Genomic DNA, 55,653 nt, shown 5'->3' with positions numbered 1-55,653 from the left:
TCACCAGCACGACCAGGGCGGCGACGGCCATCCCGGCGAGCAGCAGGGCGTAGACGAAGTGGGTGGGGCCGGGCGCGAACTGCACCAGCGCACCGGTGCCCAGGGAACCGATCGCCAGACCGGCCGGTGGCACCACGCTGTTGACCAGCCCGGCCCGGCCGGGAGCGTGCGGCGGATTGAGGTCGACCAGAGCCGCACCGAGGGTGGTGAGGGCAGCGCCGGTCGCGATGCCCTGCAGGAAGCGGGCGGCCAGCAGCACGGGGACGTCACCGGCGGCGAGGAAGAGCACGAGGGCGACGATCTCCAGGCCGATTGCGGCGGCGAGCACCGGCCGGCGGCCGACGTGGTCGGAGAGGGCACCGAGCACCAGCAGGGCGCCGATCAGGCCGACGACGTAGACCGCGAAGACGACGGTCAGCGTGACCGCCGAGAAGCCCCACAGCTGCTGGTAGACCACGTAGAGCGGCGAGGGCGCGCTGGACGCGGCCGTGAACGTCACGAAGATCGCCGCGATCGCGGCGAAGGCCACCGGGCGGGACAGGCGTCTGCGGCGGACGGCCGGATCACCGGTACGGGCGGTCGTACGGTTCGCGGTGGTGGTCATGGCACTTCCTCGCCTTCTGAACAGACAGGTCTGTCTGACAACCCCGACACTAGACAGATCTGTCTGCTATCGTCAAACGCATGTCCGCTGCGTCACCTCCGACCCCTGTTGCTCGCAAGCCGTCCGCCCGCGAGCGGCTGCTCGCCGCCGCCGACGAGCTCTTCTACGCGCAGGGCGTGCACACGGTCGGCATCGACCGGGTCATCGAGCACGCCGGCGTGGCCAAGGCCACGCTGTACAGCGCGTTCGGCAGCAAAGACGGGCTGATCCGGGCCTACCTGGAAGGCCGGCACCAGCGCCGCCGGGAACGCATCCTGACCGCACTGGAACGCTTCGGCACCCCGCGCGACCGCCTGCTGGGCGTCTTCGATGTCCTGGCCGAGCTGGCTGCCGCGCCGTCGTTCCGTGGGTGCGCCTTCTACAACGCCAGCGCGGAGTCCCCGCCGGACGGCGTGGTCCAGCAGGTGTGCGACGAGAACCGCGCCTGGACCCGCGGACTGTTCACCGACCTGGCTCGCGAGGCCGGCGCGCGGGACCCCGAGGCGCTGGCCGCCCAGCTGGTGGTCCTCTACGACGGCACCTCGGTCGGCGCCCGGATGGACCGCTCGGCCGCGGCGGCCACCACGGCCCGCGCGGTCGCGGCCGCTCTGCTGGACGCCGCCACCGCCTGAGCGCCACCCGTACGCGCGGGGCCAGAATGCACCGTGCACTATGACCGGAATGTAACGATGCGGTGATGGACTGGCTCCATCCCCTCATGGGGACCACCACCGTGGACGGCCGGGCACCACAGGCGTACATGGTCGCGTTGCAGCACGTCGTGATGACTCTCGACGGCGACCCGGCCTGGCAACGCTGGTGGGACGCGGCGGGCGTACCGGAGTGCGAGCTCGGGATCGTGGCCGAGGGCCCGCTCGACCACCTGCGGCCCAGCGCCGACATCTGCAAGGTCAGCGGCAAGCTGCGGGCCAACTTCACCTGTGCCGCACCGGCGCCCGGCAGCCGGCGCCCGGCGGAGCTGTTCCCGCTGGCAGTGCACGAGGTGACCGGCATGTTCGAGGTGATCCGCGAGGCGATGGGCCTGGGCGCTCTGCCGCCGGTGCCGCCGCTGCCCGACCTGCCGGAGCACGCCCGCGAGCTGGAGGTCACCTGCAAGGCCGTGATGCCGGAGACCGGTGAGGTGGACGCGCAGGGCTACCTGACCCTCACCCAGATCCGGGAGTTCTTCGGCGACGAGGATCCGCAGTCCGTCAGCCGGTGAGCTCCTCGCTGCTCACCCGTTCCGGGCGATGGGCGCCGGGGATCCGCTGCCGGGGCAGGGCGGGCAGCGGAGGGGTCACCACCACGGCGGCGCCGCCCAAGCCGATGCCCGCGTAACGCACCGGGTCGGCCCGGCGCAGCGCGACGCCGTACCCGAGACCGAGCAGGACCAGGATGCCCGCGGCGCCCGCGCGCTCCGGCCACCGGTCGATCCCGGCCCCCGCGTACGCGTATCCCCCGATCACCGCCCCCGCCACCACCGTCGGCACCGCCGACGCCGGGGCACGACGGCCCAGCGCCGCGGGCAGCACCCGCTCCCGCCCCAGCGCGTTCAGGTGGCGGGCGATCACCTCCTGCAGCGCGATCATCGCCGCGAGCAGCCCGACGACCAGCACTGCCCGGCCCAGGCCGACCGCCCAGGGCCCGAATGTGCGCGCCACCGCTCCCTCCGGCGCGGTGCCCCCGATCGCCCAGCTCGCTGCCGCGAACAGCAGGGCGAGCAGCGTGACGCAGGCAGGCATCACTCGACGTAGATGCCGGGTCTGTCCGATATGGACGGCCGTGGTCTCGAAACCGGCAAAGGTCAGTGCCGCGGAGACCAGCCGGGCCGTCGTGACCCAGCCCGAGGTGAAGACGAGCAGCAGCAGCCCTACCCCGGGAAAGAGCAGAGGCGGGACGGACACCTCCGCGGCAAGCGGGGCGGTTACCGCGACGGCGAACAGGACGGCGGCCGGTGGGCGAAGCGGGGGCACCGCTTCATTCAGGCCCGCACCGGCCGCCGTTGACAACCGCTAGTGATCAAGCACTAACCGAAAGTGACAAGATTGGCACATCACGGCTCGATGAGGATCTTCCGTCCCACCCCGGCCCGGAACTGGTCGAGCGCCTGCGCATAACTGTCCAGCGGGAACCGGTGACTCACGAAGATCTCCGGCGCCAGCACCCCGGCCGCCATCAGCTCCCCGGCCCGGTCGAAACTGTGCAGCACCGCCATCGAGCCGGTGATGGTGATCTCGCGCCGGTAGATCTCGTACGGCTCGATCTCCACCCGGGCGTCGTAGCCGGACACCCCGAACTGCAGGAATGTGCCGCCCCGGCCGACCCGGGCGAGCCCGTCCCGGATCGCCGGCGCCGCACCGGTGCAATCGATCACGACGTCCCAGCCGCGCGGCGCGTCGAGCTCGTCGGCACTGGTCACGGCCGCGCTGCAGCCGAGCCGCTTGGCCGTCTCCAGACGCTCGGGATTGAGATCCACCATGGACACCGTCGCCGCGCCGGCCCGCTTGGCCAGCTCCAGCATCATCAGCCCCATCGTGCCGGAACCGTAGATCAGGAACGTGTCGGCCATCCGGCGGGGCAGCACGTCGAAGCCCCGGACCGCGCAGGACAGCGGCTCGATCAGCGCGGCGTCGCGGGCGGCCAGGTGCGGCGGCAGCTTGAACAGGTTCGCCATCGGGGCGGCCACGAACTCGGCCGCACCGCCGCTGCGGGTCACCCCGATCGCGTTCCAGTTCTCGCACTGGTTGCCCCGCGCCCGCTTGCAGTAGTAGCAGTAACCGCAGTACAGCGACGGGTCGACCGCGACCTGATCGCCGACCGCGTACCCGGTGACCTGCGCGCCGAGTTCCACGATCTCGCCGGCGAACTCGTGGCCCGGCACGATCGGGAAGGACGGCGCGAACTCCCCGTCCATGATGTGCAGGTCGGTGCCGCAGATGCCGACCGCGGCCGGCCGGACCACCACGTCGTACGGGCCCGGGGTGGGATCCGGCACGGTCTGCACCGCGATCGTGCCGGGGGTGACGACGACGGCTGCCTTCACTTGACCGCTCCCATCGAGAGTCCACGGACCAGCTTGTTCTGCGCGACCCAGCCGGCCAGCAGCACCGGCAGCGAGAGCAGGACGGCGGCGGCGGACAGGTCGGCCAGGAACGGGCCCCGGCCGGAGATGAAACCGAGCAGGAAGATCGGCGCCGTGCTGGCGTTCGTGTCGGTCAGGTTCACCGCCAGGAAGAACTCGTTCCAGGTGAAGATGAAGCAGATCAGCGCGGTGGCGGCCAGACCGGGCGACACCATCGGCAGGATGATCCGCCGGATCGAGGTGATCAGGCCCGCGCCGTCGACCTCGCCGGCCTCCAGCACCTCACGCGGCACCTCCAGCAGGAACGACCGCATCATCCAGATGGCCAGCGGCAGGTTCATCGAGGTGTAGAGGATGACCATCGTCCAGATGTTGTCCTTCATGCCGATCTTCACCGTCAGCAGGTACACCGGCAGCACCGCGGCGACGACCGGCATCATCTTGGTGGAGATGAAGAAGAACAGCGCGTCGCTCCACTTGGCCACCGGGCGCAGGGACAACGCGTACGCCGCCGGGGTCGCCAGCATCACCACGATCAGCGTGGAGAACACGCTGGCCATCAGCGAGTTCAGCAGGAACGGCGTGATGTTGCTGTCGAACACGTTGGAGAAGTGCTCGAAGGTGGGCGTGAAGAACCAGACGGGCGGGTTGGTGGTGACGTCCTTGGACTGCTTGAGGCTGGTCAGCAGCATCCAGATGACCGGGAAGACGAAGATGATCCCGGCGATCCAAGCCACCACGCCCCAGGCCGCGTTCTGCATCCGGCGGCCACCGGCGGTTGCGGTGCTCATCGGCCCTCCTCCACCTTGAACAGACCCGAGATGACCCGCAGGGCGAAGGTCGCCACGATGATCGTCAGGATGACCACGACGACGCCGGCCGCGGAGGCCTCGCCGTACTCGAACTTGCTGAAGATGGTCTGGTAGATCTCGTACGGCAGGTTGGTGGTCGCCGTGCCGGGACCGCCCTGGGTGATCGTGTAGATCGCGTCGAAGGTGTTCACCAGGTAGATCGAGCCCAGCAGCGCGCCCAGCTCCAGGTACTGGCGCAGGTGCGGCAGGGTCATCCGGGTGAAGATGCGCCAGGCGCCGGCGCCGTCCATCCGGGCTGCCTCCAGCACGTCGTTGCTCTGCGACTGCAGGCCGGCCAGCAGGATCAGCATCATGAACGGCGTCCACTGCCAGACCAGCGTGGTGATGATGGCCGTCTTGGGATACGACGTCGCCCAGGCGGTGCTGCCCCCGAAGATGCCGTTGATCAGGCCGTAATCCGGGTTGTAGATGCCGTGCTTCCACAGCAGCGCGGCGGCCACCGGCATGATCAGGAACGGCGTGATCAGCATGGTCCGCACGACGGACCGGCCGAAGAACTTGCGGTCCAGCAGGATGGCCAGGGCCAGCCCCAGGATCATCGAGAAGATCACCGCACCGGCGGTCAGCACCACCGTGTTGAGCAGGGCGGACCGCAGCCGGTTGTCGGTGAGCACGGTGACGTAGTTGTCGATGCCGACGAACTTCTTCGAACCCGGGCGCAGCGCGTTCCAGCTGAGCGTGGAGAAGTAGATCGTGACCAGGAACGGCACCTGGGTCACGATGATGGCGAAGATCAGTGCGGGCAGCAGGGGCGCCCGCCGTACCCAGCGGTCCTTGGCGCCCCCGCGGGAGACGGGCGGCGGGGCCTCGGTGTGCGCGTCCGCCCGGGTGATGACGTCGGTCATTGCTAACCTTCCGGTCGGTGCGGGGGCGCCGTCAGGACGGCGCCCCCGCGGGCACTACTTGTAGTTCTTCGCCACTTCTTCGGCGAGTTTCTGTCCGTCGTTCAGTGCCGCGTCGACCGTCTTGCTTCCGGCCAGGGAGGCGCTGAGCTCCTGCGAGAGCTTGGTGCCGAGGTCCGCGAACTCGGGGATGCCGACGAACTGCACGCCCAGCGCGGGCCGGGGCTGCAGACCCGGGTTGGTCGGGTTGGCGTTCTCGATCGAACCGAGCGTGATGTCCGCGAAGGCCTTGGCCGACTCCTTGTACTCCGGGATCGAGTACGTCGAGGTGCGCTTGCCGGACGGCACCCGGGACCAGCCGAGCTTCTCGCCGACCAGCTTCTCGTAGTCCTTGCTGGTCGCCCAGGAGATGAACTTCCAGGCGTTGTCGGCCTTCTTGGTGGTCTTGGGCATCGCGAACGCCCAGGTCCACAGCCAGCCGGAGTACTCGGTCTTGTTGACCGGGGCGTACGCGTAACCGACCTTGCCGGCCACCTTGGACGAGTTCGGGTCCTCGAGCGTGCCGGCCGCGGAGGTGGCGTCGTACCACATCGCCGCCTTGCCCTGACCGAACGTGTTCAGGCACTCGGTGAAGCCGGCCTGCGGCGCGCCGGACTCGCCGTGCTGCTTGACCAGGTTGACGTAGAAGTTGGCGGCTTCCTTGAACTCGGGTGCGTTGACCTTCGGGGTCCAGTCCTTCTCGAACCAGGTGCCGCCGTAGGTGTTGACGACCGTGGTCAGCGGGGCGAACATCTCGCCCCAGCCGGGCAGGCCGCGCAGGCAGATGCCGGCCACGCCCTTGTTCTTGTCGTCCAGCTTAGCGGCGAACTCGGCGACCTGCGCCCAGGTCGGCTTCTCCGGCATCTTGAGGCCCTTGGCCTCGAACATCTCCTTGTTGTACATGAGGAACGACGACTCGCCGTAGAACGGCGCCGCGTACATCTTGCCGTCGTCGCCGGTCAGCGACTGCACCATCGGCTTGATCAGGTCGGCCTGGTCGTACGCCGAGTCGGCCGCCGCCTGCGTGGAGACCTCGTGCAGCCAGCCGTTCTTGGCCCAGATGGGCACCTCGTACGCGCCGACCGTGACGGCGTCGTACTGACCGCCCTGGTTGGCGACGTCCTGGGTGACCTTGTCGCGCAGTTCGTTCTCGGGAAGGATCGTGAACTTCACCGTGACACCGGACTGCTTGGTGAAGTTGTCGGCGGTGAGCTTCTGGATGTCCTCCATCTGCGGGTTGCCGACCATGAGCACGGTGATGGTGTTGTCGGCGGTGTCGCCCCCGCCGGTCGAACCGGCGCCGGAACACCCGGAGAGCACGAGGGCGCCCGCGGTCGCCCCCGCGATCAGCAGAGAAAGCTTCTTACCTGGTTTCTGCACAGCAGATCCTCCGTTTGCAGACATGCGCGAACCGTGCCGGCGATCGAAAAATGGCCGGCAGTGTAGGGCGAAAATGTTTTTCCGGTCAGACCCGGATGACCTGGGGCCCGAGCCGGGAATAGCGGTGCGCCTCGGACGCCGGCAGTCCGGTGTCCGTGACCAGTGATTCGAAATCCGATATCTCGGCGAAGCGGCAGAACGTCCGCACGCCGAACTTCGTGTGAACGCCGGCGAATATCCGCCGGCGGGCGGCCCGGACGGCGTGCGCCTTGACGTCGGCGACGGCCGGGTCCGGGGTGGTGAGGCCCACCTCGCGGCTGATGCCGTTGGCGCCGACGAAGGCGAGATCGATGACGAAGCCGGCCAGCATGCCGCTGGCCCAGTGGTCGACCGTGGCCAGCGTGCGGCCACGGACCCGGCCGCCGAGCAGCAGCACGGTCGCCGGGCTGGAGGTGGACAGCCAGGCCGCCGTGTTCAGCGAGGCCGTGACGACGGTGAGCGGCCGGTCGGTGGGCAGGGCCTCGGCGATGAGCTGCGGGGTGAACCCCTCGTCGATGAAGATGGTCTCCGCGTCCCCGAGCAGCCCCACCGCCGCGGCGGCGATCCGCCGCTTCTCGGGCACGCCCCGGGTGGTGCGCATGGCCAGGTCGGTCTCGAATTTGGCGGTCTCCACCGGATACGCACCACCGTGCGTACGCCGCAGTAGTCCGTGCTTTTCGAGCAGGCGCAGATCGCGCCGAATGGTCTCGGCGGAAACTGTCAGTTCGGCGGCCAGTTTGGCGACGTCCACCTCACCCTGCCGGCGGGCCAGGGCGACGATCTGATGCTGTCGTTCTTCCGCGTTCACCATTCCACCTCCGGCCGCCCACCCAGCATTCGCTCATCCGCTGCTGCCGTGGACCATTTGTAACACCGGGGAAACGTGTGGTCCCCATCACAGACCAGGCTGATTCGGTGTGTCTCTGCCCGCTTCGGTACGGCCGCTACCCGGTGGATATCATCCCATTCACCGGCGAAAGCGGACGAAGGTCATGCCCGAATGATCGAAAATTCTGCCCGGTCGCTGCCCGGTGGTGTGAACTCGGTAGACCGCGGCGGGCCCGAGCGGGCGTACGGGCCTCGCGAAGCCCGCCGACGGGTTGTTACCGGAGCTTTATGAAGGCCGCTGTGTGGGAACGGCAACGCGCCCGGCCGAAAACGGTCACGCTGAAGGCCTCAGCTCCACGTCCGGCGAACCGACAGACTGGGTCATGGGCATGCTTGCAACTCAGCAGCTGACGGAGTTCCTCTCCGTGGTCGCTGACCGGCCGGACGGACCGGCGGCGCAGTACGCGGCCGTCGAATGCGCGGTGCGCGCCCTCGACGCCGAGGTTGCTGTGCTGGTCGTCGAGGGACGCGTGGCTGCCACCATCGGCGTACCGGCCGACGAGGTGCGCCCGGCTGTGCTCACCGAGGTGGCCGCCGGACGCCGCAGTGTGCTGCTCTTCGGCGGCACCGCGTACGCGGTCACCGGCGCGACCCTGGGCGGCCAGGCGTCCGGCGCACTGGTCGTCGGCCGCACCGGTCCGGACTTCACCGACGAGGATGTCTGCCTGCTCCGCGGTATGGCCCTGGTCCTCGAGCTGAGCCTGCAGGCCCTGCACGTCATCGAGTCCGAGCGCCGGCAGGCCCGGGAGAACGGCCGGCTGGCCGACTCGCTGCAGGAGCGCCAGCGCCTGTTCGAGCACCTGACCCGGATCCAGCGGCTGATCGCCCGCCGGGCCCCGCTGCAGCAGATCCTGGACGCGATCACCGCGGGCGCCGCCGAGCTGCTCGACCTGGAGATGGCCTCGCTCAACCTGCTGGAGAAGGACGATCCGTCGGTCGGCTCGATGGTCTCCAGCGTCGGCTTCGCCCCCGAGGTGCTGGCCAAGATGAAGCGCATCCCGCTGCCCTCGGCCGGCGTCGCCGGGCTGGCCGTGCTGGGCGACGAGCTGATCATGGTCGAGGACTACGCGAACTCACCGATCGCCATCCCCGAGGTGGTGCGCTCCCGCCTCAAGGCCGTGATGGCCATCCCCGTGCACGAGAACGGCGCGGTGGTCGGCTGCCTGACCGTCGGCACGTACACCGGTCCCCGGGAATGGGACAAGCCCGCGCAGGAAATACTGCGTGCGTTCGCCGAGCATGTCAGCCTGGCGCTGACCGATGCCCGCACCCTCGAGGCGATGAACGAGGCGTTCCACGACTCGCTGACCGGACTGGCCAGCCGGGCCCTGTTCCAGGCCCGGATGGACCGCGCGTTCGCCACGGCCGAGCAGGAGGACGCCGGCGTCGCCATGCTCTTCGTCGACCTGGACCGCTTCAAGGTCGTCAACGACTCGCTCGGGCACGCGGCCGGCGACCGGCTCCTCGTCCTGGCCGCCGAGCGGATCAAGAAGTGCCTGCGCTCGGCCGACATGGCGGCCCGCCTCGGCGGCGACGAGTTCGCGGTGCTGCTGCCGCTGGTGCAGGGCCTGGACGAGGCCGTACCGGTGGCGCGGCGCATCCTCGAAGCCATGCGCGAGCCGTTCGAGCTCAACGGCAAGGAGACCTTCGTCAGTTGCAGCGTCGGCGTGGCGTACAGCGTGGCCCGCGGGCACGACGGCCAGGAGCTGATGGTCAGCGCCGACCTGGCCATGTACCAGGCCAAGAAGCAGGGCAAGGACCGCTACGAGATCTTCGAGCCGGCCATGCAGGCGGCGTTCCAGGCCGGCCTGCAGATGGAGGCGGACCTGCGCCGGGCGGTGGTGCGGCACGAGTTCGAGCTGCGCTACCAGCCGATCGTGCACCTGAAGACCGGGGAGATCACCGGCCTGGAGGCGCTGGTCCGCTGGCAGCACCCGGAGCGCGGGATCATCCCGCCGCTGGACTTCATCCCGCTCGCCGAGGAGACCGGGATGATCGTCCCGATCGGCGAATGGGTGCTGCGCGAGGCGTGCCGGCAGGCGGCCCGCTGGAACGAGCGCCGCGCCGGCAAGCGGCCGCTGAGCGTGAGCGTCAACATGTCAGCGGTCCAGCTGGAGCAGGCGGACCTGCCGGAGGTGGTGGCGTCGGCGCTGAGCAACAGCGGCCTGCCGGCCACCAGCCTGGTGATCGAGCTGACCGAGTCACTGCTGGTCGACCACCGCCCGTCGACCCTGCGCCAGCTCGAGCAGATCAAGAGCCTGGGGGTACGGCTGGCCATCGACGACTTCGGCACCGGGTATTCCAGCCTGGCGTACCTGCGCCGGTTCCCGATCGACATCATCAAGATCGACAAGTCGTTCGTCGACGACGTCGGTGACGTACCGGCAGCGGCGGCGCTGACGCTGGGCATCATCCAGCTCGGCCAGGCACTGCATCTGTCCACGATCGCGGAGGGCATCGAGGACGCCGGGCAGCTCAGCGAGCTGACCGACGGCAACTGCGAACTGGGGCAGGGCTACTACTTCGCCGAGCCGCTCACCGACGAGGACATGGGCGAGCTGCTGTTCCCCTCGTCCTGAACCGAACGCAGCAGCCTGTCGAGGGCCGGCATGTCCCCGACGACGGCCGCACTGCCGTCGGCACAGGCGCCGGCAAGCTTGGCGGGCTCGGTCAGCAAGGCGCTGAACGTCCTGGGGTCCGTACGCAGTGAGACGGCCGCCGTGGCCGGCTCACCGGCCTGCACCTCGACGCGTCCGGAGTCCATGCGAACTGTCCAGACCCGGCCGTCGAGCTCCAGCCGGCAGACCGCCGGCGGCTCCGCCGGGTCGGGACAGGCGGCACCGCGCAGGAAGATGAGCACGGACGTCGCGCTGAGCGCGGCCGGCGCCGCCGGTTGCGGGGCATCGATCCCCCAGTCGCCCAGCGCGACCAGGATCGGCTCCAGCCGGCGGCCGCGCTCGGTCAGTTCATAGACCCGTGAGCCCGCCGCCGATGCGGAGCTCCGGCGGATCACCCCGTTGTGCTCGAGCTCCCGGAGCCGGTCCGCGAGCAGATTCGAGCTGACGTGGGGCAGCGCGTGGCGCAGCTCGGAGAACCGCTGCGGCGTCAAAAGCAGCTCCCGGACGACCAGCAGGGCCCACCGCTCCCCCACGACGTCGAGGGCCCGGGCGATCCCGCACGAGTCCCGATAGCTACGGCTGGTCGGCATTCCCACTCCCCTGTCACTCCGGTCCGAAGTTATCACGACCTCTAGTTGCGGTTAGCGACCACTAATGGTTGCTTAAAACAACCAGCGGTGGATACCGTGAGGCCCGGACCGAGCACCTGGAGGACTGATGAGTGCACTACTGCCCGGAAAGACCGCGGTTATCTACGGAGGCGGAGGCGCGATCGGCAGCGCCGTCGCCCGGGTTTTCGCCCGGGAAGGCGCAAAAGTCTTCATCGCCGGACGCACCCCGGCGAAACTCGACGCCGTGGCGCGGGACATCACCGCCGCCGGCGGCACGGTCGAAACCGCGCAGGTCGACGTCTTCGATCAACCGGCGGTCGAGAAGCACGCCGACGCCGTCGCGGCGGCCGGCGGCGGCATCGACATCGCCCTCAACGCTGTGAGCGTCATGCACGACCAGGGCACCGCGCTGGCGGACCTCTCCCTGGAAGAGTTCATGCGGCCGATCGACGGCTTCTTGCGCACGCTGTTCATCACGAGCAAAGCCGTGGCCCGACACATGGGCCACGACCGGCCCGGCGTGGTGCTGACCCTGTCGGAACCGGGCGCCAAACTGGCCGTCGGCGGCATCCTCGGGCACGGCGTCAGCGCAGCCGGCAAGGAGGCGTTCTCCCGGCTGCTGGCCGCCGAACTGGCCCCCCGCGTACGGGTGATCGACATCCGCCCCCACGCGGTGGTCGACGCCCCGGCCGCCGGCTCCTACACCGCGGACCTCTTCATCCGGTCCGCGGCGGCGAACGGGCAATCGGTCCAGAGCTTCCTCGAAGAAGGACTGGCGCAGAGCACCCTGCTGAAACGACTGCCCACGCTCGCCCAGATCGCCGAAACGGCCGCGTTCCTGGCCTCAGACCGCGCCGCGGCCATCACCGGAACGGTGGCCAACCTGTCCGGCGGCGCCCTCGTGGACTGAAAGAATCAGTCGCGCACCGAGCCGGTGGTCGTACCACGTTCGTCGGTGGCCACGCAGGTCACGCCCCGGTCCCGGGACCAGGACTGCTGCAACGGGTGCAGGTAGAGCACCTCGACGGTCTCGGCCGGGCTGGTCGCGTACGCCTTGAGCTCGGCCTCGCAGAGCTTCTCGGCCTGCTTCTGCACCTCGGCGTCACCCGGCCACGGGCCGGCGGGCAGATTGAAGTTGGCGTAGACCTCACCCTCGTGCGGCAGGGCGCAGGAGATCACCGGAAGGTCCTCGACACTGCCCACGGTCTGGATGCCGTTGATGCAGTCACCCGGCTTGAGCTGGGTGACCGAGACCGAACCGCTGGTGGAGCCACCGGCGGTGCTGCTCGACGACTTGCCGGAGTCGCTGATGACGGCGGCCGTCACGCCGATGATGATCAGCAGCACCCAGCAGCCGGAAAGGGTCAGGCCGGCAATGGCCAGGCCCCGGCCCTTCTGCCCCCGCTTACGGATCTGCACCAGCGCGACGATGCCGAAGATCACGCTGAACAGGACGCCGCCGAGAATGCCGAAGATCAGCGAGGCGATGGCGAAACCGCTGGTGCCGCCGCTGCCGGGCGGCGGGTAGGGGGACGCGCCCGGGGGCGGGAAGCCAGGGTAGCCGTCGGGCTGCTGGGCGCCGTAGGGGGCGCCGGGCTGAGCGCCGTAGGGCGCACCCGGCTGAGCGCCGTAGGACGTGCCCTGCTGAGCGCCGAAAGGCGCGCCCTGCTGGCCGCCCTCAAAGCTGCCCGGCTGAGCACCATAGGACGCACCCGGCTGGCCACCGTCGAAGCCGCCCGGCTGAGCGCCGTAGGGAGTGCCGGGCTGAGCGCCGTAGGGCGCGGGCGGGGCGGCGCCCCAAGCCTGCTCGGCCGGCCATTCCGTGTTGCCCTGCTGGGCCACCGGCGGCTGAACCGCGGTGGGCTCGGCAGCCCCAGGCGGGGCGGGGGCCGGCTGAGCCGCGGTCGGATCCCAGGCTGCGGGAGCCGGGGCGGCGGGGGCCGGACCCGGCGCCGCGGTGGGATCGGCCGCCGGGTTCGGTGCGGCCGGCGAGGTGGGACGCGAGGGCTGGTCGTTCACCTGTCGGACGCTAACAACATGCAAGATCGTTTGCTGTCCCGAGACGGTTTCAACTCCGTATCAGCGAAAACTCCGCCCGCCGGGCAGGCCCACGAACGCGGCCCAGCAACGCGGGCAGAGCCGGGCGGATCAGGCCGACCGGATCAAAGCGACCAGACCAAACCGACCGAACCAGGCCGTGGCCACCGATCAGGTCACAGAGCCCTCGCCGCGCTACATCCCAGATGGGATGCGGCACCTCAGTTCGCCGCCTGCGCCAGCAGCAGACCGACATAGGCCGCCCCCAGCCCCGCCAGCACACTCCCGATCGCATACGCCCCGGCCAGCACCCGCTCCCCCTCCCGCACCAGCCGCAACGTCTCGTAACTGAACGTCGAGTACGTAGTCAGCGCCCCGCAGAACCCCGTCCCCAGCAGAGCCGACAGCCAAGCCGCCACCGGCAGCCCGATCAGATAGCCCAGCAGCAGCGATCCCGCCACGTTGACCGTAAACGTGCCCCACGGGAACGTCGCCGAGTGCCGGGCCTGGACCGCCCGGTCCGTGAGGTACCGCAGCGGCGCCCCGATCGCCGCGCCCAGGGCCACCAGCAGCACCGTCATCGCCGCAGTACCGCTTCCGTCGCCGCTGTGCCGGCCCAGACCGCGAGCAGTGCGCCGATCAGGGTCAGGCCCAGGTAGATCAGCCCGGTGCCCGGCGCCGCGCGCAGCACGTCGACGCTCGCCGTGGAGAAGGTCGTGTAACCGCCGAGCACTCCCACTCCCCAGAACGGGCGGATCAGGTGCTGCTGGGGGCGCAGGCCGGCGATCAGCACCATCAGGACCCCGATCAGCAGGCAGCCGGTCACGTTGGTGATCCAGGTGGACCAGGGGAAGCCGCGGGGGTCGTGCGGCCAGGCCACGCTGATGCCGTACCGGGACACCGCGCCCAGCATGCCGCCCGCCGAGATCGCGGCCAGGACCGGGAGCGGCGGTCTTGGGTCCAGGTCCTGTGGCACGCGTTCACGCTAGTCCAGACGTCCGGGAGGCCGGGAGCGGACGTGGCGGCGTCCACCCCCGGCCTCGTTCCGGGGGGAGCGGCACGCTCCCTCGCGAGTTCTCGGGCTTCCGGTGATCCACTGTAGGTGATGATCTTGGAGCCGGAAACCTGGGGCGACCGGGGCCCAATCGCTCACGAACCTGCTGGGACTACCGATCAGGACGATAGGCGGACGAGGTGAGGGAGCTGACGGATGGGCGGGTCTGAGGTGGCCACCACGCCTCGTGACCGGTTGGTGCCGGCCTCCGGGGCCATCGCCGCCCTGTCCGTGCTCGGCGTGCTGGCCGACTACCTGCACCCGTTCGAGCCCAAGGCCGTGCTGTGGCTGCCGTCCGTTCTCGGCCCGATCGTCACGTTCCTGGCCTTCCTGCGTACCGCCCGCACGACAACGCTGCCCGAGCCGACCCGGCGCTTCTGGCGGCATCTCTCCTGCGCGCTGGCCCTGGTCAGCATCGGCATCACCGTCCAGGCCTTCGACGTGCTGACCAGCGACGACCCGGTCGGCAACCACACCGGGCCGGTCATGCTGGCCTTCTGCACCGCCGGCGTCGGCGCCATCATGTACGCCCTCTTCCGGCTCCCGCTGGGCCGCCAGTCGCGGGGCGAGCTGCTGCGGGTCTTCCTGGACGCGGGCACCGTCATGGTCGCGGCCGCGGTGTTCATCTGGCACTACGCCACCCGCGACGCCCTGGGTGACAGCGACCGCACCGCCGTCTACACCTCCCTGTTCGTCACCGTGATCGCGCTCCTCGCGGTGTTCGCCGTGGCCAAGTTCGTGCTCTCCAGCCACCTCTACGTCAACAACGGCGCGCTGCGGCTGATCGCCGCCGCCATGCTCATCGGCGCGGTGGGACCGCTGTTCCGGGGACCGTTCCAGGCGGCGGATCCCAACCTGTTCCCGGACATGGCCTGCACGCCGATCGTCTATTTCTTCGCCACCATGGCCGCGATGCGACAGCGGGCCGCCGGCCTCGGCGCGCGCCGCGACATCGTCGCCCCGCCGCGGCGCTCGTTCAGCCTGCTGCCGTACCTGGCGGTCGCCGCGGTCGACGGTCTGCTGCTGGCCGTCACGGTGCGCAAGGACGCCGACGAGCTGGCCGTGGTCGTCGCCGCCGTGCTGACCACGGCCCTGGTGGTGCTGCGCCAGCTCATCGCGTTCCGCGACAACAACCGGCTGCTGAACGAGCTGGACCACGGCGCCACCCACGACGCCCTCACCCAGCTGCCGAACCGGGCGCTCTTCCACACCCGGCTCCAGCTGGCGCTGACCGGCGCGACCGATCACCCGGTGGCGGTGGCCCTGATCGACCTTGACGATTTCAAAGAGGTCAACGACACCCTCGGGCACGAGGTCGGTGACCTGCTGCTGGTGGGCGTGGCCCGGCGGCTCGCGGACTGCGTGCGGGCCGGCGACACCGTGGCGCGTCTCGGCGGCGACGAGTTCGTGGTGGTCCTGGACGACGCCGATCCCGCGGCCGCCGACCTGGCCGCCGAGCGGATGATGAACGCGCTGCGCCAGCCGGTCTACGCCGACGGTCACGAGTTGCCGATCCGGGCCAGCATCGGCATCTCCGACGGCCGTACCGGCGACGAGCCGTCGGTGCTGCTGCGGCACGCCGACATCGCCATGTACGCGGCCAAGAAGCTGGCCGGCACGGCGTACCTGCACTACGAGCCGAGCATGGCGGCGCACGGCACCGAGCACGCCCACCTCGGTGCCGAACTGCGTGAGGCGATCACCGGCGGTCAGCTCTTCCTGCTCTACCAGCCGATCGTCTCGCTCGACGACGGCCGGGTGCTGGGCTGCGAGGCGCTGGTCCGCTGGGCCCATCCGACCCACGGCACGCTGGCCCCGGACGCGTTCATCCCGGTCGCCGAGCGCACCGGCCTGATCGTGCCGCTCGGGCGCTGGGTCATGCGCACGGCGTTCGCCCGGCTCGCGGAGTGGATCGCCGAGTTCGGCGAGGCCGCCCCGGGCGTGCTGAACGTCAACGTGTCGGCCCGTGACCTGCGCGAACCAGGCTTCGCGGACGAGGTGGGGGCACTGCTGCGCGGGTACGGCCTGGCCCCCGACCGGATCGTCCTGGAGATCACCGAGACCATGGCCCTGGAGCCGGGCCAGTCGATCACCAACCTGCATCGGCTGCGGGCGCTCGGCGTACGGGTGTCGCTGGACGACTTCGGCACCGGCCATTCGACGCTGACGCTGCTGCACGACTGCCCGATCGACGAGATCAAGCTGGACCGTTCCTTCACCCAGGCGCAGGTCGACGGCCGTCCGCCGGTCGCCGCGGCCGTCATCCACCTGGCCCAGGCGCTGGGACTGCACGCGGTGGCCGAGGGGGTGGAGACGGCCGAGCAGGCGGAGCAGCTGCTGGCGCTGGGCTACACCGCGGCGCAGGGCTACTACTTCGCCCGCCCGATGCCGGCCGAGAAGTTCGGCGAGCTGCTGCGTGAACCGGCGTCGCTGACGCCGGCCCCGCAGTGGCAGATGACCGGCTGAGCCTTTTCCTTCCGTGATGAGGATTGCGGAGCGGGCGCCCGGGTATCTCTATGGGCGTAGGCCACACACCTGGAGGTCACCATGGCTGCCGACGACAAGATTGACAACAAGTCCGAAGAGCTGGGCGGCAAGGTCAAGGAAGGCCTCGGCAAGGCGACTGACGACAAGTCCCTCGAGGCCGAGGGCAAGGCCGACCAGTCCAGCTCGAAGCTCAAGCAGGCCGGCGAGAACATCAAGGACGCCTTCAAAAGCTGATTTGGTACGCCCGCACGAAAGTCGCGTGACACCAGCCCGATGAGGCTGCTGGTCGAGGCCGTTGCGGGCGCGCCGGGCTGAAGGTTTCGCACGAACGAGAAGGGCGAGCGCCATCCGGCGCTCGCCCTTCTCGTCTTCCGTCAGAGGGCCGGGGTCAGTTCGCGGTCCTCGCGCGGTTGCGGGGCCGGGGCCGGGGGCAGGTCATGGGCCACGGCCGGGAGCCAGTTCAGCCAGCGGGGCAGCCACCAGTTCTTGTCGCCCAGCAGGGCCATCACCGCGGGCAGCAGGACCGCCCGGATGATCGTGGCGTCCAGCAGGACCGCGGCGGCCAGGCCCACGCCCAGCTCTTTGGTCGAGATCAGCGGCAGGGTGGCGAAGAGGGCGAAGACCCCCACCATCACCATCGCCGCGCTGGTGATCACGCCGGCCGTACGGCCGATGCCTTCGCTCACCGCCCGCTTGGTCGGCAGGCCACGGTCGTGTCCCTCGCGGATCCGGCTCAGCACGAAGACGTGGTAGTCCATCGACAAGCCGAACAGGATGATGAACAGGAACAGCGGCATCCAGTTGGTGATCCCGCCACCGGACTTGAAGTCCAGGGCCGATTCGAAGTGGCCGTACTGGAAGACGAACACCAGCATGCCGTAGGCGGCGGCGACCGACAGCAGGTTGAGCACCACGCCGGTGACCGCGACGACCACGGACCGGAACGACACCAGCAGCAGCAGGAACGCCAGCCCCAGGACGAAGCCGAACACCCAGGGCAGCGAGTCGCTCAGCCGCTTGTTGAAGTCCATGCCCTCGGCGGTGTCACCCGTGACCGCCACGGTCGCTCCGGCCAGCTTCCCGAAGGCGCCCGGGGCCACAGTCGTCCGCAGGGTCTCGACGGCGCGTTCCGACGTACGGTCGCTGCCGTTGCCGGCCAGGCCGACCGAGACGACCGCGACCGTTCCGGCCGGATTGACCCGCACGTCGATCGGCTCGCGCAGCTGCCCGCTCGCCGCCGCGGCGCGGCGGAAGTCGGCCAGCGCGGCCTCGAACCGTGGTCCCTTGACGGTCTGCGCCTTGACCACCACCTCGGCCGGCACGACCTCGGCCGGGAACGCCCGGCTGATCGCCGTCATGGTCTGCACGAGGGGCTGCTTCGGCGAGTAGTCCTCGATGCTCTCACCCTTGGTGCGCAGGTCCAGGACCGGTGCGGCCAGTGCGGCGAGCACGCCGACGGCGACGACGGTCGAGATCAGCGGCTTGGCCAGGACCACCCGCAGCACCCAGCGCCAGACCCGGCCCTCGGTGCGCCGCCGGTACAGGCCGGGGATCTTGACGGAGTCGACCCGGTCGCCCAGCGCCGAGAGCAGCGCTGGGAGCACGGTCAGCGAGCCGAGCACCGCGGTCGCGACGACCAGGATGGTGCCCATCCCGAAGCTGATGAACGTGGCGTCCATGGTGAAGAACATCCCGGCCATGGCCACGATGACGGTCAGTCCCGAGATCCAGATGGACCGCCCGGAGGTCTGCGCGGCGATCAGCAGGGCCCGGTGCGGATCGGCCCCGTTACGGCGCTCGTCGCGTTCCCGGCGGATGTAGAAGAGGCAGTAGTCGACGCCGACGGCGAGGCCGACGAGCAGCATGACGTGCATGGTGGTGTCGACGGTCGGAGCGAGCCGGCTCGCCCCCGCGAGCAAGCCGATCGCGGCGACGATGGCGGTGAGGGCCAGGCCGACGGGCAGCAGTGCGGCGACGACCGCACCGAAGGCCACCAGCAGGATGCCGAGGGTGACCGGGATGGACAGCATCGACAGCCGGCTCAGCCCCTCGTCGAGCGAGTCGCCGATGATCTTTTCGCCGCTGGCGTCGCCGGCCTGGGCGACGCGGACGTCCGGGTGGCGGCTCTGCACCCCGGCGACGGCGTCGAGCAGCGGCTGCACCCGGTCCTTGGCGGTGTCCGGGTCCCCCGACATGGTGAAGGTGACGAGCGTGGCCTGCCCGTCCGGTGACGTGAGTGGCTTGGCGACCTCGGCGACCTCGGCCCGCCCGGTGAGCGATCGCGTGACGTCGGCGACGGCCGCGTCCCGGTCGGCGCCCTGGACGAGGACCATCTCCCCCGTCGGCTGGACCGGGAAGCCGGCCTGCTCGACGATGAGCGACGCCCGCCCGGACTCCCCGTGACCCTGGTCGGAGTCGGTGGCCTCACGGGTGCCGAGCTGTCCGCTGAGGACGGTGACGCCGACGACGAAAGCGATCCAGCCGATGATGGCGAGAGTGCGGTGCCGGGCACTCCACATCGCGGCCCGGGCCGCGAATCCGGTGACATTCTCCCTGTGCTTCATGGGTGTTGACGCTAGGGAGCGCGGTCCGGCCGATCGATCCGGTGAGCAGGCCGGTCGAGGGTAGGGCTAGCCCTACGGTCAGGACTGCAGGTAGGTCAGGACGGCCAGGACCCGGCGGTGTTGTTCGTCGTCCGGCGGCAGGTCCAGCTTCGTGAAGATGTTGCGGACGTGTTTCTCCACCGCGCCCTCGGTCACCACCATCTTGCGGGCGATCGCCGTGTTCGAGCGGCCCTCGGCCATCAGGCCCAGGACCTCGCGCTCGCGGGGGGTGAGATTGCGCAGCGGGTCGTCGCGGCGGCGGCGCACCAGCAGCTGGCCGACCACCTCCGGGTCCAGGACCGTGCCGCCGCCGGCCACCCGGCGCAGCGCGTCGAGGAACTCGGCGACCTCGGAGACGCGGTCCTTGAGCAGGTAGCCGATCGCCCCGGTGCGGTCGGCGAGCAGGTCGTCGGCGTACTCGACCTCGACGTACTGGGACAGCACGAGCACCGGGCTGCCCGGCACCTTCTTGCGGGCCTCGACCGCCGCGCGCAGCCCCTCATCGGTGTGCGACGGCGGCATCCGCACGTCCACGATGGACACTTCAGGCCGGTGCTCGACGATCGCCTCGACCAACGACGGACCGTCGCCGACAGCCGCGACGACGGTGTGCCCGTTCTCCTCCACCAGCCGGACCAGACCCTCGCGCAACAGCACGGCGTCGTCGGCGATAACCACCCGCATGCCGACGAGCCTATGCGCTGCGCCCCGGTCAGAGGGGGAGGGCGACTGTCAGGGTCGTGCCACCGCCGGCCGGGCTCTCCAGGCTCATGACGCCGCCGGCCGCCTCGACGCGGTCCGACAGGCCGGCCAGACCGTGCCCCTTGGCCAGGCTCGCGCCGCCGACACCGTCGTCCGCGACCGTGATCAGCAGCCCGGTCGACGCCCGCCGGACGCTCACCTGGACCTCATCGGCGTAGCTGTGCTTGGCCACGTTGGTGAGGGCTTCCGCGACCACGAAGTACGCCGTCGTCTCCAGCGCCGGGTCGAGCCGGGCGATCGGGGGCGCGTCCAGGTCGACCGGGATCGTGCTGCGGCCGGCCAGCGCGGTCAGCGCCGCCTGCAGGCCCCGGTCGACCAGGATCGGCGGGGCGATGCCGCGGGAGAGCGCCCGCAGCTCGTCCAGGGTCTCCCGGGTCTGGGTCAGGGCCTCGGCGACGGTGGCCCGGGCGGCCTCCGGGTCGGAGCTGAACTGCTGCTGGGCCCGGCCCAGATCCATGGCCAGCCGGACCAGCCGCTGCTGGGGGCCGTCGTGGATGTCGCGTTCGAGCCGGCGCAGCGCGGTCGCCTCGGCGGAGACAGCTGCCGCCTTCTGCGCCTGCGCGGTGTCCCGGGCCGCCTCGGCCGAGGCCACCTGCTCGCGCAGCTCGTTGACCCCGCTGAGCAGGCCCCGGGCGAAACCGGCCTCCAGCATGGCCAGGCCGCGGATCACCGGCAGCAGGGTGCCGGCGAAGAAGAAGCCGAGCGCCATGTAGAAGACGATCCGGGTGGAGTTGTCGGTGCCGAGGCCGAGCAGTTCGGGCAGATCCTGGTTGTCCGGGCCGCGGGGGATCGACCAGTCCCACAGCGGAAAGGTCAGACCGCCGAGCGCGCCGGCCCACCAGGCGACCGCGAAGGCGAAGGCGATGGTGCTGGGGATGAACCGGAACATGGCGTGCACCAGATCGAGCCACGACTGCCCGTCGCTGAGCGGGATCAGCGCCCGGCCGGCGATGCCGGCGTCGGGGGCGGCCCGCTTGTAGGCCGGGTGCGGCAGCCGGCGCCCGAGGATCGGGACGAGGCGGGCACGCTCCAGCGTGGCGAAGCCGCGGGCCAGCATGATCGTGCCGACCAGGGCGGGCACGCCGACCCAGATGATCGCCGCCCCGATGCCGAAGAAGAAGCCGACCATGGACAGGACCAGCGTGACGATGCCGAGCGGGAACCCGACCAGGATGTAGAGAGTGTCCTGGCCGAGCCGGCGCATGAGGCGCTGGGTCAGACCCGGGGCGTACTCGGCGGGAGCGGAGGTGGTGGTCATACCGTTGACGCTAGGCACTCGACGCCTCCCGTCCGATCCCGCTGACCGCCCAGTCGACAGTAGGGTTAACCCGACCCTCTCTCAACCCTTTTGCCCGGCAGCCGGTCAGGCCTTGCGGCGCGGAGCGGCCGAGCGGGGTGGTGCCGTACGCATCCGGTCGCGGACCCGGCCCAGGATCTCGGTGATCGCGGTGATGTCCGCGCGGTTCAGCGAGGTGAGCAGCAGCCGCTGGACCACCTCGATGTGGCCGGGCATGACCTGGCCCAGCCGTTCGCGTCCGGCCGCCGTCAGCGTCACGATGACGCTGCGCTCGTCGTCCTCGGCCGGTGAGCGACTGATCAGGCCGGCCTTCTCCAGCTGTCCGGCCTGGTAGGTGAGGCCGCTGCGGCTGTAGACCATGCCGTCCGCCACGTCGGTCATCCGCAGCCGGCCGTCGGGGGCGTCGTTGAGCCGGGCGAGGATCCCGAACTGCGGGCCGGTGAGTCCGCCGTCCACCCGCAGCTGCTGCTCCACCGCGTGGTCGAGCAGGCTGCTGACCTCTTTGAGCGTCAGGTACGCCCGGAGCTGTTCCGCGTCCAACGAGGTGGCATCTGTCACTCCGCCATCATAACGGTTGCTTCGAATTCGAAGCGTGCACGAGCAAGGTGGTCACCACTGCTTGATACTGTATCCTTCCCTATGACAGCGATGATGGGGTGTTATGGGGAACGATATGTACTCGGTCGATCAGGTGGCCGAGCGGCTGGGTCTGCACGTGCGCACGGTGCGCAACTACATCCGGGACGGCCGGCTCAAGGCCGTCAAGATCGGCAAGCAGTACCGGATCGCCCGCGCGGACCTCGACGCCCTGACCGGCGAGCCGGCCCCGGCCACCGGGACCGGACATGTCGAGGTGTCCAGCATCGTGCAGATCGACGGCCTGGTGCCGGGAGCAGCCGACCGGCTCAGCACCCTGCTCACGGCCGGCGCCCAGGCACCCCACGACTCCCCCGAGCCGCTGCGCCTGCAGACCATCTACGACAGGGGACGATCCCGGATGAAAATCGTGATCCTCGGCGGTCCGGCCGAGACCGCCGACATCCTCCAGCTGCTCGACGGGCTGCTCGGAGCCGACAACGGCCTGTTCACCCCGGGAGACGGGCGATGACCGACCGGCTGGAGCAGCGCAACGGCGTACCGGTGCTGGTCTGCGCCGCCGACGGCCCGGTGGTGGCCACCGAGCAGGACGCCCTCGACCTGATCGGCGCGGCCTACGCCGGCGCCGACATCGTCGCGCTGCCGGCCGCCCGGCTGCCGGAGCGGTTCTTCACCCTGGGCACCGGGCTGGCCGGCGCGATCATGCAGAAGTTCGTCAACTACCGGGTCCGGCTGGCCGTCGTCGGGGACATCTCGGCCCACCTGGCGGCGAGCTCGGCCCTGCGGGCCCTGGTCCACGAATCGAACCGGGGCGGGCAGATCTGGTTCGTCGCCGATCTCGACGAGCTCGACGCACATCTGGCCCCGGCCGCCGGCCCGCCCGGCCGGTAATTTGGCGGGATGGATCTGCGCCGGCTGTCCGACGACCTCGAGACGGTCTCCCAGCGGTACGCCGAGACGTTCGGCATCCGCCGGGACGCCACCTGGTTCCTGCTCAAGCTGCAGGAGGAGGTCGGCGAGATCGACCGCAAGTGGCTCTCCCGGCTGCGCTGAGCCCTCGCCGGCCGGACGCGGACCGATCCGAATTCCTCCGAACGCCTCAGTGACCGGAACGGGTGTGCCGAACAGTCCTGCAGATTCTCATGAATGGCAGGGGGTACCGCCGTGCCGACCGTGCTCATCGTCGATGATGACGCCGATCACCGTGAGCTCATCTCGCTCGCGCTGGCCCGGCTCGGTCACGAGGTCGTGGAGGCCGTCGACGCGGCGTCCGCCCAGCAGGTGCTGGCGGCCGGCGGGATCGATGCCGTGCTGCTCGATGTACGGATGCCCGGTTCCTCCGGCATCGAGCTGTGCCGCCTGCTGCGCTCCGGGCCGGCGACCGCCCACCTGCCGATCATGCTGATCAGCGCCGACGTCAACAACCACCGCATCCTGGCCGCGATGGACGCGGGCGCCGACGACTACCTGACCAAGCCGTACCTGCGGGCCGAGCTGCTCAACCGGGTGGAGCTGCTGCTGGCCCGGCGCGGCACGACGGCGACCAAGCCGTCGACCGCCGCCACCGCGGCGCTGCTCGCGGCCCGGGCGGCCGCGCCCCGCGGCGTTCAGATCCCGCTGCCCCGGCCGGTCCGCCACACGGCCTGACCGGCGATGGTTCACCGGCCACCGTCGCTTGACTGATGCCGGCCGCCGCCGGCCGAGCGTAGGGTCCGGGACATGGATCTCGGGCTGGCAGGCAGGACGGCGGTCGTCACCGGCGGCAGCAAAGGCATCGGGCGGGCTGTCGTGGCCGCGCTGGTCGCTGAGGGCGTACGGGTGACCGCCGGTGCGCGCAGCTTTCCCGATCCGCCGGCCGAGGGGGTCCGGACGTTCCCGGTCGACCTGGGCACGGCGGACGGACCGGCCCGCCTGATCGAGGACGCGGCCGGCGCGTACGGCGGCCTGGACCTGCTGGTCAACAACGTGGGCGCGGCGCGTCCCCGGACCGGCGGGTTCCTATCGATCACCGACGACGACTGGCTCGCCACTCTGACCCTCGACCTGCTCGCGACCGTACGGGCGACCCGCGCCGCCCTCCCGCACCTGCTGCGCAGCCGGGGCTCGATCGTGACTGTCGCGTCGGTGAACGCCGTGCTGCCCGACCCGCTGGTGATGGACTACAGCGCGGCCAAGGCGGCGCTGGCCAGCTTCAGCAAGAGCCTCTCCAAGGAGGTCGGCCCGCAGGGCGTCCGGGTCAACACGGTCAGTCCGGGCCCGGTGGCCACGGACCTGTGGCTGGGTCGGGACGGCGTCGCGGCCACCGTCGGCTCGTCGGCCGGGCTGGCCCCCGAGGCCGTCGCGAAGCAGGCCGCCGCCGGCTCGGTGACCGGTCGCTTCACCACCCCGGAGGAGGTCGCCGCGCTGGTGGTGATGGTCGCGAGCGACCGCGCCGGCAACGTGACCGGCGCCGACTTCACCATCGACGGTGGGCTGGTCAGCACGCTGTGACCGAGCCGCTCATCACTTATCGCAGCGCCGCCGGCCGGTGGGTGCTGCTGGCCACCGTGCTCGGATCGAGCCTGGCCTTCATCGACGCCACGGTCGTCAACATCGCGCTCCCGGCGATCGGCGACGACCTCGGCGGCGGCGCGGCGGGCCTGCAATGGACGGTCAACGGGTACGCCCTGAGCCTCGCGTCCCTGATCCTGCTGGGCGGCTCCCTCGGCGACCGCTTCGGGCGCAAACGGGTGTTCGTGGTCGGGGTCGGCTGGTTCGCGCTGGCCTCTCTGCTGTGCGGGCTGGCGCAGACCATGGAGATGCTCATCGCGGCCCGGGTGCTGCAGGGCATCGGCGGCGCCCTGCTGACCCCGGGCGCGCTGGCCATCCTGGAGGCGTCGTTCGCGCGCGAGGACCGGGCCAAGGCGATCGGCGCCTGGTCCGGGCTGGGCGGCATCGGCGGCGCGCTCGGCCCGTTCCTCGGCGGCTGGCTCGTCGAGCTGGGCAACTGGCGGCTCATCTTCCTGATCAACGTGCCGGTCGCGGCGCTGGTCATGCTGGTCGCGGCCCGGCACGTGCCCGAGTCCCGCAACCCGGCCGCGCCCCGCGAGCTCGACGTCGCCGGGGTGCTGACCGGTGCCGCGGGACTCGGCGGGCTCACGTACGGCTTCACGGCCTGGCCGGCCAACGGCCCGGGCAGCCCGCAGGTGCTGGTCGCGCTGCTGATCGGGGTGGCCGGCCTGGCCGCGTTCGTGGTGGCCGAACGCCGCTCGCGGCACCCGATGCTGCCCCTGGGCATCTTCGGCGCCCGTGCCTTCACCGGCGCCAACCTGGTGACCTTCCTGGTGTACGCGGCCAACGGCGGCGTCTTCTTCCTGGTGGTGCTCAATCTGCAGGTGGTGGCCGGGTTCAGCCCGTTGGCGGGTGGCCTGGCCCTGCTGCCGGTGACCGTGCTGATGCTGCTGTTGTCGGCCCGCGCGGGCGCCCTGGGCCAGCGCATCGGCCCACGCATCCCGATGACGGTGGGTCCGCTGGTCTCGGCGGCGGGTCTGCTCTGGATGAGCCGTATCGGCCCGGGCGCGTCGTACTGGACGGACGTCCTGCCGCCGGTGATCGTCTTCGGCCTCGGCCTGTGCCTGCTGGTGGCCCCGCTGACCGCGACGGCGCTGGGTGCCCTGGACGACATGTACGCCGGCGTCGCCAGCGGCGTGAACAATGCGGTCGCCCGGGCCGCCGGTCTGCTGTCCGTGGCCGTCCTGCCGCTGGCGGCGGGCATCGGCCAGGGCGACCTGACCGACGCCGCGGACCTGCACCCGACCTACCGCAACTCCCTGATGATCTGCGCCGTCCTGATGCTGGCGGGGGCGGCCGTGGCCGCGATCCTGATTCCCACCCATCTACCCGCGCACACCCATGCCCCCACCCCGGGCCCGGCCCCGGCGCCCGCCGGCGACACCGCCACCCGGGTCGACGCGGCGGTAAGCACGCCGATCCGCAGGTACTGCGATGTCGCGGGTCCGCCGGTCCATCCGCGCCACGACGAGTGAGCGGCGGCGTAACTCGCTTGCCCGGCGTACTTGAATGTCCGTATGCGTCCTGAGTTCAGCGTTCCGCCCAAGCTCTCGCCCGGCGACCGGGTCGCCGTCGTCTCGCCCGCGCACGCCGCGCCCGCCGAATTCCCCGCCGTGCACGAGCAGGGGCTGCGGCGCCTGCGCGAGGTCTTCGAGCTGGAGCCGGTCGAATACCCGACCACCCGCCGCCCCGCGCCCGCCGAGGAGCGGGCCGCGGATCTGATGGCGGCCTACGCCGATCCGGGGATCCGAGCGGTCTTCGCCACGATCGGCGGCAGCGATCAGATCACCGTGTTGCGGCATCTCGATCCGGCGCCGTTCCGGGCCGATCCCAAGCCCTTCTTCGGCTTCTCCGACAACACCAACCTGCTGAACTGGCTCTGGTTCCACGGCGTCGCCGGCTGTCACGGGATGTCCACCATGATCCAGCTCGGCCGGGGCGGTGGCGTGCAGTCCGCGACCGTGGAGTCCCTGCGGGCAGCGCTGTTCACCGGTGGTGACCTCGAGATCAGCCCGGTCGAGACGTTCACCGACGAGGAGGTGCCGTGGACCGCGGCCGCCGCGCCGACCGAATCACCGGTCCCCTACCCGAGCCCGGGCCGGGTGTGGCACCGGGCCGACCGGGTGGTGAGCGCCCCGACCTGGGGCGGCAACCTGGAGATCCTGCACTGGACGCTGGCCGCGAACCGCTGGGTGCGGCCGGTCGAGGACTACGCCGGGTGTGTCCTGCTGCTGGAGACGTCCGAGGAGATGCCGCCGGACGAGGAGGTGTTCCGGATGCTGCGCAACTTCGGCGAGCGGGGTCTGCTGGAGCAGTTCCCGGCGATCGTGATGGGCACCGCCAAAGGCACCGTGTTCACCGACCCGCGGCCGGTGGCCGAGCGGACCCGGTATCGCGAGGCGCAGCAGGCGGCCGTGCTGCGGGCGGTCGAGGCCTACAACCCGCAGGCGATGGTGGTCTTCGGGGTGGACTTCGGGCACACCAACCCGCAGTGGGTGCTGCCGTACGGCGGGCGGCTCACCGTCGACGGGCCGGCCCAGCGGATCATCGCGCACTTCTGAGGGCGGCGACCTCGGCCGCGAAGACGTGGTCGGGGTCGAGCCCCAGCGCCCGGAAGTTGTCCTCGATCTCCAGGCTCACGAAGCCGTGCAGCCGGCTCCAGGCGGTGACCGCGCGCAGCGCCACCGTGGGGTCGATGCCGTCCGCGCCGCGTCTGCGCGCCCAGCCGAGCAGGTCGTCGGCGAGCGCCGGCTCGGGCGCGGGGCCCGGTCCGGCCCCGGCGAGCAGCACGTCCATCGCCCGCTGAGCCGCGTCGGCCAGCCGCTCGTCGTGCGCGTCGTAGCCGGGCAGCGGGGCTCCGAACAGCAGCCGGTAACGGTGGGGGTGGGTGACCGCCCAGCTCCGGTAGGCCGCCGCGAGCTCCGGCAACCGGTGGCCGGCGGCGGCCAGCGCTGCCGTCAGATCCGCGTACGCGTCCAGGATGAGCTCGGTGAGCAGTGCTTCCCGGCCGGTGAAGTACCGGTACAACGCCGGGCCGGAGACACCGAGCTCCTTGGCGATCGCGTTGATGGACAGCGCTCCCGGGCCGCCCTCCGCGAGCTGGCGCAGGGCCGCCTCCTTGACCTCCTGGCGCATCTGCGCCCGGAACCGGTCCCTGATCCCTCCCGCGGCCATGCGGTCACGTTACAACCGCGGTCCAAGGTGAGAACCCCTAACACGGGGCCGTTCAGCGGCCGAACTCGCGCCAGCTCGCCTCGGTCATCTCGATGTCGTAGTGCGCGGCGGCGGCCTTGATGTTCTCGAAGGCCTGATCGCGCTCGGCGTCCGTGACGTCCTTGGTCTGGTTGAAACGAGCCATCGCGCTGCGCACGTGGCTGGCGTCGGTCAGCGGCTCCTTGCGCTTGTCCGGGAAGGCGTAGGCGCTGTCGGGGAGCTGTTTGCGGTCCGCCGCGGACAGGGTGCCGTGCTCGTCCACGGGCTTCCAGGTCTTCTTGGCCATGCCGGTGCAGTACCCCGCCGTCGCGGCCGGGAAAACGATCAGATCATTCCGCTGCGCAAGGCGTACGCGACGGCATGCGACCGGTTGCGGAGCTTCAGCCGGTGGGTCAACCCGTAGATCACGTTCTTCACCGTGCGCTCCGAGTAGCACAGCTCGCCGGCGATCTCGCTGGTGTCGAAGCCGTCGGCCATCAGGCGCAGCACGTCGATCTCGCGCGGGGTCAGACCCGAGGCGTTCAGGCCGTGCGGGGTCAGCACGTCGCGCTGCAGGCGCTCGATGTGCTTGAGCAGCTCACCGACCAGGTTGGGCGGCATCACGCCACCGCCGGAGGCCGCCGCCAGGACGCTGTGGGCGAGCCGCTCGGCCGTGACCGCCGCCCGGGGCAGCACCGCCACCACCCGGCACTCGACCGCGGTGAGCAGCTCCGTCTCGTTGATCTCATTGGTGACCAGCACCACCGGCACTCCGGTCTCGGCCGCCGAGCGCCGCAGCATGGCGATCACGTCGGTGCTGAGCCGGTCGGTCGACACGACCAGCACCGTGGCGTCGGCCCGGTCGGCGGCGCGGAGCAGGGTGAGCTCCGGCCGGGACTGAAGAAAACTGGCGAGCCCCGCGTGGCTGAGCGGGTCCATCGCCTGCAGGGCGACCCGAACCTGGTCCACTGCTACCTCCGGTTGATCGGTACGGCCGGGGCCAGTCTCCGGAAGGGGTCTTCAGAAAATCTTCACGCGACCTTCATCGCCGCCGATCGGCCGTGAAGGTGGTGAGATCGACGCAGCTCATTGCCGATCTCTTAACCAGGCTCGCGGTCCGAGCGGGTTAATCGCGCGGGGCGCTGGCCCGGCGCAGCGCCTCGATGTAGATGGGCAGCTCGATTGCCGCACGCTCTAATTGACCGGGCGCCAATTGGTCGGCGAATACCGCGTCGACGACATCCTGCACGAGTTCCTCGGGCAGTTCGTCCACGCGCTGCGCGGGCAGTTGCTGCCAGATCCGGATGACCCGCAGGCGCGCGCGGATCTGGGCCAGAGTGCATTCCAGACCGGCGATGGCCGCGTCCGCGCGGACCGCGTCCAGGACCAGCCGGCCCTCGGCGGCGAGGTGCAGAAACAACTCCCCGGCGAACGGCAGGGGAGGTGGGTTCCCGCTCATCTGGCCTCCTCGCCCGGGTTGCCGGTCGGCTCGCGGACAGTGCCGCCGGCCCGCACATCGCCAGCGAGTCCATCAGCAGTGCGCTCCGGGCGGAACCTCACGCACCTGGAAGTGCCCTGACCCACCAGTAACATTGCCCAGCCGCCCGTCACCGATCACGGACCGTCAACAACTGGACGCAGGGCCGCCGGAATGCGTAATGCTTTCGTCACGCAAAGAAGGCAAGTCGCGAATATCACTTGCGGAGATATGCTGCCCCTGCGCGCGGCGGATCTGCACTCTTGCGCGCATTCGCTAGGAATGGTGGCACAGCAGCGGTATCAGAACCCCGATGAGGGACATCGGTTTGCGGTGAACGAAAGCTTGCATGTTCAACTGACGACCTGTTGGCAGCGATCCCACGACGACGAGGTTGGGCAGCCATGACGGCGGAGCACGAAGGTCTGGACCTTCGCCTGCTGGGACCCGTACGCGCGTGGCGGGACGAGACGGAGCTCCCGCTGGGCTCGGCGCGCCGGGCCGCGGTGCTGGCCGTGCTGGCTCTGCACGCCGGTCACGCGGTCTCCCGCCAGCAGCTCATCACCGCGCTGTGGGGTGAGGAGCCCCCCGCCAGCGCGGTCGGCAACGTCTACACGTACGTCTCGACGCTGCGCCAGGTGCTCGAGCCGGGACGCGACCGCTGGGCTGCCGGGCAGTTGCTCACCTCCGGCGGCGGCACGTACTGCCTGCACGTCCGCAAGCAGGACGTGGACGTGTTCCGCTTCGAGGCGCTGCGCGAGGAGAGCCGGCGCCACCGGGCCGCCGGTGACCGGTTCGCCGAACTGGCGGCCCTGGAGGCGGCCATGCGGCTGTGGCGGGGCGAGGCACTGTCCGGCGTGCCCGGCCCGTACGCCGCCGCCCAGCGCCTGCGCCTGACCGAGTTGCGGCTGGCCAGCGCCGAACGCCACGCCGCCCTGCTGCTGGATCTGGGGCGGCACGAGGAGGCCATCGCGGCGCTGCGGTTGCTCGTGCAGGCGTACCCGTTGCAGGAAGCCCTGCACGGGATGCTGATGACCGCCCTGCACGCCGGCGGTCGCCGGGCCGAGGCGTTGCAGGTGCACGACCATCTGAGCCGGGTGCTGCTGGAGGAGACCGGCACCGAGCCTAGCGCCGCCTTGCGGGCCATGCGGCTGCGCATCCTCACCGGCACCAACGAGTTGTCCGCGCCGGCCCGCAGCTCCGGGCCGCCGGCCGCGCCCGCCGAGGCGGCGACGCTGATCGGCCGGGACGCCGAGATCCGCCGGCTGCGCCGGGCCGGCACCGACGTGGCCGCCGGCCGGGGCCGCAGCATCCGGATCGAGGGCACCCCCGGCATGGGCAAGTCGGCGCTGCTCGGCGCGGCCCTGCGCACCGGACTGCCGGCCGGTTGCCGCGCCGGCTGGGGCCTCGGCGACGAGCTGGCCCAGCGGATGCCGCTGGGAGTGCTGCTCGAGTGCGTCGAGTCGGCGATGTCCGGCGACGCCACCCGCGACCTGGTACGGCAGCTGTTCACGGTCGCCGCCGACGCGCTCGACGGGCCCCGGCCGCAGACCGTGGAGCGGGCGGTGGCCCTGGTGCGGCAGGCGGCCGCCGAGACCCCGCTGATCCTGGTCGCGGACGACCTGCAGCGGGCTGACACCACCACGTTGCGGGTCTGGGCGGCCCTGCACGAGCTGACCCGGGAGCTGCCGCTGCTGCTGGTCGCCTCGGCCCGGCCCGGCGCAGCCGGGCTCGACGAGGTGCCCGCCGACGAGATCATCACCCTCGAGCCGCTGACCGCCGACGAGGCCACCGCGCTGGTCCGCGCGGTCGCGCCCGAGCCGTTCGACCCGCGGACGCTGCGCCGCCTGCTGAGCGATGCCGGCGGCAACCCGTACTACCTGCGCCACCTGGCCGCGACCCGGCGCGACGACGCCGCCTACCGTGGCGCGCCGCCGGCCGAGCTGGTGGCCGCGGTGGACGCGCACCTGGCCACGCTCGGCGAGGAGACCCGGCACCTGCTGCGGGCGGCCGCGTTCCTGGGTGACCACTGCACCGTGGCCGAGGTCGCCGCCGTCACCGACCACCCGCACGCGGAGCTGCAGCGGGTGCTGCGGCCGGCCCGGGCCGCCGGTGTGCTCACCGACGACCCGGAGGCCCTGGTCTTCCGGCACCGGATCGTGGCGCGGGTGCTGCACGAGAGCACCCCGGCGGCGTTGCGGATCATGCTGCACCGGTCCTTCGCCGAGAAGATCGCCCAGGTCGGCGGGGCCCCGGAGCGGGTCGTCGGGCAGCTGCTGGCCGGCCCGGTGCCGCTGGACAGCAGCGCCAGCCGCTGGCTGGCCGAGCACATCGAGCAGCTCTCGGCGCGGGCCCCGCAGGTGGCGATCAGCATGCTCAAACGCGTACGCACGGAGTACGCGCTGGACGAGGAGACCCGGCTCGACCTGACCGCCTGGCTGGCCCGCCTGCTCGACCGCCAGCGCGAGAACGCGGTCGCCGAGGCCGGCTGGGTCGCCGCCCGCACCACGGATGTGCGGCTCGAGGCCGAGATGCAGTGGATCATGGCGTGCAGTCACGACCGGCAGGGTGAGCACGTCGCCGCGGCGGACGTGGCCCGGGCCGTGCTGAGTGCGCGCCGGCTGCCGGACCCGTGGCTGCACCGGTTCCGGTCGCTCATCGACCGGCTCCGGCCGCACCTGCCGGGCGAGCCGACCGCGCCGCATCTCAGCCGGACGGCCCTGCTGGGTGACAGAGTTTCTGTTATCCGTTGAGCGGCCCGTGGTCTCCTCGGAGTGAGGCACGCTCCCGCGGCGGAAACGGAGGAGAGATGCCGGATCCTGCGTACGAGCAGCTCCGCGTCTCCGTCCTGGGCCCGCTGCGCGCCTGGTACGGCGACCACGAGCTCAACCTCGGGCCGGCCCGCCAGCGCTCGCTGTTCGCTGTGCTGGTCGCGGACGCCAACCGCCTGGTCAGCCGAGACGAGATCATCGAGGCGGTGTGGGGAGCCGCCGCGCCCGCGACCGCGCCCGGCAGCGTCTACACCTACATCTCCGGCCTGCGGCGGGTGCTCGCCGGGGGCCCGGAGCGCCCGCCGGCGGCTGAGGTCCTGACCTCCGGCCCGGCCGGCTACTCGCTGCGCATCCCGGCCGGACACCTGGACAGCGACCGGTTCGCCAAGCTCTGCACCGCGGCCGAGGAGTTGCGGGCGGGCGGCGATTCGGGGGCCGCGGCGCGCGTGCTCGACGAGGCCCTGGAGCTGTGGCACGGCGACGCGTACGCGGGCATCTCCGGCGACCGCATCGAGCTGGAACGGACCCGCCTGGCCGAGCAGCGCCTGGCGGCTGTGGAACGGCGGGCCCGCATCGCGATGGAGCTGGGCGACGACGGCCTGATCGCCGAGCTCGCCGGGCTGGTCCGCGCCCATCCCCTGCACGAGCCGCTGCACGAGCTGCTCATCCAGGCGCTGTACCGGGCCGGCCGCAGCGCCGAGGCCCTGGAGGCGTTCCAGGCCGCTCGCCGGGTGCTGGTGGCCGAGCTGGGCGTCGAGCCGGGCCCCGCGCTGCGCGAGCTGCAACGCCGGGTGCTGGACGGCTCGATGGCCGCGACCGAGCCGCCCGCCCGGCCCGCCGCGGTGGTGCCCATCCAGGTCGCGCGGGCGATCCGCGACGGACTGACCGACCGGCCCCTGGTGGGCCGCGGCGACGAGGTCGAGCTGCTGCGCGGTCTGGTCCGGGCGGCAGCGCAGGGCACCGGCGCGGCGGTGTGGATCGAGGGCGAGCCGGGCATCGGCAAGACCGAGGTGCTGACCCGCGCCCTCTCCGACGCCGACGAAGCCGGCTGCGGCCTCTTCTGGGGTGTGGCCGGCGAGCTCGACCGGCACACTCCGCTGCAGGTCCTCACGCGCGCGCTGGGTCTCGCGTCGACGTCGGAGGATCCCCGGCGCGCCACCATCGCCACCGAGCTGCACGCGCCCGGCAGCGGCGAGAACGACGACGCCGGGCCGGCGATCGCGGCCGAACGGGTGCTCGCCTACCTGCGGGCCGCCTGCGCGATCACGCCGATCGTGCTGGTCGTGGACGACATGCAGTGGGCCGACGAGGCCAGCGTGCTGCTCTGGGACCGGCTGGTCGCGGCGACCGGGCACATGCCGCTGCTGCTGGTCGCGGCGGCCCGGCCGGAGCCGAACGGGCGCGAGCTGGCCCAGTTGCGCCGCAGCGTGCGGCTGCGCGAGGGGCACGTGCTGAGCCTGGGGCCGTTGCCGGCCGAGGCGACCGAGGAGCTCGTCGCCGCGGTGGTCGGCGCCCCGGTCGGCCCGCATCTGCGCGCGGTGGCCGGCCACTCGGGGGGCAACCCGCTCTTCGCCCGGGAGACCGCGGCGGCGCTGGTCCGCCGGGGCGCCGTACGGGTCGTGGACGGCCGGGCCGACATCGACGAGTCGGTGCCGGTGGAGGTGCCGGGCTCGCTGCTCGCCGTGGTCCGGTCCACCCTGGACTTCCTCAGCGACGACACCCAGGAGGTGCTGCGGCTGGCGGCCCTGCTGGGCACCGAGTTCGCCGTCGACGACGTCATCGCGGTGACCGGGCGGCCACCGTTCAGCCTGATGGCCAACCTCGAGGAGGCGCTGGCCGCCACGGTCGTGGTGGACGCGGGCGCCGAGCTGGCGTTCCGGCACCCGTTCCTGCGCGAGGCGCTGTACGCGAGCATCCCGCACGCCACCCGTTCCCAGCTGCACCGCCAGACGGCTGAGATCCTGGCCCGCGGCGGCAGCCCGGTGACCAGGGTCGCCGAGCAGCTGGCGGCGGAGACGCCGGTGCTCGACGCCTGGGTGGTCGGCTGGCTCACCGAACACCACGCCGAGGTGGTCAAGCGGGTGCCGCGGACGGCGCGGGAGCTGATCAGGCAGGTCCTCGCCACCGGCCTGCCCGGTGCCCGGCAGCGCGAGACCCTGCTCGTCGCCCTGGTGAAGCTGGAGTTCCGGGAGGGCAGCTACCCGATCGACGAGGCCCGCGAGGCGCTGGCGACCGCGACCGACCCGGGCGACCGGGCCGAGATGCGGCAGTTGCTGGCGGCGATGCGGTTCCGCCAGGATGCCCCGGGCGAGGCGATCGACCTGCTCACCGGCGCGGTCGACGATCTGGAGACCCCGGAGATCTGGCGGACCCGGCACCGGGTGCTGCTGGCCAACTTCCGCCGCGGCCCGCTGGACGACCTGGACCGGGCGGACCGGACGGCCCGGCGGGTCCACGACGAGGCGGTGGCGGCGGGGCAGCCGTACGAGGCCGCCTTCGCCCTGCAGACGACGTGGCTGACCAACTCGATCCGCCGCGACCACGAACGCGCGCTGGAGTACGTGGACCGCGCGCTGGAGATCATGCGGGACCACCCGACGTTCGCCGGCATGTATTTCGACCTGCTGGACAACCGGATGTTCACGCTGCAGAACCTGGACCGCCTGGACGAGGCGGAGCGGACCCTGCGCGAGGCCGCCCTCTTCGCCATCCGGCACCGGCTGCCGGCCACCCTCCAGGTCGCCTCCGCGGTGCAGTACTACTGGCTGGGCCGGTGGGACGACGCGACGGCCGAGGTCGGCGCGGTCACCGACGACGCACCCGGGATCACCTTCCTGGGCATGCGGGAGCCGGGCGCGGTGGGGATGCTCCTGCACGGTGTCGCGGCGCTGATCGCCGGTCACCGGGAGGATCGGAGTCTGGCCACCGCGCACCTGGACGCCGCCAACGCGCTGCCCGTGACGGACGCGGAGCGGGAGAGCTGCGATTTCCTCCTGGTGGCCCGGGCCCTGGTGGCGGAGCAGCAGGACCGGCCCGCCGACGCCCTGCGGGAGCTCGCGCCCCTGCTGACCCCCGAGTACGCCCCGATGATGCTGCGCCACCAGTGGCTGCCCGACGCGCTGCGCCTGGCCCTGAGCGTCGGCCGCCGGGACATCGCCGAGCAGGCGGCGGCGATCTGCGCCGCCGAGGCGGCCAAGGAGGTACGCCCGGCGCGTGCGTTCGCGGCGTCCGCGCGTTGCCGGGCGTTGCTGGCCGAGGACCCGGAGCCGGCGCTGGCCGCGGCCGAGCACTACCGGGCGGTGGGGCGGGTGCCGGAGCTGGCCGCCGCTCTAGAGGACGCGGCGGTGCTGCTCGCCGCGAACCGCCGCCCGCACGAGGCCGCGGCGACCGGCGGCGAGGCGGCCGAGTTCTACACCGTGCTGGGCGCGCGCTGGGACCTGCGCCGCACCCGGGAACGGCTGTTGGAATACGGAGTGGAACCGGCCCGCGGCACGTCCCGCACGGCCACTGTCCGCTGAGGATCCCGCGTACCGGCCGATCGCCGAGCGCCAATGTCCAAATGTGAGCGGTAACAAATTCGCCAAAGCACGCTACAGAAGGTAGCGGTAGGCGGCTGAGCTGCACTTTAGCGGATTTCCCGGCCAATCTCGACGGAGTGCTGCGTTCGGTTCTGGGGGTTTGTGGCCATGACCTTGACAGGAAAAGTTTGATAGTGCGTGAATGTGTTTCCAGATAGTAAATCCTCGATGCCACCCTTGAAGGAGTTCCCATGACCGGTATGTCCGGACACTGGAGACCCGCGCTTCTTTCCCTCAGCACCGCCCTGGTCGTGCTCGCCGGCGCGGGCGCGTGCGCGAAGTCCGAGGACAGCGACACACCCGCCGCCGGCGGCGCGGCGAACTCCGCCGGCGCCCAGGTGGCCCAGTCCGCCGCGGCCGGCGTGCCGACCTGCACGCTGGAGCAGTTCGGCGGCTCGAAGGTGGACCTGAAGACCGCCAAGATCGGCTTCTCGCAGTCGGAGAAGGAGGCCAACCCGTTCCGGATCGCCGAGACGCAGTCCATCCGGGACGAGGCCGCCAAGCTCGGCATCCCCAAGGCCAACCTGCAGACCACGAATGCCAACTCGCAGTTCAACAAGCAGATCAGCGACGTCGAGCAGATGATCGACTCGGGGGTGCAGCTGCTGGTGATCGCCCCGCTGAACTCCGACGGCTGGGACTCGGTCTTCGCCAAGGCCTCGGCCAAGAAGATCCCGATCATCACCATCGACCGCAAGATCAACGCGACGCCCTGCAAGGACTACCTGACGTTCATCGGGTCGAACTTCGAGGAGCAGGGCAAGCGCGCCGCCGACAAGATGGCCGCGGCACTGGGCAACAAGGGCTCGGTGGCGATTCTGCTCGGCTCACCCGGCAACAACGTGACCACGCTGCGTACCAAGGGTTTCAAGGACCAGATCGCCAAGGTCGCTCCCGACATCAAGCTGGTGTTCGAGCAGACCGGCCAGTTCTCCCGCGAGGAAGGCCAGAAGGTCACCGAGCAGCTGCTGCAGTCCAAGTCGGACATCAACGGCATCTACGCGGAGAACGACGAGATGGGCCTCGGCGCCCAGGTGGCGCTCACGGGGGCCGGCAAGAAGGCCGGCGACGTGAAGATCGTCTCGATCGACGGCACCAAGGGCGCGGTCAAGGCCATCAGCGACGGCTGGTTCTCCTCCGTCATCGAGTCGAACCCCCGCTTCGGCCCGCTGGCCTTCGAGACCGCCACCAAGTTCTTCAACGGTGAGCCGATCCCCGCCGACATCATCATCTCCGACCGTGAGTACGACGAGAGCAACGCCAAGACGGACCTCGCCAGCGCCTACTGAGTCACCCTCTCCCCCAGGAGTGCTCACATGACCGTCCCCCACCCCCGGATCTGGCGACGTCTCATCGCCATGACCACCGCCACCCTGACCGCCTCCGCCGGTGCCCTGATCGCCACCACCGCCCCGGCCGCGGCCTTCGTCCCCAAGACACCCCCGCTGACCACCCCGTGGACCAACCAGGTCTCGACCACCAACCCGCTGCCGGAATACCCCCGCCCGCAGCTGACCCGGCCCGACTGGCAGAGCCTGAACGGCATCTGGCAGTTCGCCGGGGCGTCCAACCTCAACACGCCCCCGGTGAACACGACGCTGGGCGAAGAGGTGCTTGTTCCGTACCCCATCGAGAGCGCTCTCTCCGGGATCATGCGCCATGAGAACTACATGTACTACCGCAGAACGTTCACCGTTCCGGCCGGCTGGTCCGGCCGGAACGTGAACCTCAACTTCGGCGCCGTGGACTGGCAGTCCAAGGTCTGGGTGAACGGCACGCTGCTCGGCACGCACGAGGGCGGCTACGACAAGTTCTCCTACGACGTCACGGGCGCGCTGCGGGCCGGCGCCAACGAGGTCATCGTCGGCGTCTACGACCCGACCGACGGCCAGGACATCCCGGTCGGCAAGCAGCGCACCAACCGCGGCGGCATCTGGTACACGCCGTCGTCGGGCATCTGGCAGACCGTCTGGCTCGAGCCGACCAACCCGGCCCGGATCACCCGGCTGGACACCACCCCGAACGTCTCCGCCGGCGCGCTGGACCTGGTGGTGCAGGCGGCCAACGCGAGCGGCCAGGCGGTCACCGCGCAGGTGCTCACCGGCGGCACGGTGGTCGGCACGGCCACCGGTACGGTCGGCGCCTCCCTGCGGATCCCGGTGCCGAACGCTCACTTGTGGACCCCGGACGACCCGTTCCTGTACGACCTGCGGGTCACCCTTGCGTCCGGTGACGTGGTGGGCGGCTACTTCGGCATGCGCTCACTGGGCAAGGCCATGCTCGGCGGCACCCTGCGCCCGACCCTCAACGGCAAGTTCGTCTTCCAGCTCGGCACCCTGGACCAGGGCTTCTGGCCGGACGGGCTCTACACCGCGCCCACCGACGCCGCGCTGCGCTTCGACCTGGAACAGCAGAAGTCGCTCGGTTTCAACATGGTCCGCAAGCACATCAAGGTGGAGAACGACCGCTGGTTCTACCACGCGGACCGGCTCGGCCTGATGGTCTGGCAGGACATGCCGGCGCTGGCCAGCGGCCGGGAGCCCTCGGCGGCCGGGCGCACCCGGTACGAGAAGGAACTCAAGGAGATGATCGACGAGCACAAGGGCATCACGTCGATCGTCCAGTGGGTGCCGTTCAACGAGGGCTGGGGCGAGTACGACGCCGGCCGCATCGCCGACCAGGTCAAGAGCTGGGACCCGACCCGGCTGGTGAACCACAACTCCGGCTCCAACTGCTGCGACTCCGACCCGGACCCGGGCAACGGCGACGTCATCGACGACCACATGTACGTCGGCCCGGGCATCACCCGGCCCCCGACAGCCACCCGGATCGCGGTCAACGGCGAGTACGGCGGCCTCGGCCTGCGCGTGCCCGACCACGAGTGGCCGACCGCGGGCAAGTTCGCGTACGAGTGGCTGCCCGACACCAACGCCCTGACCAACCGGTACGTGCAGATCACCGGCAAGCTGGCCGACCTGATCTCCACCAACGGCCTGTCCGGGTCCGTCTACACCGAACCGACCGACGTGGAGGAGGAGCTCAACGGCTTCTTCACCTACGACCGGCAGATCCAGAAGATGAACTTCGCCGCGGTCCGGGCCGTTCATCAGCGGGTGCTCGGCGCGGCCACCGGCACCACCCTGCCGACCGGCCGGCTCGCGTCCCTGCGGGTGACCACCCCGGGCTTCACCGACCGCTACCTGCGGCACGCCGGCGGCGCCGCCGTCACCTCGGTCATCAACGCCGGTAGCTCCACCGGGGACAAGCAGGACGCGACGTTCTGGGTCCGTGCCGGGCTCTCCAACAGCGCCTGCTACTCGTTCGAGTCCCGCAACTTCCCGGGCCAGTACCTGCGGCACCGCGGCTACCGGGTCTACCGGGAGGCGAACAACGGCGGCACGTTCAACGCCGACGCCACGTTCTGCGCCCGGCCGGGCCTGTCCGGCGGCGGCACGTCGCTGGAGTCGGCCAACCTGGCCGGCTACTACATGCGGCACCGCAACTCCGAGGTGTGGATGGACCAGAACACCGGCGGCTCCTTCACCAACGACGCGACCTGGACCGTGAGCAACCCGCTGTGGCGCAGCGGCGCGGACCTGGCCGTCGGGCAGAACCGGTCGTTCCGGGTCACCACCGCCGGCTACGACAACCGCTACCTGCGGCACCGGGACTCGCTGGCGCGTACCGACGTGATCAGCGCGAGCAGTCCGCTCGTCGACCGGCAGGACGCCACCTTCACCGTGCGCGCCGGGCTGGCCGACAGCACCTGCTACACGTTCGAATCGGTCAACTTCCCGGGCCGCTACCTGCGGCACGCCAACTACCGGGTGCAGACGGCGACGAACGACAACACGACCACGTTCGCGCAGGACGCCACCTTCTGTGCCCAGCCGGGCCTGGGCGGCGGCAGCGGGAACGTGTCGCTGGAGTCGTACAACTACGTCGGCTACCACTGGCGGCACTACGGGGAGGCCGTCTACATCGCCACCAACGGCGGCGGCAACACCTGGGACAACCCGGGCAGCTACGCCGCCGACGCCACCTGGAACAACGCCGCCCCGCTGGGGTAGCGCGAAAGTGAGTGGATCCATGGCACTGCTGGAAGTCGTCGATGTCGCCAAGGAGTTCCCGGGCGTACGCGCCCTGGACGGGGTCTCCTTCACTCTCCGGCCGGGCGAGGTGCACGCCCTGGTCGGGGAGAACGGCGCCGGTAAGTCCACCTTGATCAAGGTGCTGACCGGCGTCTACCAACCGGACGGGGGCGAGCTGCGCTACCGCGACGAGCCCGTCCGGTTCGGTACACCGATGGACGCCCAGCGGGCCGGGATCTCCACGATCTATCAAGAGGTCAACCTCATCCCCCTGATGAGCGTGGCGCACAACCTCTTCCTCGGCCGCGAGCCGCGCACCCGGCTCGGGCTGCTGGACGAGGGACGGATGTACCGCGAGGCCGGCGAGATCCTGCGCCGGTACGGCGTCACCACCGACGTACGCCGCCAGCTCGGCACCCTCGCCCTGGGCGCGCAGCAGATGGTCGCCCTGGCCCGGGCCGTGATGATCGACGCCAAGGTCGTCATCATGGACGAACCCACCTCGTCGCTGGAACCCCGCGAGGTGGAGACCCTGTTCGGGGTGATCCGGGAGCTGCACGCCCAGGGCATCGGGATCGTCTACGTCAGCCACCGGCTCGACGAGCTCTACCGGATCTGCGACACCGTCACGATCCTGCGCGACGGCCGGGTGGTGCACACCGGCAAGCTCGCCGAGCTGGAACGCCTCCGGCTGGTCTCGCTCATGCTGGGCCGGGACATGTCCGCCGTCCGCCGCGAGGGGTTCACCGGGTTCGCCGGCGAGCACGCCACCGCGGCGGACGCGGCCCCGGTGCTGGAGGTCGCCGGCCTGACCAGCCGGCACAAACTGCACGACATCAGCTTCGCGGTCCGGCCCGGCGAGGTGGTCGGGCTGGGCGGCCTGCTGGGCGCCGGGCGCAGCGAGACGATCAAGGCGATCGGCGGGGCGTACCCGGTGGACAGCGGCCGCGTCACGGTCGGCGGCAAGGAGCTGAAACGGCCGACCACCGTACGGGCGGTGCGGGCCGGCATCGCGACGCAGCCGGAGGACCGCAAGGCCGAGGGCATCGTGGCCGGGCTGTCCGTCCGGGAGAACATCGCTCTCGCGGTGCTGCCCCGGCTGAGCGCGTTCGGCCTGGTCTCGGACCGCAAGATCGACGAGGTGGTCCGCACCTACATGGACCGCCTGCAGATCAAGGCGTCCGGCCCGGATCAGCGGGTCGGCGACCTGTCCGGCGGCAACCAGCAGAAGGTGCTGCTCGCCCGGCTGCTCGCCACCCGGCCGCGGGTGCTGCTGCTGGACGAGCCGACCCGGGGCATCGACGTCGGCGCCAAGGCCGAGGTGCAGTCGCTCATCGACGAGCTGGCCGGTGAGGGGCTCGGCGTGGTGCTGGTCTCCTCCGACGCGGAGGAGCTGATCGAGGGGGCCGACCGGGTGGTGGTGCTGCGCGACGGCGCGGTCGTCGGTGAGCTGCGCGACGCCGACGTCACCACCGAGGCGCTGCTGGAGACGATCGCCGCCGCGGCGGTAGTGGAGGCTTCCGGTGACGAGTGAGTCAGTGACCACCCGGCCCGGCATCGACCTCGCCCGGATCCGGGCCTGGCTGCCGGCGTACGGCGTCTACGCGGCGATCGTGCTGCTGGTGCTCTACAACGTGGCGTTCACCCCGAACTTCCTGGCCTGGGGCAACCTGCGCATCCAGCTGATCCAGGTGGCCCCCGTGGTGATCGTGGCGCTCGGCATGGCGCTGGTCATCGGCACCGAGGGCATCGACCTGTCGGTCGGCTCGGTGATGGCGCTGGCCGCCGCGCTCATCCCGCTCTACCTCGGTTACGGCGTGGTCGCGGCGATCCTGATCTCGCTGATCGCCGGGGTCCTGGTGGGGCTGGTCAACGGCACCCTGGTCGCCCGGGTCGGGCTGCAACCGATCGTGGCCACCCTCGCCCTGTTCGTCGGCGGCCGCGGACTCGCCCTGGTCATCTCCGGCGGCCAGCTCAAGGACATCCGCAACGACGACCTGATCTTCCTCGGCTCAGGCGACTTCCTCGGCCTGCCGATGCTGGTCTGGATCGCCGCGCTGCTGGTGCTGGTCGTCGCGTTCATCGTGCGGCGCACGGTCTTCGGCCGGCGGCTGCTGGCCATCGGCGGCAACCGGCCGGCCACCGAGCTGGCCGGCGTGCCGGTCAAGCGGGTCCTGATCACCGTGTACGTGATCTGCTCGGTGCTCGCCTCGATCGCCGGTCTGCTCGCGGTCGCCCGCATCCAGTCCAGCGACGCCTCCGCGGTCGGCCTGCTCATCGAGCTGTCCGCGATCACCGCCGTGGTCGTCGGCGGCACCCCGCTGACCGGCGGCCGGGTCCGGGTCCTGGGCACGGTGGCCGGTGCCCTGCTCATGCAACTGGTGGTAGCCACGATGATCAAGCAGAACCTGCCGTCGTCCAGCACCGAGATGGTGCAGGCGGCCATCATCCTCATCGCCGTGTACGCCGCCCGAGAGAGGAAGGCCCGGTGACTCCCATCGTGTCGGACCCCCAGGCCCCCGCAGCGGCCGTCGCCACCGACGTCCGCCGGGCCGAACGCACCGACCGCATCGTCAGCCTGGTCCAGCGCCAGGGCGCGCTGGCGGTGCTCGTCGTGGTCGTGCTGGTCGCCGCGGCCTCGTTCCCCAACTTCCGCAGCTTCGACAACGCCGCCACCGTGCTGGTGGCGGCCGCCCCGCTCGCGCTGATCGCGCTCGGCATGACCTTCGTGATCATCACCGGGGGCATCGACCTGTCGGTCGGCTCGCTGTACGTGCTGGGCGGGGTGGTCTCGGCGTACTCGTCGCAGTGGGGCCTGCTGCCGGCGTTCCTGGCCCCGCTGGCCGTCTGCGGGCTGGTCGGCGTGCTGAACGGCATCCTGATCGCCTACACCAGGATGGCGCCGTTCATCGTCACGCTCGCGGCCCTGCTCGGCGCGCGCGGGCTGATGCGGGCGATCAGCGACGAGGGCTCCACGACGTACCTGGTGCAGAGCGACGCCTTCCGCAGCTTCGGCACCGGCTCGTTCCTGGGCATCGGCTACCCGGTCTGGCTGGTCGTGGTGGTCTTCGCGCTCGGCATCATCCTGCTGGCCCGCACCCGTTTCGGTCACGCGGTCCACGCCGTCGGCGGCAGCGAGGACGCGGCCGCGCTGATGGGCATCGCGGTACGCCGCACCAAGGTCTGGGTCTACGTCATGTCCGGCCTGCTCGCCGGCCTGGCCGGGGCGATCAACGCGGCCAAGCTGGGCTCGGGCGTCACGGTGCTGGGCATCGGCCTGGAGCTGGACGCGATCGCCGCCGTGGTGATCGGCGGCACCCTGCTGACCGGCGGCGCGGGCACCATCACCGGCACCATCGCGGGCGTGCTGCTGCTCGGCGTGATCCAGAACATGATCAACCAGGTCGGCAACGTGCCGAGCAGCTACCAGCAGCTCATCAGCGGGGCGTTCCTCGCCGTGGTGGTGGTCGCGCAGACCTACCTGGCCAGGCTGCGCCGGGTGACCTGAGACAATGGGATCATGAAGCCCACCTTCGTGTACGACGGCGACTGCTCGTTCTGCACCAGCTGCGCGCAGTTCATCGAACGCCGCATCCCGTCGCACGCCACGGTGGTGCCGTGGCAGTTCGCCGACCTCGACCGGCTGGGCCTGACGCTCGAGCAGGTCGAGGAGGCGGTGCAGTGGGTCGGCCCCGACGGCACGATCGCCTCGGGCCCGGACGCGATCGCCCTGCTGCTGCGGGACGCGGGCCGCCTGTGGGAGGTCCCGGGGCGCGCACTGCAGCTCAAGCCGGTCGGTCTGCTGGCGTGGCCGGCGTACCGCTGGATCGCGGGCCACCGCCACCTGCTGCCCGGCGGCACCGCGGCCTGCTCACTGCCCCAGGCCCAGCGCGACAAGCTCTACGGCACCGCTGGTTAGCAGCTCAGTAGGCGTAACGGCGCACCGTCTCCGGATGGATCACGACACGCAGCAGGTCACCGGCCAGCAGTGCGGCGAGGTCAGCGGCCCGGGTCGGGTCGTCCAGGTCCCAGTAGCGGGCAGCCAGGCGGGAGGCCAGCTCGTGGGCCCCGTCGGTCTCCACCGTGGTGCGGCCGGCCACGGACACCCAGCGCTCGCGCTCCCCGACCGGGGCGGCGACGACGATCGAGGCACGGGGGTCGCGGCGCAGGCGCCGCACCTTCAGCGACTCCGGCTCGGTGAAGAACTGGACCGTCCCGTCCGTGGTGGCCTCGAACCACACCGGCCGGGGCTCCGGCGGCACGTTTCCCGCGGCCACGGACAGGAAGCCGTGCAGCGGGCGGGCGAGGAACTCGAGGTCTTCGGCGGTCAGGCTCGATGAAGTGCTCATGACCCCGATTCAACCTCATCCGGCGGGCAGCTCAGTTCAGCTGGGCCGTGCCCAGCACGTGTCCATCGTGGTCGGCCACCGCGACCGCACTCACGTTGCGCAGCTGGATGGAGCTGGCCCCGGTGACCTTCGCGTTGCCGCTGGGGGTCGGGCCCCAGATCGCGGCCTGCTCGACCGTGCCGTCGGCCCGGCTCACCCGGCACACGAACGGGCCCTGGCCGCGCAGCTTGGAGACGTTCAGGTCGATCGACACCCCCCAGGTCTTGCCGGTGAGCACCGCCTGCCCGGCGAGGCCGCTGCCGTCCTCCGGCTCGAAGACCGCGGTGACCGCGGGCTGGCCCGGGCTCTGACTCTGGCCCTGGCTCGGCGCGGCGATCGGCGGCCCGGCCGGCGGGTCCTGGTCCCGGGTGGCGATCACGCCGACGCCGGCCGCAACGACCAGCACGGCCGCGGCCACGGCGGCCAGCCGCCGGCCGGTGCCCCGCCGGCGTTCGAGGGACCGTTCGGCCCGCATCCGGGCCAGCAGGGTCTCGATCCGTGCGGGGCTCGGCCGGCTGCCCGCCGGCACCGTGACGGGCAGCGCGTTCTCCAGGGACCGGAGCAGTTCCGGTACGGGCGCCAGCCGATCCAGCTCGGCACGGCACTCGTCGCAGCTCAGCAGATGCGCGTCGAGCCGGTCGGTGTCGGCGTCGTCGAGCCCGCCCAGCAGGTAACCGCCGAGCAACCGCCGCAGCTCATCGTGCTCGTGGTCGTGGCCGGGGTTCATCGCAGCACCCCCATCTCCTCGAACGCCTGCCGCAGCGCCCGCACCGCGTAGTAGGCGCGTGACTTGACCGTGCCCTCGGGCACCGACAGCTGCCGGGCGGCGTCCGCCACGGTCTGCCCCTCGTAGTACATGGCCTGGACCACCGCCCGGTGGTCCGCGGAGAGCCGTTCCAGCGCGTCGGCGACCAGCCAGCCCTCGACGAGCTGGTCGACGTTGTCGGCCGACGGCACCGACGCGACCGCGGCGTCATCGGCGACCAGGTGCGGGCGGCGCTGCTCGGCCCGCCAGGCGTTGGTGACCACGTTGCGGGCGATGGTGAGCAGGTAGGAGCGGGTCCGGCCGGGGTCCGGGTCGAGGTGGTCGATGTGCCGCCAGGCCCGCAGCAACGTCTCCTGGACCAGGTCCTCCGCCTTGTGCCGGTCGCGCACGTACCGCGAGATGAAGCTGAGCAGCACCGCGTAGTGCTCGGTGTAGAGCGCGGTCATCAGCTCCTCGTCGGGACTCACCCGTCGCCTCATCCGCTGCTCCCTCGTCGGCCCGCCACCCCGTTGTACCCCGGGCCGGGGTGCCCGGTTCGATCAGCACCGACAAAAGCGCCCGGCCCTCCCACCTGGGGAGGACCGGGCGCCTCGGCGCTACGGGGTCAGCACTTCACAATCGGCTCGGACTCCGGGTCCTTCGGGTCCTTCAACGGATAGTCCGGGCCGCCATAGCGGAAGGTCGTCGGGGTTCGCAGGGCCCCCGTCCACGGGGTCCAGTACGGCTCGTCGGGCTTCTCGATCTGCACGGGCGGCAGCGGCGGGTCCACCTTGAACTTGGGCCGCATGTCCAGCTGGAAACCGACCGTCGGGCCCTTGGTCATGCTGATGCTGCCGATCCGCGCCGCGTCGCCGTCGCTGGCCGGCTTGCCGTTGCCCATCTGGGTGCAGGGGGTGAGGCTGGGCGACGCCACTTCACCGAACCACTGGGCCAAGCCGGCCCGGGTGAACCGGCCTTCCCAGTTCTTGTCGTGGAAGTAGCCGATGTACTCCGAGTTGTAGGCGATCCACCAGGCGTTGCCGTCGTGCATGATGCCGAAACGCTTCGAGGTGCCGACCGGCAGAGTGTCACCGGGCTTGACGGTCTTGTGGATCTGGGTCCAGCCGCAGGCGTTGTAGCACTTGGCAACTCCGTCCTTCCAGTAGAAGACGAAGAGGTGCGGGTCGTCGTCGCCGTTGACCGAGCGGTCCACGGTCCAGCCGACCTCGACGGTCTGCTGACTGTCGGCCGAGCGCACCGCCAGCTCGGCCAGCGTGTGGTAGTCGCCCTCGACCAGCTTGGGCTTCTCGACGGTCAGGTTCGCCCAGGTGCCGTCGGTCTCGCCATCCTGCGCGCCGACGGCGTAGTGGAAGTTGACCACGCGGTCCGCGGCAGCCGCGGCCTTGACCGTCCCGGTGTTCGGCGGGGTGGGCGGCACGACGGTGGTGCGCGCCGACTTGAGGAATGCACCGTTGGCGCCCTGGCCGCCCTTGGGGGCGTACTCCCGGGTCGGCGTCACCGCACCGCTCTTGTCCGCGGGCGCCGCGTCCGCACCGGCGGCCGCGACGGCTTTGCTGCTGGCACCGGGCTTGGCCCGCTTGAGCCGCTGCGGCTTGGCGCCCCAGGGCAGCAGCTTCGGCGGCGTGAGGATGGCGTCGCCGGCCGCGGGAGTCTCCGGCGCTGTCTCGATGGCCGCCGGCGCAGTCTCGGCGGCTTCCGGCGCGGTCTCGGCGGTCTCCGGCGCGGCGGCGGCCGCGGGAGCCTCGGCCGTCTCCTCGGCACTGGCGTTCAGGGTCCAGACCGTACCCATCGTGCCGACAACGGCTACGGCTAGGCCGGCGGCGAGCAAACCGCGGCGTGAGTTCGACACGTGTCCGTCCTCGTTCTTCGGGGGGCTCGGAGGCGGTGGGCGAAGAACCTCCGGCACCGGCTCTCAGCGGCGGAGCTGACCATATAACGTTCTGAATACCCCTCGCCCCCGTCGAACGGCCTTTCCGCCTGAACGGCTGAGTCCGACCGCCGATCCGGTGAAACATCGGCGCACTTCATCCACAGTGTGTGTTCACGCAGTTGCTCAGGGGCAGGTTTCCGGCAACCGTTCTGAAAGAAGCAAAGACCCGTGAGGCTCTTTCGGGTATCGCGCTGCCGAGCCGCGTTCCCGCAGCACCGGAGCCGAGCGGCGAAATACACCCTCTGTCCGGAGTCGCGTTCGGTAAACGTGAATACCGATTCTCAAGATCGCTTTTCCGCCCCGGAAAATGACCATTGCCGCTGGTCTCGGATATAGGGCATGAATACCATCTGCCCAGGTTTGCTACTGGTGCTGGCGATCATGCCCAATGTGCTGAGCGGCCGGACCGGGCACCGCCGCGCCCCGGCTCGCCGCGAGCTCGGCGAAGAGCCGTTCCCAGACCTCACGGACGGTGCTCATCGAATACCGGCTGCTGTCCGCGCGAGCGGCGGCGCCCATGGCCCGGCGCCCGGCCGGATCCTCGATCAGCCTCATCATGCCCTCGGCCAGCCCGTCCACGTCCTCCGGCGGCACCAGCAACCCGTTGCGGCCGTGGTCGATGATCTCGCGCGGACCGGTCGGGCAGTCGAAGGCGACGGCCGGCACGCCCGCGGTGGCCGCCTCGAGCAGCACCATCGGCAGCCCCTCGAAACGGGAGCTGAGGACGTACCCCGACGCGGCCGCGAGCTCCTCGTCGAGGCGCCGGCTGGGCCCTTCGAGCCGTACCCGGCCGGTCAGGCCCAGCTCCTCGATCTGTGCCGCGAGCTGGTCCCGCTTGGCGCCGTAACCGAAGATCCGCAGCTGCCAGTCCGGGTGCCGGGCCGCGACCGGGGCGTACGCCGGGATCAGCAGGTCGAAACCCTTCTGCCGGACCAGCCGGCCGGCGGCGACCAGCACCTTGCTCTCCAACGCGGCCGGCGGCAGCGGCCACGGCGGGATGCCGTTGGGGATCCGCACCACCCGCACCGCGCTGTCGCCCAGCGCCGCCCGATAGGTGTCGCGGTCGTGCTCGGTGAGCACAGCCACGGCGTCGAGCCGGGGATAGGCCTGCAGGATCGCCGCGCGCAGCCGCGGCTTGTAGGTCTCCAGGTTCATGTGGTCCTGGGCGATCCGGATGAGCCGGCGCGACCCGAACCAGGCCGACAGCAGATTGTGCGCGGGACGCGTCGTGATCAGCACACCGTCCCGGGAGGACCGGAAGTACCGGATGATCGTCAGGTCGACCTGTGGGTCCCAGCGGCGGTACCGGGAGTCGTGCCGGTGCGGCAGCGGATTGCGGAAGCGCCGCGCCTTGTTGAGCAGCCGGCTCTTCTGCCCCGGCCGGTCGCTGCGGCGGTCGCCGGACTCGCGCAACTCGGTCAGCGGCACCAGCCGGATCCGGGGGTCGAGGGCGAAGACGGTCTTCTCCCCGGTGCGGTACACGCTGGCGATCTCGACCTCGTGCGTCTCGCACAGGGCGTTGGCCTGATTGAAGACGCTGCGGATCGTGCCGCCGCCGCCATAGGCGTTGTGCAGCAGGTACCGGATTTTCACGTCAGCAACGTAGCAACAATCGCAAAATGTTTCGGACCCGTCCGCGGACCGCCCGGCACCGAATCACCGCCATGGACGTTGCGCGGGAGCTGATCGCCGGCCGCTACCGGCTGCTGGAGATCATCGGCGCCGGTGGCATGGGCCGCGTGTGGCTCGCCGACGACGAGCTCCTGCGCCGGCGGGTCGCCGTCAAGGAGATCGCCACGCCGGCCGGCGTGAGCACCGCGCAGATGCTCGACGCCCAGCTCACCACCATGCGCGAGGCGCGGGCGGCGGCCCGGCTGGAGCATCCCGGCGTGGTCGGCGTCTACGACGTGGTGTGGCGCCCGGACCGCTCGTGGATCGTCATGGAGTACGTCGAGTCCCGGTCGCTGGACGCCGTGCTGCGCGAGGGCCCGCTGCCGCACCGCGAGGCCGCCCGGATCGGCCTGGGCGTGCTGGCCGCGCTGCGGGCCGCACACGCCGCCGGCGTGCTGCACCGCGACGTCAAGCCGCACAACGTGCTGCTCGCCCTCGACGGCCGGGTGGTGCTCACCGACTTCGGCCTGGCCAAGATCAGGGGCGTCGAGCAGGGCGCCGAGCCGTTGCTGGGATCGCCGCACTACGTCGCGCCCGAGCGGCTGCGGGGCGACGATGCCGGCGAGGCGGCCGACCTGTGGTCGCTGGGCGCCACGCTCTACGCCGCCGTGGAGGGTCAGGCCCCGTTCCAGCGCTCGACCACGACCGCCTCGCTGACCGCGCTGATGACCGAGCCGCCCGATCCCGCCCGCTTCCCCGGCCCGCTGACCCCGATCATCGACCAGTTGCTGCACAAAGACCCGGCTCAGCGGTTGCCGGCGGCCGAAGCCCAGGCCCGGCTCCAACGGGTGGCGGACCGCGCGGTCGGCGTCTTCCCGATGCGGGTCCCGCGGCAGCGCACGCCGGCCCCGGCCGGGACGTCCGCGCTGGGCATGGCGATGATCCTCGACCGGATGAGCGCCGGCCGGCCGGTCCGCGACCGCATCGCCCGCAGCACCAAGGTCGCTCTCGTCGCGGCCGCCGTGCTGCTGGTCGGGACCACCGGCACAGCCCTGGCCCTCGACCACCGGCCCGGCACCACCCCGCTCGCCGGCGCGAGCACCGGCACAGCGGCCGGACCGCTCGCGATCTGCGCCCCGGGCGGGCCGGCTGTCACCGGCAACACCCAGGCCCGGGGGTACGCGGTCCCGGCCGGTTGGCTCTGGCACACCGACCCGACCGGTTTCGACGTGGCGGTGCCGCGGGGCTGGACCCGTTCCCAGGACGGCACCGCCGCCTGTTTCCGCGATCCCGGTGGCAGCCGCTCGTTCCGGGTGGACGCCTCGGCCCGGCTGGCCGGCCCACCCCTGTCCTACTGGCAGGGCCAGGAGCAGGACGCGCTCGCCGCCGGAAATCTGCCCGGCTATCAGCGCGTGACCCTGAACGCCATGCCGCAGCAGGGCGGTGCGGCATGGGAGTTCACCTGGCAGCCCGACGGCGAACCGGTACGCCGGCACGAGCGGCGGGTGCTGCTGTCGATGAGTGACGGGCGCGCGTACCTGGTGGAGTGGACGACGCCCGAGGGCGATTGGGCGGGCAGCGAGCCGTACCTGCGGCTGGTCCTGGCCAGCCTCTCCTGACGCCGTTCCCGCATGGTGGTACAGGTTTGATTTGTGCCCGGGTGGCCGACCACGATGGGCCCATGCAGCGGCAGGGCATTCCCCTCACGGCCCGCCGGGTGATCGACCTGGCGCGGTGCGCCAGCGCGCGCTGTCCCCGCTGATCTGCGCTTTTCGCGCCCCCTGAGCACCACCTTCCCGGCCTGAGGGCCAGTTTTCAGGTTCTTCCCGCGCGTCGTCCGCTCCCGGCCGTACTGTGGCGGTAAACCTATAGAACTGATAGGCAATATATGCAAAGCGAGGAGCAGCAGTGACCGTCGTCGACCTCCGCCTCGACCATCTCGCCACCGCCACCCGGTACGCCGCCGACCCGGACTCCTGGCCTGTCGCGCCCCGCTTCAACGCGGCCGACCGGTGGTACCACCGGCTGGCCCAGGAACCGGACCACGAGGTGTGGCTGCTGACGTGGCTACCCGGGCAGGGCACGGACCTGCACGACCACGGCGGCTCGGCCGGTGCGTTCTACGTCTTCTCCGGGGCCCTCACCGAGGACACCGTGGCGACGGGCGCCGACGGCTCCGCCCGGATCACCGCCCGCGAGCTGGGCGAGGGCGCCGGCCGCCGGTTCGGCACCCGGCACATCCACCGGATCACCAACCGCTCCAACCGGCCCGCGATCAGCATCCACGCGTACGGTCCGGCCCTGACCACCATGACGCGCTACCGGATCGGCACCGCCGGCCTGGACGTCGTCACCGTCGAGCGAGCCGGAGCCCAGTGGTGAGCACTCCCCTGTTGCGCAGCGCACCCTCCTTCGCCGCCGCCCCTGAGGGCGCCCGGAGCATCGACGAGCTGCTGGCCGGCGCCCGGGCCCGGCTGATCCGGCTCGGCCCGCACGAGACCTACCGGGCCGTGGGGCGAGGAGCCGTACTCGTGGACATCCGCCCGGCCGCCCAGCGTGCCGAGCACGGTGAGATCCCCGGCGCGGTCATCATCGAGCGCAACGTGCTGGAATGGCGCCTCGACCCCCGCAGCGACGCCCGGTTGTCCTTCACCCGCTACGACCTGGAGGTCATCGTGACCTGCCAGGAGGGCTACACGAGCAGCCTGGCCGCGGCGGCGCTGCAGGATCTCGGCCTGCAGCGGGCGACCGACCTCGACGGCGGTTTCAAGGCCTGGCAGGCGGCGGGACTCCCGACGATCTGAGGACCAGAGGTACGGCTAGCACGGTGTCCCGCCGCCACCCGCGCTCCTAGCGTCGAGGGCATGAAGCGAATCGGCGTCGTCCTGCTGTGGATCATCGGACTCTTCTTCGTGGCGCGGGCGGTGGCGGAACCGTTCGTCATCGACATGACGGACCCGGCGACGTACCACCTCGACTGGGGCGGCCCGCACCTGGCCGGGGTGCTGGCCGTCCACTGTGTTCCGGGCATCGTGGCGGCGGCGCTGATGGTGCGGTCACTCGTCCGGCGCCGCCGCCCAGCCGTGGCCGCTCGTCAGTGACCGTCGTCCGGTCGCGCATGCCGGGGCAACAGGAACGACAGCCCGAACGCCAGCACGAGCAGCGCCAGCGCCACCAGCAGGCTGCGCACGGTGGTGTCACGGAAGCCGGCGTGCACCGCCTGTTCGGCGTACCCCCCGATCTCCGGTGCTGCTGCCCCCTGCGCCGCGCGGCACGACGCGGGCTGCACCGCCGGATCCTCCTCGGCGGCCCGGTCGCGCAGGCAGTCGCGGATGCCGGTGACGGCGGCCGGCTGAGCCTCGGCCGGCACGGCCGCGGCGGTCAGCGCCGGCCGTAGTCCCGCCGCGTCGACGTGGTCCGCGACCGCACCCGGTAGCAATCCGAAGAAGACCGTGCCGAGCACCGCGATGCCGAACGCGCCGCCGAGCTGCTGCACCGAGGTGAGCGCACCGGAGGCCGAGCCGGTCTCCTCGTCGTCGACCCCGGCCAGCACGATGTTGAAGAAGGGCGCCATGGCCAGGCCCATGCCCACGCCCAGCGGGATCAGCGCGGGAATCAGCAGCCAGGGAGTGATCTCCGCGCCCGCCAGCCGCACGGTGACAGCCACGGCAGCCGTGCCGAGGGCCATGATCACGGTCCCGATCAGCAGCAGCTTGCGACCGAGCCGTTCGCTGAGTCCGGCACCGGCCGCGATGAATCCGGCCACCGTGCCGAGCGCCTGCGGCAGCGTGGTCAGGCCGGCCTTGAGCGGCGAGTAGCCGAGCCCGATCTGCAGGTAGAGCGTGAAGATCAGTCCGGTGCCGATCAGCGCCGCGAAGAAGACCAGGCCCACCAGCAGGCCACTGGTGAACGCCCGCTTGCGGAACAGCGTCGGGGTCACCAGCGCGTCCAGGCCCCGGCGTTCGCGGCGCGACTCGTACACGCCGAAGACGCCGAACATCGCGACGCCCAGCGCCAGCATGGCGAGGATCCAGACCGGCCAGTCCAGCTCGCGCCCCTGCACCAGGGGATAGAGCAGCAGGAACGCCGCGACCGCGGCGAGCAGCACCCCGGCCACGTCCAGCCGGGGGCGGCGCTCGCTGCGGAACTCCGGCAGGAACCTGACCGCGCCGAGCACGGCGAAGACACCCAGCGGCAGGTTGATCAGAAAGATCATCCGCCAGCCGGTGCCGAAGTAGTCCGCGTCGACCAGCCAGCCGGCCAGGATCGGGCCGCCGACCGCGCCCAGACCCATCACCGGGCCGAACGCGCCGAACGCCTTGGCCTGCTCCGCCGGGGCGAACATCTGCTTGATCATGCCCAGGCCCTGCGGCAGCATGACCGCCCCGAACAGGCCCTGGACCGCGCGGGCCCCGATCAGCACCCCGGGCGAGAAGGCGAGCGCGCAGACCAGCGAGGCCAGGGTGAAGCCGACGGCGCCGATGACGAACATCCGGCGCCGGCCGTAGATGTCACCGAGCCGGCCGCCGGTGAGCAGCCCGATGGCCATGGACAGGGTGTACGCCGCACCGAGCCACTGGATCAGGCTGAGCGAGCCGCCCAGCTCGGCCCGGATCACCGGCCCGGCGATCGTGGTGACCAGGGAGTCGAGCAGGTCCATCACCTCGACGGCGAGGATCACGAACAACGCGACCCAGCGCCATCGATACGGAGTCTCAGCGACCTTCTCCAGCACAGCTTGCACGGCGTCCCCCCGGAACAGTGTTCGTCGTTGTTGAACACCGTTCTACCGACGAACACCGTTCGCGTCAAGTACGCTGTACGCCGATGAGCGAGCTTCCCCTGCCCCCGTGGCGGCGTACCGTCCCCAAGCGCCCCCGCCCCGCCAAGGCCCCGCTGAGCCAGGACCAGATCGTGGACGCCGGGCTGCGGATCGTGCTGGAAGAGGGCATCGAGGCGGTGAGCATGCGCCGCCTGGCCGCGGTCTTCGGCACCGGCGCCTCCAGCCTGTACGCCCACGTGGCGAACAAGGAGGAGCTGCTGCACCTGATGTTCGACCGGATCTGCGGTCAGGTGGAGGTCCTCGCCCCCGAGCCGGAGCGCTGGCAGGAGCAGATCAAGGAGATGTGCCGCCGCGGGCACGCCCTGATGGCGAAATACAACGACATCGCCCGGGCGGCGCTGGCCACCGTGCCCACCGGGCCGAACGCGCTGCGGATGTCCGAGGCGATGCTGGCCATCATGCTGGCCGGGGGCGTCCCACCGCAGGTGGCGGCCTGGTCACTGGACCGGCTGTTCCTCTACATCGTGGCCGACGCCTACGAGAACTCGCTGCACCAGCAGCACCTGACCGAGGGCCAGAGCAGCCGCGAATACTTCGACACCTTCATCAGCCAGCTGACCGAGTACTACACCAACCTGCCGGCCGACCGGTTCCCCCACATCCGGGCGCAGGCCGAGGTGCTGACCACCGGCTCCGGCGACGAGCGCTTCGAGTTCGGCCTCGACATGCTCATCGACGGGCTGGACCGCTACGTCGACCCGGAGCGCCGGAAAACCGGCCGTACTGTTGAATCATGACCTCCTTGCCCGCCGGGCTGCTGGACCTGCTCGGCAAGCCCAGCCCGTGCTTCATCGCCACCACCATGCCGGACGGCTCACCGCAGCTCACCCAGACCTGGGTCGGCACGGACGGCGAGCACATCGTGATCAACACCGTTGAGGGCTACCAGAAGGTCAGGAACGTCGAGCGTGATCCCCGGGTCGCCGTGACCGTGGCCGACCCGGACGACGTGTCGAACTACTTCTCCGTCCGCGGCCGGGTCGTCGACATCTCGCCCAAGGGTGGGGCCGAGCACATCGAGGAGCTGGCCCAGAAGTACATCGGCGGGCCGTACCCGTGGTTCGGCGGGCGGGACCAGGTCCGGGTGATCCTCACCATCGAGGTGGAGAAGATCGTCCACGCGCCCTGGGGCTGACATCGAGCCGGCTCAGACAGTGACACTCGTGTACTGCTTGCCCTTCTCCGTCACCACCCGGACCGAAGCCACGTCGGCCGGTGCGACCAGCGCGCTGCCGTCCAGCGTGGTGCCCTCGGCGGCGCCCTTGTCGGAGACCACCCAGCTGCCCGCCAGCACCACCGTGCCGTTGCGGGCGACCACCTCGAGCCGGCACCGCTCCCCGGCCGGGATCCCGGCGACCGCGGCCTTGATCCGCACCCAGCCCGGCGCCGGAGCCACCGCCACGGTGATCCGCGCGCCGGTGCCGGCGTCGACCGCGGTCGCCGTCTTCGTGCCGGGAATGGTCGTCTGCTCCACCTGCGACGGCGTCGGCAAGGCGATCGGAGTGCCCGGATCAGCAGTGCCCCGGCCCACCACCACCCCGGAACCGATCGCGGCGGCGACGACCACGGCCGCGGCGGCACTCACCAGCGCCGTCCGCCGATGCCGCCTCCCGGCCGACTCGTCCCGGATCTGCCGCAGCGTGCGCTGCAGCAACAGGTCACCGCCCTCGGGCGGCCCGTCCAGCAGCATCGCCTCGGGCACGGCCTCGAGTGCCATCGTCCACTCCCGCAGTGATTCCACCTCGGCGCGGCACTCGGCACAGCCGGCGAGATGCTCCTCGACCAGGCGTACCTGCTCCGCGTCCAGTGACTTCGTCAGATAACCGGCGAGGTCCACGTGATTCGTCTTCATGAGGCAGACCGTTCCGTTCCGGCTGCGTTCAGCGACCGGAGCTCGCGTAGTGCCCGCAGGGCATAAAAGGAACGCGACTTGACGGTGCCGGGCGGAATGCCCAGCGCCTTCGCCGCCTCCGCGACCGTGCTGCCGAGCAGGTAGACCTGCTCCAGCACTTCGCGGTGCTCGGCCGAGAGCCGGCTGAGCGCGTCGATCACCACCACCGAGTTGACCACCTGCTCCGCGTGGTCGCCGGACGCTGCCACCTCGACCGGTGACTCGCGCACCTCGGGAGCGCGGGCGTTACGGGCGCGGATCTGATCGGTGACGATGTTGCGGACCACGGTGAGCAGCCAGCCGCGTACCGAGCCCTTGCCGTTGACCAGGCTGTCCGGATGTCGCCAGGCGCGGACCAGGGCCTCCTGGACCACGTCCTCGGCGGCGGCCCGGTCGCGGGTCAGCTGCGTCGCGTACGCGAGCATCGCCGCCCCGTGTTCCGAGAACAACGATCTGACCAGCGCCTCATCGGCCACCTCCCGGCGACGTTGAAGCCTCAACCCCGGCATCTCTTCCCCCCGGTGACGGCGGTTACCACGCCGAGGCCGGCCGGACGGAGCGCGTGTCCGGCCACCCTCGACCCCCGTTTCGTCGGTCTGACTCCCCTCACACGGGAAGGCGGCCGGATCGGTTCAGAACAATTTCCCGCTGAACCGGATCCGGCCCCGGGTCGTGTGGATGGCGTACCGGCTCACCCACAGGGGGAATCATGAA

55 protein-coding genes (2 of these 55 running past the window's edge) are annotated in these 55,653 nt (G+C 71.1%); 28 read left to right on the top strand and 27 right to left on the bottom strand.

Going from position 1 to position 55,653, the window contains the following annotated elements; translation table 11 throughout:
- Positions 1-604 carry the beginning of an MFS transporter gene (locus ACWEOZ_RS03725; RefSeq protein ID WP_451909198.1) on the bottom strand. It extends 626 nt beyond the left edge of the window, so 604 of the gene's 1,230 nt are visible here — the first part of the coding sequence; it begins with the start codon at positions 602-604; the stop codon falls past the left edge of the window.
- Between the two features lie 80 nt (positions 605-684).
- Between ACWEOZ_RS03725 and ACWEOZ_RS03720 the strand changes: the two genes are divergently transcribed.
- Positions 685-1,275 carry a TetR/AcrR family transcriptional regulator gene (locus tag ACWEOZ_RS03720; RefSeq protein WP_451909197.1) on the top strand — a complete coding sequence of 197 codons (591 nt, stop codon included), beginning with the start codon at positions 685-687 and terminating at the stop codon, positions 1,273-1,275.
- Positions 1,276-1,361: 86 nt separating this feature from the next.
- Positions 1,362-1,865: a hypothetical protein gene (locus tag ACWEOZ_RS03715; RefSeq protein WP_451909196.1), complete on the top strand. Its 504-nt coding sequence runs from the start codon at positions 1,362-1,364 to the stop codon at positions 1,863-1,865.
- Here the strand turns inward: ACWEOZ_RS03715 and ACWEOZ_RS03710 are convergent.
- The 6 genes from ACWEOZ_RS03710 to ACWEOZ_RS03685 all read right to left on the bottom strand — a co-directional run bounded on the left by ACWEOZ_RS03710 (position 1,855) and on the right by ACWEOZ_RS03685 (position 7,708).
- Positions 1,855-2,616 (bottom strand): hypothetical protein, encoded by a 762-nt coding sequence (locus ACWEOZ_RS03710; RefSeq protein WP_451909195.1) that lies wholly within the window; start codon positions 2,614-2,616, stop codon positions 1,855-1,857. The two genes, ACWEOZ_RS03715 and ACWEOZ_RS03710, sit on opposite strands and share 11 nt — an antisense overlap.
- Positions 2,617-2,696: 80 nt before the next feature.
- Positions 2,697-3,686 (bottom strand): zinc-dependent alcohol dehydrogenase family protein, encoded by a 990-nt coding sequence (locus ACWEOZ_RS03705; protein ID WP_451909194.1) that lies wholly within the window; start codon positions 3,684-3,686, stop codon positions 2,697-2,699.
- Positions 3,683-4,516 (bottom strand): carbohydrate ABC transporter permease, encoded by an 834-nt coding sequence (locus tag ACWEOZ_RS03700; protein ID WP_451909193.1) that lies wholly within the window; start codon positions 4,514-4,516, stop codon positions 3,683-3,685. Before ACWEOZ_RS03700 ends, ACWEOZ_RS03705 begins: the two co-directional genes overlap by 4 nt.
- Positions 4,513-5,442 (bottom strand): carbohydrate ABC transporter permease, encoded by a 930-nt coding sequence (locus tag ACWEOZ_RS03695; protein ID WP_451909192.1) that lies wholly within the window; start codon positions 5,440-5,442, stop codon positions 4,513-4,515. The genes ACWEOZ_RS03700 and ACWEOZ_RS03695 overlap by 4 nt, the downstream gene beginning before the upstream one ends.
- A gap of 54 nt (positions 5,443-5,496) precedes the next feature.
- Positions 5,497-6,858: an ABC transporter substrate-binding protein gene (locus ACWEOZ_RS03690; RefSeq protein ID WP_451909191.1), complete on the bottom strand. Its 1,362-nt coding sequence runs from the start codon at positions 6,856-6,858 to the stop codon at positions 5,497-5,499.
- An 85-nt stretch (positions 6,859-6,943) separates the two neighbouring features.
- Positions 6,944-7,708, bottom strand: coding sequence for a DeoR/GlpR family DNA-binding transcription regulator (locus tag ACWEOZ_RS03685; protein ID WP_451909190.1), 765 nt, complete (start codon positions 7,706-7,708; stop codon positions 6,944-6,946).
- Positions 7,709-8,114: 406 nt separating this feature from the next.
- On the opposite strand from ACWEOZ_RS03685, the gene ACWEOZ_RS03680 reads away from it, so the two are divergent.
- Positions 8,115-10,364, top strand: coding sequence for a putative bifunctional diguanylate cyclase/phosphodiesterase (locus tag ACWEOZ_RS03680; RefSeq protein ID WP_451909189.1), 2,250 nt, complete (start codon positions 8,115-8,117; stop codon positions 10,362-10,364).
- Here ACWEOZ_RS03680 and ACWEOZ_RS03675 read toward each other — a convergent pair.
- Positions 10,304-10,993: a winged helix-turn-helix transcriptional regulator gene (locus ACWEOZ_RS03675; protein WP_451909188.1), complete on the bottom strand. Its 690-nt coding sequence runs from the start codon at positions 10,991-10,993 to the stop codon at positions 10,304-10,306. The two genes, ACWEOZ_RS03680 and ACWEOZ_RS03675, sit on opposite strands and share 61 nt — an antisense overlap.
- Positions 10,994-11,120: 127 nt before the next feature.
- Here ACWEOZ_RS03675 and ACWEOZ_RS03670 point away from each other — a divergent pair, with 127 nt between their 5' ends.
- Positions 11,121-11,924 (top strand): SDR family NAD(P)-dependent oxidoreductase, encoded by an 804-nt coding sequence (locus ACWEOZ_RS03670; RefSeq protein ID WP_451909187.1) that lies wholly within the window; start codon positions 11,121-11,123, stop codon positions 11,922-11,924.
- Positions 11,925-11,929: 5 nt separating this feature from the next.
- Here ACWEOZ_RS03670 and ACWEOZ_RS03665 read toward each other — a convergent pair whose 3' ends face one another.
- The 3 genes from ACWEOZ_RS03665 to ACWEOZ_RS03655 all read right to left on the bottom strand — a co-directional run bounded on the left by ACWEOZ_RS03665 (position 11,930) and on the right by ACWEOZ_RS03655 (position 14,027).
- The gene (locus tag ACWEOZ_RS03665) at positions 11,930-13,033 is read right to left on the bottom strand and encodes a DUF4190 domain-containing protein (RefSeq protein WP_451909186.1); all 1,104 of its coding nucleotides are present in this window, start codon (positions 13,031-13,033) and stop codon (positions 11,930-11,932) included.
- A gap of 239 nt (positions 13,034-13,272) precedes the next feature.
- On the bottom strand, positions 13,273-13,632 hold the full coding sequence (gene crcB / locus ACWEOZ_RS03660; protein ID WP_451909185.1) for a fluoride efflux transporter CrcB: 360 nt from the start codon (positions 13,630-13,632) through the stop codon (positions 13,273-13,275).
- A complete protein-coding gene (locus ACWEOZ_RS03655) occupies positions 13,629-14,027 on the bottom strand; it encodes a fluoride efflux transporter FluC (RefSeq protein ID WP_451909184.1) in 399 nt (132 codons plus the stop codon). Before ACWEOZ_RS03655 ends, crcB begins: the two co-directional genes overlap by 4 nt.
- Positions 14,028-14,261: 234 nt before the next feature.
- On the opposite strand from ACWEOZ_RS03655, the gene ACWEOZ_RS03650 reads away from it, so the two are divergent.
- Together ACWEOZ_RS03650 and ACWEOZ_RS03645 are read left to right on the top strand one after the other, a co-directional pair.
- Positions 14,262-16,571 carry a putative bifunctional diguanylate cyclase/phosphodiesterase gene (locus ACWEOZ_RS03650; protein ID WP_451909183.1) on the top strand — a complete coding sequence of 770 codons (2,310 nt, stop codon included), beginning with the start codon at positions 14,262-14,264 and terminating at the stop codon, positions 16,569-16,571.
- Positions 16,572-16,652: 81 nt separating this feature from the next.
- On the top strand, positions 16,653-16,826 hold the full coding sequence (locus ACWEOZ_RS03645; protein ID WP_360551198.1) for a CsbD family protein: 174 nt from the start codon (positions 16,653-16,655) through the stop codon (positions 16,824-16,826).
- 140 nt (positions 16,827-16,966) lie between these two features.
- Here ACWEOZ_RS03645 and ACWEOZ_RS03640 read toward each other — a convergent pair whose 3' ends face one another.
- The 4 genes from ACWEOZ_RS03640 to ACWEOZ_RS03625 all read right to left on the bottom strand — a co-directional run bounded on the left by ACWEOZ_RS03640 (position 16,967) and on the right by ACWEOZ_RS03625 (position 21,812).
- Positions 16,967-19,156 (bottom strand): MMPL family transporter, encoded by a 2,190-nt coding sequence (locus ACWEOZ_RS03640; RefSeq protein WP_451909182.1) that lies wholly within the window; start codon positions 19,154-19,156, stop codon positions 16,967-16,969.
- 78 nt (positions 19,157-19,234) lie between these two features.
- Positions 19,235-19,879 (bottom strand): response regulator, encoded by a 645-nt coding sequence (locus tag ACWEOZ_RS03635; RefSeq protein ID WP_451909181.1) that lies wholly within the window; start codon positions 19,877-19,879, stop codon positions 19,235-19,237.
- A 28-nt stretch (positions 19,880-19,907) separates the two neighbouring features.
- Complete coding sequence (locus ACWEOZ_RS03630; protein WP_451909180.1) at positions 19,908-21,215, bottom strand: sensor histidine kinase; 1,308 nt, start codon at positions 21,213-21,215, stop codon at positions 19,908-19,910.
- Positions 21,216-21,320: 105 nt separating this feature from the next.
- Positions 21,321-21,812: a MarR family winged helix-turn-helix transcriptional regulator gene (locus ACWEOZ_RS03625; protein WP_451909179.1), complete on the bottom strand. Its 492-nt coding sequence runs from the start codon at positions 21,810-21,812 to the stop codon at positions 21,321-21,323.
- A 115-nt stretch (positions 21,813-21,927) separates the two neighbouring features.
- On the opposite strand from ACWEOZ_RS03625, the gene ACWEOZ_RS03620 reads away from it, so the two are divergent.
- From ACWEOZ_RS03620 to ACWEOZ_RS03590, 7 genes are all read left to right on the top strand, one after another.
- Complete coding sequence (locus ACWEOZ_RS03620) at positions 21,928-22,362, top strand: helix-turn-helix domain-containing protein (protein ID WP_451909178.1); 435 nt, start codon at positions 21,928-21,930, stop codon at positions 22,360-22,362.
- Entirely contained in the window at positions 22,359-22,742 is a 384-nt protein-coding gene (locus tag ACWEOZ_RS03615; protein ID WP_451909177.1) for a DUF4180 domain-containing protein, read from the top strand. Before ACWEOZ_RS03620 ends, ACWEOZ_RS03615 begins: the two co-directional genes overlap by 4 nt.
- Positions 22,743-22,751: 9 nt before the next feature.
- Positions 22,752-22,904 (top strand): hypothetical protein, encoded by a 153-nt coding sequence (locus tag ACWEOZ_RS03610; RefSeq protein ID WP_451909176.1) that lies wholly within the window; start codon positions 22,752-22,754, stop codon positions 22,902-22,904.
- Between the two features lie 93 nt (positions 22,905-22,997).
- Positions 22,998-23,498, top strand: coding sequence for a response regulator (locus ACWEOZ_RS03605; RefSeq protein ID WP_451909175.1), 501 nt, complete (start codon positions 22,998-23,000; stop codon positions 23,496-23,498).
- 72 nt (positions 23,499-23,570) lie between these two features.
- Positions 23,571-24,341, top strand: a complete 771-nt coding sequence (locus tag ACWEOZ_RS03600; protein ID WP_451909174.1) for an oxidoreductase — start codon at positions 23,571-23,573, stop codon at positions 24,339-24,341.
- Positions 24,338-25,876, top strand: coding sequence for a DHA2 family efflux MFS transporter permease subunit (locus ACWEOZ_RS03595; protein ID WP_451909173.1), 1,539 nt, complete (start codon positions 24,338-24,340; stop codon positions 25,874-25,876). Before ACWEOZ_RS03600 ends, ACWEOZ_RS03595 begins: the two co-directional genes overlap by 4 nt.
- A gap of 42 nt (positions 25,877-25,918) precedes the next feature.
- The gene (locus ACWEOZ_RS03590) at positions 25,919-26,962 is read left to right on the top strand and encodes a S66 peptidase family protein (RefSeq protein WP_451909172.1); all 1,044 of its coding nucleotides are present in this window, start codon (positions 25,919-25,921) and stop codon (positions 26,960-26,962) included.
- Here the strand turns inward: ACWEOZ_RS03590 and ACWEOZ_RS03585 are convergent.
- From ACWEOZ_RS03585 to ACWEOZ_RS03570, 4 genes are all read right to left on the bottom strand, one after another.
- Positions 26,946-27,575 carry a TetR/AcrR family transcriptional regulator gene (locus tag ACWEOZ_RS03585; RefSeq protein WP_451909171.1) on the bottom strand — a complete coding sequence of 210 codons (630 nt, stop codon included), beginning with the start codon at positions 27,573-27,575 and terminating at the stop codon, positions 26,946-26,948. The two genes, ACWEOZ_RS03590 and ACWEOZ_RS03585, sit on opposite strands and share 17 nt — an antisense overlap.
- 52 nt (positions 27,576-27,627) lie before the next feature.
- Positions 27,628-27,900, bottom strand: a complete 273-nt coding sequence (locus ACWEOZ_RS03580) for a DUF6582 domain-containing protein (RefSeq protein WP_451909170.1) — start codon at positions 27,898-27,900, stop codon at positions 27,628-27,630.
- 38 nt (positions 27,901-27,938) lie between these two features.
- Positions 27,939-28,562, bottom strand: coding sequence for a helix-turn-helix transcriptional regulator (locus ACWEOZ_RS03575; RefSeq protein WP_360551172.1), 624 nt, complete (start codon positions 28,560-28,562; stop codon positions 27,939-27,941).
- Between the two features lie 157 nt (positions 28,563-28,719).
- Positions 28,720-29,052, bottom strand: coding sequence for a hypothetical protein (locus tag ACWEOZ_RS03570; protein ID WP_451909169.1), 333 nt, complete (start codon positions 29,050-29,052; stop codon positions 28,720-28,722).
- A 422-nt stretch (positions 29,053-29,474) separates the two neighbouring features.
- On the opposite strand from ACWEOZ_RS03570, the gene ACWEOZ_RS03565 reads away from it, so the two are divergent.
- The 8 genes from ACWEOZ_RS03565 to ACWEOZ_RS03530 all read left to right on the top strand — a co-directional run bounded on the left by ACWEOZ_RS03565 (position 29,475) and on the right by ACWEOZ_RS03530 (position 43,429).
- Positions 29,475-31,823, top strand: a complete 2,349-nt coding sequence (locus ACWEOZ_RS03565) for a BTAD domain-containing putative transcriptional regulator (RefSeq protein ID WP_451909168.1) — start codon at positions 29,475-29,477, stop codon at positions 31,821-31,823.
- 56 nt (positions 31,824-31,879) lie between these two features.
- A complete protein-coding gene (locus tag ACWEOZ_RS03560) occupies positions 31,880-35,359 on the top strand; it encodes a BTAD domain-containing putative transcriptional regulator (RefSeq protein ID WP_451909167.1) in 3,480 nt (1,159 codons plus the stop codon).
- Positions 35,360-35,610: 251 nt separating this feature from the next.
- Complete coding sequence (locus ACWEOZ_RS03555; RefSeq protein WP_451909166.1) at positions 35,611-36,708, top strand: ABC transporter substrate-binding protein; 1,098 nt, start codon at positions 35,611-35,613, stop codon at positions 36,706-36,708.
- Between the two features lie 27 nt (positions 36,709-36,735).
- Entirely contained in the window at positions 36,736-39,489 is a 2,754-nt protein-coding gene (locus tag ACWEOZ_RS03550; protein ID WP_451909165.1) for an AbfB domain-containing protein, read from the top strand.
- A gap of 19 nt (positions 39,490-39,508) precedes the next feature.
- A complete protein-coding gene (locus ACWEOZ_RS03545) occupies positions 39,509-41,044 on the top strand; it encodes a sugar ABC transporter ATP-binding protein (RefSeq protein ID WP_451909164.1) in 1,536 nt (511 codons plus the stop codon).
- The gene (locus ACWEOZ_RS03540; RefSeq protein WP_451909163.1) at positions 41,034-42,002 is read left to right on the top strand and encodes an ABC transporter permease; all 969 of its coding nucleotides are present in this window, start codon (positions 41,034-41,036) and stop codon (positions 42,000-42,002) included. Before ACWEOZ_RS03545 ends, ACWEOZ_RS03540 begins: the two co-directional genes overlap by 11 nt.
- The gene (locus ACWEOZ_RS03535) at positions 41,999-43,018 is read left to right on the top strand and encodes an ABC transporter permease (protein ID WP_451909162.1); all 1,020 of its coding nucleotides are present in this window, start codon (positions 41,999-42,001) and stop codon (positions 43,016-43,018) included. Before ACWEOZ_RS03540 ends, ACWEOZ_RS03535 begins: the two co-directional genes overlap by 4 nt.
- 12 nt (positions 43,019-43,030) lie before the next feature.
- Complete coding sequence (locus ACWEOZ_RS03530; protein ID WP_433724164.1) at positions 43,031-43,429, top strand: DCC1-like thiol-disulfide oxidoreductase family protein; 399 nt, start codon at positions 43,031-43,033, stop codon at positions 43,427-43,429.
- A gap of 4 nt (positions 43,430-43,433) precedes the next feature.
- Here the strand turns inward: ACWEOZ_RS03530 and ACWEOZ_RS03525 are convergent, their stop codons facing one another.
- From ACWEOZ_RS03525 to ACWEOZ_RS03505, 5 genes are all read right to left on the bottom strand, one after another.
- Positions 43,434-43,859, bottom strand: a complete 426-nt coding sequence (locus ACWEOZ_RS03525) for a pyridoxamine 5'-phosphate oxidase family protein (RefSeq protein ID WP_451909161.1) — start codon at positions 43,857-43,859, stop codon at positions 43,434-43,436.
- A gap of 31 nt (positions 43,860-43,890) precedes the next feature.
- On the bottom strand, positions 43,891-44,625 hold the full coding sequence (locus ACWEOZ_RS03520) for a zf-HC2 domain-containing protein (RefSeq protein WP_451909160.1): 735 nt from the start codon (positions 44,623-44,625) through the stop codon (positions 43,891-43,893).
- Positions 44,622-45,143, bottom strand: a complete 522-nt coding sequence (locus ACWEOZ_RS03515) for a sigma-70 family RNA polymerase sigma factor (protein ID WP_451909159.1) — start codon at positions 45,141-45,143, stop codon at positions 44,622-44,624. Before ACWEOZ_RS03515 ends, ACWEOZ_RS03520 begins: the two co-directional genes overlap by 4 nt.
- A gap of 125 nt (positions 45,144-45,268) precedes the next feature.
- Positions 45,269-46,513, bottom strand: coding sequence for a neprosin family prolyl endopeptidase (locus tag ACWEOZ_RS03510; protein ID WP_451909158.1), 1,245 nt, complete (start codon positions 46,511-46,513; stop codon positions 45,269-45,271).
- 444 nt (positions 46,514-46,957) lie between these two features.
- A complete protein-coding gene (locus ACWEOZ_RS03505) occupies positions 46,958-48,187 on the bottom strand; it encodes a glycosyltransferase family 4 protein (protein ID WP_451909157.1) in 1,230 nt (409 codons plus the stop codon).
- A gap of 71 nt (positions 48,188-48,258) precedes the next feature.
- On the opposite strand from ACWEOZ_RS03505, the gene ACWEOZ_RS03500 reads away from it, so the two are divergent.
- The 4 genes from ACWEOZ_RS03500 to ACWEOZ_RS03485 all read left to right on the top strand — a co-directional run bounded on the left by ACWEOZ_RS03500 (position 48,259) and on the right by ACWEOZ_RS03485 (position 51,306).
- A complete protein-coding gene (locus ACWEOZ_RS03500) occupies positions 48,259-49,824 on the top strand; it encodes a serine/threonine-protein kinase (protein ID WP_451909156.1) in 1,566 nt (521 codons plus the stop codon).
- A 289-nt stretch (positions 49,825-50,113) separates the two neighbouring features.
- Positions 50,114-50,587 (top strand): cysteine dioxygenase, encoded by a 474-nt coding sequence (locus ACWEOZ_RS03495; protein WP_451909155.1) that lies wholly within the window; start codon positions 50,114-50,116, stop codon positions 50,585-50,587.
- An 11-nt stretch (positions 50,588-50,598) separates the two neighbouring features.
- On the top strand, positions 50,599-51,009 hold the full coding sequence (locus ACWEOZ_RS03490; RefSeq protein ID WP_451909245.1) for a rhodanese-like domain-containing protein: 411 nt from the start codon (positions 50,599-50,601) through the stop codon (positions 51,007-51,009).
- A 60-nt stretch (positions 51,010-51,069) separates the two neighbouring features.
- Positions 51,070-51,306, top strand: a complete 237-nt coding sequence (locus tag ACWEOZ_RS03485) for a hypothetical protein (RefSeq protein ID WP_451909154.1) — start codon at positions 51,070-51,072, stop codon at positions 51,304-51,306.
- On the opposite strand, the gene ACWEOZ_RS03480 is transcribed toward ACWEOZ_RS03485, so the two are convergent.
- The gene (locus ACWEOZ_RS03480; protein ID WP_451909153.1) at positions 51,300-52,949 is read right to left on the bottom strand and encodes an MFS transporter; all 1,650 of its coding nucleotides are present in this window, start codon (positions 52,947-52,949) and stop codon (positions 51,300-51,302) included. The two genes, ACWEOZ_RS03485 and ACWEOZ_RS03480, sit on opposite strands and share 7 nt — an antisense overlap.
- 83 nt (positions 52,950-53,032) lie before the next feature.
- Between ACWEOZ_RS03480 and ACWEOZ_RS03475 the strand changes: the two genes are divergently transcribed.
- Together ACWEOZ_RS03475 and ACWEOZ_RS03470 are read left to right on the top strand one after the other, a co-directional pair.
- Complete coding sequence (locus tag ACWEOZ_RS03475) at positions 53,033-53,785, top strand: TetR/AcrR family transcriptional regulator (RefSeq protein ID WP_451909152.1); 753 nt, start codon at positions 53,033-53,035, stop codon at positions 53,783-53,785.
- Entirely contained in the window at positions 53,782-54,183 is a 402-nt protein-coding gene (locus ACWEOZ_RS03470; protein ID WP_451909151.1) for a PPOX class F420-dependent oxidoreductase, read from the top strand. Before ACWEOZ_RS03475 ends, ACWEOZ_RS03470 begins: the two co-directional genes overlap by 4 nt.
- A 12-nt stretch (positions 54,184-54,195) precedes the next feature.
- On the opposite strand, the gene ACWEOZ_RS03465 is transcribed toward ACWEOZ_RS03470, so the two are convergent.
- Positions 54,196-54,900, bottom strand: coding sequence for an anti-sigma factor family protein (locus tag ACWEOZ_RS03465; protein ID WP_451909150.1), 705 nt, complete (start codon positions 54,898-54,900; stop codon positions 54,196-54,198).
- A complete protein-coding gene (locus ACWEOZ_RS03460) occupies positions 54,897-55,400 on the bottom strand; it encodes a sigma-70 family RNA polymerase sigma factor (protein ID WP_451909244.1) in 504 nt (167 codons plus the stop codon). The genes ACWEOZ_RS03465 and ACWEOZ_RS03460 overlap by 4 nt, the downstream gene beginning before the upstream one ends.
- 248 nt (positions 55,401-55,648) lie before the next feature.
- On the opposite strand from ACWEOZ_RS03460, the gene ACWEOZ_RS03455 reads away from it, so the two are divergent.
- On the top strand, positions 55,649-55,653 hold the beginning of the coding sequence (locus ACWEOZ_RS03455) for a COG4315 family predicted lipoprotein (protein WP_451909149.1). It continues 775 nt past the right edge of the window; only the first 5 of its 780 coding nucleotides appear in the window; the start codon lies at positions 55,649-55,651; its stop codon lies beyond the right edge, outside the window.

Source organism: Actinoplanes sp. NPDC004185, from assembly GCF_053603475.1.
The sequence above is the reverse complement of the archived record's forward strand: the minus strand, read 5'-3'. Positions and strand labels throughout refer to the sequence as shown.

Bases quoted from the DNA above. Each gene is read 5' to 3' on its own strand.
- crcB (WP_451909185.1), bottom strand. From the start codon at position 13,632: ATGACGGTGCTGCTGGTGGCCCTGGGCGCGGCGATCGGGGCGCCGCTG.
- ACWEOZ_RS03500 (WP_451909156.1), top strand. From the start codon at position 48,259: ATGGACGTTGCGCGGGAGCTGATCGCCGGCCGCTACCGGCTGCTGGAG.
- ACWEOZ_RS03485 (WP_451909154.1), top strand. From the start codon at position 51,070: ATGAAGCGAATCGGCGTCGTCCTGCTGTGGATCATCGGACTCTTCTTC.
- ACWEOZ_RS03475 (WP_451909152.1), top strand. From the start codon at position 53,033: ATGAGCGAGCTTCCCCTGCCCCCGTGGCGGCGTACCGTCCCCAAGCGC.
- ACWEOZ_RS03680 (WP_451909189.1), top strand. From the start codon at position 8,115: ATGCTTGCAACTCAGCAGCTGACGGAGTTCCTCTCCGTGGTCGCTGAC.
- ACWEOZ_RS03550 (WP_451909165.1), top strand. From the start codon at position 36,736: ATGACCGTCCCCCACCCCCGGATCTGGCGACGTCTCATCGCCATGACC.
- ACWEOZ_RS03555 (WP_451909166.1), top strand. From the start codon at position 35,611: ATGACCGGTATGTCCGGACACTGGAGACCCGCGCTTCTTTCCCTCAGC.
- ACWEOZ_RS03465 (WP_451909150.1), bottom strand. From the start codon at position 54,900: ATGAAGACGAATCACGTGGACCTCGCCGGTTATCTGACGAAGTCACTG.
- ACWEOZ_RS03685 (WP_451909190.1), bottom strand. From the start codon at position 7,708: ATGGTGAACGCGGAAGAACGACAGCATCAGATCGTCGCCCTGGCCCGC.
- ACWEOZ_RS03620 (WP_451909178.1), top strand. From the start codon at position 21,928: ATGTACTCGGTCGATCAGGTGGCCGAGCGGCTGGGTCTGCACGTGCGC.
- ACWEOZ_RS03570 (WP_451909169.1), bottom strand. From the start codon at position 29,052: ATGAGCGGGAACCCACCTCCCCTGCCGTTCGCCGGGGAGTTGTTTCTG.
- ACWEOZ_RS03720 (WP_451909197.1), top strand. From the start codon at position 685: ATGTCCGCTGCGTCACCTCCGACCCCTGTTGCTCGCAAGCCGTCCGCC.
- ACWEOZ_RS03530 (WP_433724164.1), top strand. From the start codon at position 43,031: ATGAAGCCCACCTTCGTGTACGACGGCGACTGCTCGTTCTGCACCAGC.
- ACWEOZ_RS03525 (WP_451909161.1), bottom strand. From the start codon at position 43,859: ATGAGCACTTCATCGAGCCTGACCGCCGAAGACCTCGAGTTCCTCGCC.
- ACWEOZ_RS03695 (WP_451909192.1), bottom strand. From the start codon at position 5,442: ATGACCGACGTCATCACCCGGGCGGACGCGCACACCGAGGCCCCGCCG.
- ACWEOZ_RS03700 (WP_451909193.1), bottom strand. From the start codon at position 4,516: ATGAGCACCGCAACCGCCGGTGGCCGCCGGATGCAGAACGCGGCCTGG.
- ACWEOZ_RS03565 (WP_451909168.1), top strand. From the start codon at position 29,475: ATGACGGCGGAGCACGAAGGTCTGGACCTTCGCCTGCTGGGACCCGTA.
- ACWEOZ_RS03635 (WP_451909181.1), bottom strand. From the start codon at position 19,879: ATGCGGGTGGTTATCGCCGACGACGCCGTGCTGTTGCGCGAGGGTCTG.
- ACWEOZ_RS03600 (WP_451909174.1), top strand. From the start codon at position 23,571: ATGGATCTCGGGCTGGCAGGCAGGACGGCGGTCGTCACCGGCGGCAGC.
- ACWEOZ_RS03670 (WP_451909187.1), top strand. From the start codon at position 11,121: ATGAGTGCACTACTGCCCGGAAAGACCGCGGTTATCTACGGAGGCGGA.
- ACWEOZ_RS03645 (WP_360551198.1), top strand. From the start codon at position 16,653: ATGGCTGCCGACGACAAGATTGACAACAAGTCCGAAGAGCTGGGCGGC.
- ACWEOZ_RS03640 (WP_451909182.1), bottom strand. From the start codon at position 19,156: ATGAAGCACAGGGAGAATGTCACCGGATTCGCGGCCCGGGCCGCGATG.
- ACWEOZ_RS03675 (WP_451909188.1), bottom strand. From the start codon at position 10,993: ATGCCGACCAGCCGTAGCTATCGGGACTCGTGCGGGATCGCCCGGGCC.
- ACWEOZ_RS03585 (WP_451909171.1), bottom strand. From the start codon at position 27,575: ATGGCCGCGGGAGGGATCAGGGACCGGTTCCGGGCGCAGATGCGCCAG.
- ACWEOZ_RS03580 (WP_451909170.1), bottom strand. From the start codon at position 27,900: ATGGCCAAGAAGACCTGGAAGCCCGTGGACGAGCACGGCACCCTGTCC.
- ACWEOZ_RS03615 (WP_451909177.1), top strand. From the start codon at position 22,359: ATGACCGACCGGCTGGAGCAGCGCAACGGCGTACCGGTGCTGGTCTGC.
- ACWEOZ_RS03560 (WP_451909167.1), top strand. From the start codon at position 31,880: ATGCCGGATCCTGCGTACGAGCAGCTCCGCGTCTCCGTCCTGGGCCCG.
- ACWEOZ_RS03545 (WP_451909164.1), top strand. From the start codon at position 39,509: ATGGCACTGCTGGAAGTCGTCGATGTCGCCAAGGAGTTCCCGGGCGTA.
- ACWEOZ_RS03610 (WP_451909176.1), top strand. From the start codon at position 22,752: ATGGATCTGCGCCGGCTGTCCGACGACCTCGAGACGGTCTCCCAGCGG.
- ACWEOZ_RS03715 (WP_451909196.1), top strand. From the start codon at position 1,362: ATGGGGACCACCACCGTGGACGGCCGGGCACCACAGGCGTACATGGTC.
- ACWEOZ_RS03520 (WP_451909160.1), bottom strand. From the start codon at position 44,625: ATGAACCCCGGCCACGACCACGAGCACGATGAGCTGCGGCGGTTGCTC.
- ACWEOZ_RS03650 (WP_451909183.1), top strand. From the start codon at position 14,262: ATGGGCGGGTCTGAGGTGGCCACCACGCCTCGTGACCGGTTGGTGCCG.
- ACWEOZ_RS03515 (WP_451909159.1), bottom strand. From the start codon at position 45,143: ATGAGGCGACGGGTGAGTCCCGACGAGGAGCTGATGACCGCGCTCTAC.
- ACWEOZ_RS03605 (WP_451909175.1), top strand. From the start codon at position 22,998: ATGGCAGGGGGTACCGCCGTGCCGACCGTGCTCATCGTCGATGATGAC.
- ACWEOZ_RS03630 (WP_451909180.1), bottom strand. From the start codon at position 21,215: ATGACCACCACCTCCGCTCCCGCCGAGTACGCCCCGGGTCTGACCCAG.
- ACWEOZ_RS03470 (WP_451909151.1), top strand. From the start codon at position 53,782: ATGACCTCCTTGCCCGCCGGGCTGCTGGACCTGCTCGGCAAGCCCAGC.
- ACWEOZ_RS03590 (WP_451909172.1), top strand. From the start codon at position 25,919: ATGCGTCCTGAGTTCAGCGTTCCGCCCAAGCTCTCGCCCGGCGACCGG.